The sequence below is a fragment of the Salinispira sp. genome (assembly GCF_059431795.1).
Window position 1 is genome coordinate 1 of record NZ_JBXWXS010000024.1, and the last position, 52,642, is coordinate 52,642.

The window sequence follows — 52,642 nt, forward strand, 5'->3', positions numbered from 1 at the left end:
CAGCCGTAGAAATTGTGGTTTCGGTCAGAGATGACCGGAATGGTGGAGTAATTCAGGTTTGTGCTTTATCACTCAACCTGGAAAACAAGGAAAGTCACTTCCGAATACCGAGTTTTTGCCTCATTTAACGAAAATACGAGGGTTTTGAGAGGTGCCCGGTTTGTTTTTTTTGCGTGATTAACGGAATATCAGGGAGAGGCAAGAGGGTTAGTTCCAATCTGAGGGCTTATCCATGGAGTTTTTTGGCATTTCGGTACCAAAGCTGTAGTGGGCCGGACGCTGATGCGAGGGTAAATTGCGGGATGACCAATCTCTCAGTACGGCTTCTAGTCCATCGGTGTCCCTTAGTGTTCGAATAAAAATCTTCAATCTTGGACCAACAGAGCTGCTGAAGCTTCGAACGGCTGCGTCCTCCACATCCGGGTGGCTGCGGAAGCGTTCTGCGATTTCGCTCGGACTTACGTTGATTCCATTAATTTGAACAAAGCGATCTTTTCTTCCTCCGGGAAAAAACCGGAGGTCATCCTGCCACTGAATCACATCCGGAATTGGGTATGCTTTTGGTGTAGAGCTCCGCTGGATTACGGTCCCGGATATCCGTTCCCAATAGGGAAAGAGTGTGAACGGGGCCGCGGGTGTATCCCGGTACCCAATTCCTGCAGTCTCGGAAGATCCATAAATTTCCAGAAACGAGGCTCCCCTGTTGGTAAGCCATTGGGACAAGCGGTTCTCCAGAGGAGCTGTGGAGGATATCACCAGAACATTTCGGGGAAAGGAAAGTGACCGGGTTTCCCACTGGGTCACCAGGGAGGGGATGGTAACAACCACATCGCCCTCTTTCAGCTTTCCGCTAATATCTTGTACCCGTTGTACCGGAATCCCAAGCTGTTGAGGAAGAAAGATGGTAAAAATAGCTCCGTAAATGTGGTTTGACGGAACCAGAGAGATAACCCGCCGGGGAGTAAGCTGCCGGGACACTAATTCAGCAAGAAAACCCACTTCCTCTGCCAGGTCTTCTGAGCGGTGCAGGGTGGATTCGGGTTTGCCCTGTGAGCCTGATGAGAAGAAATTAAATTCCCCATTGTAAAGCTCAAGGCTTTTTTCCAGGAGTTCACTCCACTGGAGAATCGATGGCCTGGCCAGAAAGAGATCTTCCAGGCCCGTTTCTTGAACCCTGAAGCTGTCACATATCATTCCGGTGAGAGTTACCAGCTCCAGGGAATCCATGAAAAATGGTGAACCGGTAAACTTTTGAGACAAATCGTCTTCCGATATCTCCAAAGCAGAACCGCCCCTGAGAGAACTGAGATGGTAGCTGAGGAAATCCCGGATAAATTTCTGAAGCTGGACTTTTGTTAAATGTGACAGAGGGTTCGGTATGGTGGTATCGTGCATAGCAGATTGATCTATCGGCCGTTCATCGGCGGGCAAAATCCTTTATACCCGTTTTACAAAAATCCAGTAGCCGTCTTTGCTCAGGGACTCCTTCATATGAACCTTCACCTTGGTGGCTTCCATCTTATAATCGAATACGTACTCGAATAATGTGTTGAGGTTACCGTTTTTCACCCCGTCTTCAAAAACACCGTGAAATTCAGGCTGGTCGGTGCAGGGGGCAACTTCGGTGAAAAAATTCTTTCCCAGTACCTCATTGGGGTTACGGCCGGTAATTGCCCCTTCGGCCTCATTGTATACAAGAATGGTGCCCTTCTCGTCGAGTTTAATTGCGCCGAAGGCAAGATCATTTATTTTTTCCTTACCCATTTGTGAAACTACGTTGCCGATGTCATCACTTCCAAATTTTACAATCTCCATATGCACTCCTTACATTATCCTTACATAGTATTTTTTGATTCTCTATAATGTACTGATGAAAGAATCAGAAATCAAATGGAACCTTCATATAGGAATTTCAGAAACGGGGTACAGTTCAATAACCTGCGAGGATGTGTATCGGGCGTACCGCTCCCCTGGAGAGGTTACAATTGAAGAGAAAATATTTGACCGGGCTCAGCAATCCCGAAAGGTACTGGAGGGATGCATCGCAAGAGGAGAACATGTGTACGGCGTCACCACCGGTTTCGGTGATGACGGCACCCGTGATATCCCGGAACAATCCCGCCTGAAACTCCAGGAGAAATTAGTTGATTTTCACGCTGCGGGAAGCGGCCCTCTGCTTAGTCTGGGAGAATCCAGAGCCGTATTTCTCTGTCGAATTGTCAGTCTTTCCCAGGGGGTGTCTGCAATCCGGAGGGAATTTCTTCAGTTCATGGTGAAGATATTCAATCTGGATGTGATCCCGGCGATTCCCAGCCGGGGGAGTGTGGGAGCCAGCGGAGATCTCACACCTCTGAGTTATCTGGCTGCAATGCTTCAGGGAAAGCGCAGGGCCTGGTACAGGGGGGAACTCCGGGACAGCTCATCTGTTTTTGATGAGCTGAACATTATTCCCTGGAAGCTGGATTTGAAAGAAGGGTTGGCGATAATGAACGGTACCGCCATGCTTACCGCATTGGCAGCCATTTCTCTGGTTGAAGCCAAGAATGGCGCCCTCTGGTGCGACCGAATAACCTCAATGACGGCCCTGGCTCTTGGCAGCTCTGGAGAGCCTTTCGAATCCTGGATCCATGAGCAAAAGCATCACCCGGGAAGCATCGAATCGGCACGGCACATACGGAACGGTTCCCAGTTGAATCCCCGTCCCATTTCCCGTATGGAGCGTGTGGGAAATATCCAGCCAAGATACAGCATGCGCTGTGCACCCCAGACAGCCGGTGTTCTGCGAGATACCATAGATATGGCTGCAGTATGGATTGAACGGGAAATAAACTCTGCCAACGATAACCCTCTCTTTGACCCGGATACCCAGAGGGTGTTTCACAGCGGAAATTTCTATGGAGGACATGTTGCTGCAGCCTGTGACTATGTACGGATTGCTCTCTCCACAAGTGCCCAGCTGGTGGATAGACAGGTGCAGCTGCTTCTGGAGGGAGGAGAAGGTTTGCGCAAGAATCTCGCTCAGTCGGATGATGTTACTGATTTCGGATTGAAGGCATTGGGCATAGGGACTACCGCCCTTTCAGCGGAAATACAGCATTATGCCGCTCCCGCTTCGGTTCTCAGCCGTCCCACAGAGAGCGGGAATCAGGACGTGGTATCCATGGGATCAGTGTCTTCCCTGAAGCTTCGCCAGCAACTGGAACCGATGTTTCTCATCCTGGCTCATGGGGCTGCAGCGGGTTTGCGGGCCGTATCCCAAAAGGGGCTGAAAGATAAGCTGTCAGCCCCAATGACGGAAATCCTGTCAACAGCTTTCTTCCGGGTTGAAGAAAACGGCCCCGGGGATCTGCTGCTGCAGCAGCTTACCCACATTATCCGCGATCAGGAAGCCGGAGGATTGGGGCAATGATAGATGTATTCAGACATGTGAAATTTGAAGGCCTGGGAAGCTTCGCCGGGGTGTTGAGCGACCTTGAAATAGAGCATCGATATCTGGATATTCCCGTGCTTACCGGGCAGGAATGGTCTTTGCTGGACCCCCTTGCATCCCGGCCCCTGATCGTTCTTGGCGGACCAATGAGTGTTCTTAATGGTGAAGAGTACCCCTGGCTGAGCGAAGAAATAAAGTTCCTTGCCCGTCGCATCGCTGCGGGATTACCGGTACTGGGAATCTGTCTCGGTGCTCAGCTGATTGCCAAGGCAGCAGGCGCAAGGGTGTATCCTGGAGACGGTCCGGAAATCGGATGGTCGGAAGTGAGGTTTACCAGGCAGGCCCAAGCGTATGGTCTTGCGGGTTCTGACTCTGCGGGATCCGCGGATGTTCTGCACTGGCATGGAGATACCTTCGACCTTCCTCCCGGTGCCGAATTACTGGCCTTTAATTATAGGTACGCACATCAGGCATTTGCGTTGAACCCGAGGATTCTGGGTCTGCAGTTTCACCTTGAGGCGGATTATCCGGACCTTGAAACCTGGTTTGCGGGACATGCCCTTGAAATTTCACAGACTCCTGATGTGAATGTCACATCTCTCCGGGAGGCTTCCAGGAGGCATTGCCCCATCCTCAAAGATTGGTCGCGGATCTTTTTTCAAAATTGGCTGGGTGAGTGCGGGCTTATCTGAATGATTCCTGTGGATGATGACCTGCGTTCCTCATGCTCTGCATGGATGATGGCCGGCATGACTGATAGCCCTCACGTCTGATAGCCGGCACGTCTGAGAGAGTCCGGATTTCCCCGGTGAGGGGGGATTATCCGTGAAATCTATGAATCATGTCTCTATTTGGTGCAGTGATTGTTTATTTTGAATTGTGCAAGAACTGCTCTCTGCGCTTTCTGATCTGTTCAGTTTTGAGGGGGAGAAAGCTGTTTGTCTGATTAATGTGGTTGCCATCACCACTTTTCAGGAAGTCCTGGAACCCGGGATGGTTAAACCAGTACCATGAACCCCAGTTCGAGAAGTTCCATTGCGGATCATACTGCTGTATTTCGTAGTCGATGTATACCAGCTTCTTATGCTCCGGCTGATACACAAAATTTGCCGGAAAATAATCGATGTTCCAGCCTCTGGACTCCACATGTGTGGCAATTCTTTGAATGGATTGAATGACTAAAGGTTCAAGATGATCTGCTGCCAGCAATTCCATTGCCGTCGATCCAGGAATAAATTCTTTTATGAGCACCGGAGGATCATCTTTGTAGCTTAACAGCTTGGGCACGGAAAGGTTAATCTCTTTCAGCGTTGTATAACTTCGCAATTCCACATGCAGGGCCTTGTCCAGAGTGATATAATTTTCGTTGCGGGATACAAATCGTTTAACGACTATCTTCCTGTTTCCATCGGTATAGACTGCAGATTCGGCACTTTTCCCCTTCCATAGCTCCCGAAGACGTTTCCAGGTGGAGTTCTCATACTCCAAGAGCTTTTCATTTTCTTTGAATGTAAAATGCGTTGCTTGCATTTGTTCCCCTCCGTTTAGATGTGCTTTCCCAGGGAATCAAGAATACCGTACACCCCGGGGCATACGGCTGCGTTTTTCTTCAGTTCTCCCAGCTTGGACCGGATTTGACGGCCCCGGGTATGGGGGTAGTCTGCACAGGCTTTGGGACGGTGTGAATATACCGAGCAATAATTATCTTCCTCCAGGAATGGACAGGGCATTGAACGAAACACCCAGTCGCCGTCCTCATCCTTTTTCAGGTATTTTTCCATGAAGGCCGCGGTGCTTATACTGCAAATTTTTGCAAGGCGCTGAATATCACGCTGGATGAGTCTGGGGCCCAGGGTTCTGCAGCAGTTGCCGCATTCCAGACAGTCAATATGCTGAAAAACCTGGGCATCATACTCACGAATTCGTTGTTCAGCATCCCCTGAGCGTAATTGCTGGAGTCGTTTGATGGTTTTCCTGAATTCCTTGTTCCTGGATCCTGCCTTGGAAGGAAGGTTATTTAGTAGTTCACCCGGGTTCATGTAAAAGTTATATCATATCGGGTGTTTTTAAAAAACCAATTGCCAGAATCTTGACATGCATACTTTAAGAGAATATAACGGAATATAAAGGTAAATAGGGAGTTTAAGCGGCACATAAAGACTTTGTGATCTGCTATTCCCCGGAGTTTTTTACATAGATGGGAGTAACCTGGAATGGAAAAGAAGATGATGACACTCGCAGATGTGTCGAACTACCTTCAGTTGTCTGAGAAAACTATTCTGAAAATGGCAAAGAATGGTGAAATTCCATCGGCGAAAATTGCCAATCAATGGCGTTTTTCACCAAGCATGATAGAAGACTGGATAACCGCCCGTATGAACGTGGTGCCGCAAAATGATCTCTCCCGTCTTATCGAAAGGGAGATGGATTATGTTTCCCTTTCCCGGCTTATTGAGCCCGAATCTATAATTATGAATATGAAGTCCCGCAGCCGGAACGAAGTGCTGCGAGAATTATCGGACCACGCAGAAAACAGATCGCTGGTAAGAACCAGCGATACGTTGTACCAAAAGTTGGTGCAAAGGGAGCAGATGCTTTCCACCGGCATTGCAAAGGGAATTGCCATTCCCCATATTCGCAAGCCCGGAGAGGCTGATATTCATGAGCCGTCCATTATCTTCGGCCGCTCGCCAGAAGGGATCGATTTTGCATCCTTGGACGGGGGGAAGACTCATTTCTTCTTTCTTCTGCTATCGGACAGTGAAACAGTTCACATTAGAATCATGTCCAGACTTGCAGCGATGCTCCGGCGTGATGACGCAAGAAATCAATTACAGAAAGCCGATCAACCCCAGGATATTCTGCGTTTCTTCGTGGAACATGAACCCAGGCTGTATCATAAGGAGAATGAAGCATGATTGAAGGTTTGAACAAGGCGTTAATTAAAATCGGAAGTGATGCAAAAAATAAGAAAGAGCTGCTCTCGGAGATTGCCGATCTGGCCGCAGAGGCTCCTGAGCTGTCTGAAATTGGCAGCAGGGAAATTCTCAAAGCACTGAAAGAGCGGGAAAAACTTGTTTCCACTGGTCTGGAAAAGGGCATTGCAATTCCCCACTGCAGTTTTACCTCAGTTGATGATTTTGCCGTTGGACTGATTGTGATAGCCGACGGCATTGATTTTGAAGCCCTTGACGGGAAACCCAGCAAATTGGTGTTTTTTATTGTAGGGCCGGCGAGCCAGAGAAATCGGCATATCAAAATTCTGTCATCAATCAGTCAGCTGGCAAAAGATCCAGGGTTGAACCGGCGGCTCATATCCGCAGCAAGCCCGGACGAAATCGTGGGGATTCTGGAAGAGGCCGGCGATCTCAAGCAGAAAATGACCAGTGGGGATGCGTCCTCGTCAGCTCCCGAAACGGTGAATATGTGTCAGTTCACCATCCACGTTCAGCTGGAAGATCTCTTTCAGGATGTGCTGGAAATATTATCCGGAGAAATTGAGGGATCTGTGAGCGTTCTGGAGGGCAACAGGGCCACAAGCTATCTTCACCGCCTCCCGCTTTTTTCCTCCTTCTGGAATGATGACAGCAGGGGATTCAGTCGGCTAATTATAGCCGTGATGGACAAACGGTATATGAATCATGTTATCCGCCAGATTAATATGATTCGGCCGGAGGATGGTGAAGGCATTCTGGTGAGCGCACAGGATCTTCTCTACTGCGATGGCTCAATAGATTTCTAGGAGATATTGTGGTAATTCAAAATATCCAAACATTTATTCACGAACTGCACCTGGATCCGCTGATTATTATCGGGTTTATCGTTCTCCTGGGAATATATTTCGGCAAAGGGGCAAAGCTCATTCATCTGCCTTCCATTATCGGCTTTATGGTGCTGGGGGTTTTATTGGGACCGTCGCTTCTGGGGGTTCTCTCCGGAGAATTTCAGGAGTCCATAGGGTTTATTACCGAAATTGCCCTCAGTTTTGTAGCGGTGAGCATAGGACTGGAGCTGAGCTTTGCCGGTCTGAAAAAGCAGGGAGGGGGAATCGTTCTTACGATTTTTACCGAATCGTTCATGGCGTTCATTCTTGTGTCTCTGCTTATGTATCTTCTCACAAAAGACTTGGCCCTCTCCATTCTCTTCGGGGCAATCGCCCCGGCCAGTGCTCCCGCAGGAACAGTTGCAATTATCCAGGAATACCGTACGAAGGGACCCCTCACCAAAGCATTGTTTGCCGTTGTAGGATTTGATGACGGTCTTGGAATCATTCTTTTCGGTTTTGCTGCCGCCTTCGCAAAATCAATATTATCTGCGGAGATGGGAGTTGAGACGGGATCATTTTTCTCCCTGATGTCCGGCCCCCTCCTGGAGGTTGGGCTGAGTTTGCTGGTGGGAACCCTTAATGCGGTTGTTTTTATCTTTCTCGGCCGGTTCCTAAAAACCGGAAGAGATCTGTTCCTTCTTCTTTTTGCCGTGGTGTTTCTCTCTGCAGGTTTGAGTATTATGTTTCACATGTCGGTGATTCTCACCAACATGGTCTTGGGAATTGTAATTGTGAATACCCAGCCTCAGAATTTTGTGGAAAAAATTCATGAAGAGTTGACTCAGATTATGCCGCTGTTGTTTATTTTATTTTTTGTTCTCGCGGGTTCGAATCTTCATATATCTGCACTTCCGGAATTGGGATTGATCGGATTGGTATACATCGCTGGAAGAGCAACCGGGCTGATAAGCGGAGCCTCATTCGGTGCATGGGCCGGCAGACTTCCTGTGAGTATCCGTAAGTATCTCGGACTGGGAATTCTAAGCCAGGCCGGGGTGGCAATTGGTCTTGCTCTCATTGTGAAGAAGGAGTTGGCTGAATTCGGGACCCATGGTGCCGAGATTGGAAGCATTATCATCACCACAGTATCGGCTACGTCCATTTTCTTCGAAATTGTCGGTCCGGTTCTTGCCAAATTCGCCTTAACCAAAGCCGGTGAAATACGCAAGACAGCCTGAGCTCAGCCTGATCTCTGCCTGTATGGGCTGGAGGATAGCCCGGGTCTGCCAGAGCTGAAGTTTACTCCACGTGGGCCAGAGATGACAAACTTATGCTTGCATTGCCTGCTTCGTATCCACATTTTTCGAGGCAGGCTTTTTTATTTCTTAGTTTGTTTGAATAGACAATTAAGACCTTGCTCTGGTATTCTTTGTCCCGCTTTCATCGAGCTAACCGCTTTTCACTGGGTTTAGTGAATGTGCCAGCCTCTGCTTACAAGGAGTACTCATGGAATCAACATCCTATAGAGGAATTACCGGAATCATTTCTCCATTCAGGCATATTGTGGGCCGGTACAAGTCAGCTCTGGGGTTGGCGGTATTCAGCATGATTCTGGTGGATGTGTTCGCATATGCCCTGCCCGGCCTTATTAAGTTTGTCACCGATACGGTTTATCCGCAGATCCAGAGCCAGGGTTCCCTGCAAAGCCTCTTTCTATTTGGAGGGCTTATCCTGATCGTTGCTGTGATCCGGGGTTTCACCGCCCACGTGATGATCCGCTCGTATTGGTATGTGGGGGAAACCGTTGTGCACGATATCCGGAATGAACTGTTTGAGAAACTTCAGCATCTTCAGGCTCCTTTCTACGATACTGCCAGAACGGGAGATCTAATGTCCCGGGTGAGCAATGATGTGCAGATGATTCGAAACTTTTTTGCATATGGAATCGAACATCGTCTGAGGATTGCCCTGATTTCTTCCACAGTTCTGGTGTTGATGCTGATACAGAATTGGCGGCTTGCTCTGATGGTATATGTATTTATTCCTCTCGTGTTCTTCATGGTGATCTATTTCAGCAAGAGAATGGGAGCTGCCGTAGGCCGAAAGCATCGAAGAACGGGTACGCTCAGCAGCTTCATTCAAGAAAATCTCAGAGGAATACGGATCATTAAAGCCTTTGCCGCCGAATCCCGACAGATAACGCAATTTGACGGAGAGAACTCCCAGCTCAGGGATGCGGGCATGGAGGTATCGGATCTCCAGGCCAGGATGAACCCCCTTCTTATACTGACTAACACCATCGGTTCATTGGTAATTGTATTATATGGTGGAATACAGATTATTCAGGGACAGGGGAATATGACCCTCGGAACCCTGCTTGGGTTTATTACCTATCTCTCCATTATGGGGTTCCCGGTTTTTATTCTGGCATTCAATACAAGTCTTATGAGTCTGGCTTCCGGTGCTTCAAGGAGAATTCATGAAATACTGAAAAAACCTGACCAGCGCCTGGAGAATACCGGGCACCATAGATCTGAAATCCAGGGCAGGTTAGAGTTTCAGAACGTTTCTTTCAGTTATCCTGAATCGGGAACAGTCCTGGATGATTTGAGCTTTTGCATAAAGCCCGGGGAAAGGGTTGCGGTTTTCGGGCTTACCGGTTCGGGGAAGAGTTCACTTATCAGCCTCATACCCAGGTTTTATGAACCCGGGGCAGGGAAAATCCTGCTGGACGGTACACCCCTGTCTGAGTGGGAGCTTGAATTCCTCCGCTCCCGGATAGGTATGGTGCTGCAGGAAAGCTTCATATTCAGCACCAGCATCCAGGAAAACATTGCCTACGGAAGGCCGGAGGCAAGTATTGAAGAAATTCAGGATGCGGCCCGGGCAGCCCGAATCCATGATTTCATAGAGAGTCTTCCCGACGGATACAATAGTCAGATTGGGGAATTCGGGGTAGGGCTGTCCGGCGGTCAGCGACAGCGGATTGCAATTGCGCGGGCACTCCTGAAAGATCCGCAGCTTCTGATTCTGGATGACTGCACCTCGAGTCTGGACAGTAAAACCGAGCGGGAAATTCAGCAAGAGCTTCAGCAGCTCATGGGGGGACGAACCACTCTGATTATTGCCCAGAGAATTTCCACCCTCAGACTGGCTGATAGGATTATCCTCCTTCATGATGGCAAGCTGCACCATATGGAACCCCATGAACGCCTGCTTCAAAAGAGTCCGCTATACCGATCCGTGTACGAATCTCAAATGATGTATGGCTCGATCGGCGAAGACAGCCTTACCGGGAGGTCCTGATTATGGGAAAAACAACCCGGGGAAATACTCACAGAGTGCTTTCAGAGCTCTGGGCGTACCTCAAACCCTATCGCAAAAAAATTCTACTGATGTATGTATTTGCTCTCATAAATGTCGCCACAATGATAGCCCTCCCAATACTTATCCAGCAGGGTATTGATAACGGGATCGTTCCCAAAAATACTTCCTATCTGCTCGGTGTTGCCGGGGCATTGCTGGCCACAGGGGCAATTCAATTCTTTAGTTTCCGAATGCAGGGTGTGCTGATGATGAAGGTGGGAAACGGCGTCCTCTATGATCTGAGAAAGAATCTTTTTCATCATATTCAGCATCTGTCGGTGGGGTTTTTCGACCGGAATAAATCAGGCCGGCTCATGACACGCCTCACCGGAGATATCCAGGTACTGGAGGAACTATTGATGACGGGTCTGGATACCCTGTTAGTGGACTCCCTTATGATTGTCGGTCTGGTGACGGCGATGATCTTAATGAATGGATGGCTGAGTTTAACTCTCGTTTTCATTCTGCCGGTGCTGTTACTTATTGTATTCAAGCTTCGGGGGAGAATTGTCGCATCCGCAAATGGAATACAGAAGAAACTCTCCCTGGTGAACAGTTTTCTCAATGAATCCCTATCGGGGATTCAGGTAAGCAGAGCATTTGCCCGGGAAGGGCAGAATATAGAAAAATTCCGCGAGCTGAACGGTGAGTACTATAGCCAAAGCAGAACCTTCTATCCTCTCAACGCATTCTTTTGGCAGTCGGTTGCAACCCTGAATAACTTCAGCCAGGGTTTGGTGATTATCGGCGGTGGAATCCTTTTGTATCACGGCATGATTACGATTGGTGTGATTGTGGCGTTTCTTAACTATGTTACCCGGCTTTTCCAGCCCATGCAGAAGATCAGCAATATGTTGAATCAGATGAGCAGGGCGGTTGTCTCAGGCTCTAGAATTTTCGAGATACTTCATGAAAAGAAAGATGTGGAAGATATTTCACAGCCGGTGAAACCGAAGATTCTGCAAGGTGAAGTGCGCTTTGAACATGTACATTTTGCCTATAAGAAGGATGAACCGGTTTTAAAGGATATTGATGTTCATATTGAGCCGGGGCAGATTTGTGCCATTGTCGGCCATACGGGCAGTGGAAAATCCACAATGGTCAACCTTGTGAACAGGTTTTATGACGTTCAGTCGGGAAGAATTTGCATAGATGGTAAAGATATACGCCATTATGATCAGCTGGAGCTCCGTTCCAGAATGGCTGCGGTTATGCAGGATCCCCAGATCTTTTCTGGAACCGTTGAAGAAAATATCCGTTTTGGTGACCCTGCCGCAACCATGGCAAGGATCAAGGAAGTTACCGAGCAGTTGGGTATTCACGATCTCATCCTGGCCTTCCCCCGGTGCTATGCAACCGAGCTCGGTCAAAACGGCGGTAATATTTCTCTGGGACAGAGACAACTCATAGCCTTTGCCCGGGCCTTGGTACGAAATCCTTCCATTCTTATTCTCGATGAGGCCAGCTCATACCTGGACAGCGAAACCGAACAGTTGGTTCAAAAAGCTCTGGTACCTCTGATGAAGGGGCGAACCAGTTTTGTAATTGCCCACCGGTTATCTACCATACGGAACGCAGATATTATCCTTGTACTGGATCGGGGTGAATTGGCTGAGAAGGGATCCCATGAGGAGCTGCTGGGGAAGAACGGCCTGTATGCTGAGTTCCTCCGGCAAAGCCCTCTAGCAACATAAGGTTTGACTTCTGCAGCGCCGAATTTTAATCTTTAAGACACCAAGGTAAAAGGAAGTGTCCATGAGAATTGTTGAGCATATTACTGCCCCATACCGAAACGAGGCGGTCAATTATCGTATTAAGGTACGAAATTTTGCCATAACATTATTGGTTCTTGGGGTAATGACGGCTCTGATGAGTTTTATTCATATTATTAGCGGCAATTTTTCCAATTTAACCTCCAGTGTTCCGGCCCTGGTTGTGTCGGTTGGGGTATTATTTCTTCTTCCTCGAAGGGTCTACCGATCGGCGAGTACGGTGTATCTGCTGTTGCTGGCCCTCACGCCGTTTACGGTAATGCTCGTACAGACATACGAAAGCATCCGGGACATTTATATGTATATTGCCTTTGCCGCACCGATTCTGGTGCTTTCCCTGGTGATCGGGTATGCCCGCTTTCAACTCTATATAGTCGCGGCAATACAATTTATTTTCGGAATTCTGTATTTTGTGCTTACGGTTCTGCCCAATTTCCAGAGTGATATTGCCGAGTTGATAAACAGCGTGGTGTTCGCCGTAATCTTCTATATCCTGATACTGCTGCTTTCAGAAATCGCTTTCAGAATTGAAATGAATATCATGTCTATTCTTCTTTCCAACGAAGAACGGGGGCGATCACGGGTGGAGCGGATGAACTCTTTGCTCGCCTCTGCGGGAGATTCCCTGGCAATCGGAGAGCGTCTTGAGAAAATTGCCTCCGATGAGGCGGACAACGCCAGGAGTATAGCCCTCAGTACAACCGAAGCAGAGAATCAGTTGACCCGGCTCCTGGAAAGGGTGCAGGAAAGCGACAGGGAACAGAGCCGCCTTACCGAAGGCGGGGAAAAAGTAAGCCGGGAAATGGAACATCAGACAGAAGCGGTGAACCGATCCATTGCCGCCGTGGAGGAGATGACCGCTTCACTTCGGGAAATCAGCAGGAATGCACAGGAGAAATCAAAACTGACCCATGAATTGACCGAAAGTGCAGGAAGAACCTCCCAGTCCTTCTCATCCACCATGGAAATTCTCAACCGCCTCAATGAAACCTCAGCAAGTGTCCTGCAGGTTATCGGTGTAATCGAAGAGATCGGTGAGCGAACCAGCCTTCTTGCAATGAATGCGGCAATTCAGGCTTCCCACGCCGGGGAAGCAGGCAGGGGATTCGGAGTGGTTGCCCAGGAAATCCGGAAGCTCTCAGTGGAGACCAACGAGAATTCCAGAAAGGTTCGGGAACTGCTCACAGAGAATGACGACGAAATACGCAATGTGGTAGAATCCAGCAAGGAAAATGCAGCTCTTTTCGAGGGAATACACCAGAATATTACCGATGTGAATCAGGCCCTGGTTGAAATAATCTCGGCCATGGGCGAGCTTGACCATGGCACCCGGGAGATTCAGGATATTACCGGAGATTTACAGAATATTCAAAGTTCTGTTTCCCGGGCTGTGGAGGAAATAAGCCAGGCCATATCCACCAGCAGCTCCGGCTTCCTTGAGATAGCAGGCAGTACGGAATCCGCCGAACAATCGCTGAAAGATATAACATCCAAGACGGAGACGGTACTTGCGCATGCCAATCAGTTATTGGAGCTCGGCCGGGAGAACGCAGTCGGAATAGACGCCATCCGCAGCAATATTAACGAACTTGATGAAACGGAAAGCAGCTGAACCCGTGAGGGGTGTACTAATGCATCGTGACGGATCTACATTATAGATCTGAACACCCACAATAGAGTTACAATCAGGAGGCAATATGGAAACCCGAAAATTCGCCCTTTTTGCATTCAACGGAGACCCCATGTGTTTTATTCATGTGCTTCTCAACGGAATTGAATTTCACGAAAGAGGTCATGAGGTGCAGATTATCATGGAGGGTAGCGCAACAAAGTTGATTCGAGACCTGAACGGCGAGGGCAGTACTCCCAGTCATCATATGTACCGAAAGGCACGGGAACTGGGGCTTATTGGGGGAGCCTGTAAAGCATGCAGTAACCAAATGGGAGTGCTTGAAGAGGTGAAAGAACAAAGTATACCCTTCAGAGATGAGATGCACGGACATCCTTCAATCCCCCAGTTCCGGGAAGAAGGCTGGGAGGTTCTGACGTTTTAGCATACATGAACCCCGATAGATGGATATGTAACAGGCGGTAGAGATAACTCTTTCGCCTGAACATACCTCCGTTGTCCGCTTTTATTCCTGTGTGAGCTGGAACTCCATGGGTTTCGGCTTGGTTTGAATAACATCTTCAATTGTATTCATGATTTCATCAGTCAGTAGTGGGACCACTTCAAGCGCCTGCAGGTTTTCCTGAAGCTGGCTGAGTCTCGATGCCCCGGTGATCACCGTACTCACATGTTCGTTTTTTAAACACCATGCGAGGGCCAGTTGAGCACGGGTGGTTTGGAGATCTTCTGCAACCTTTTTCAGCTCCCGGGTTTTCCTGATTCGCTCCTGCCCTGCATCACTTTCAAAGAATTTTTTAAGCCATTCGTAGCCCGGAAGATTGATCCGTGAGTCATCGGGGGTGGTATCATCATATTTCCCGCTGAGCATCCCGGAGGCAAGGGGTGACCATATGGTTGTGCCCAGGCCAATCGTATCATATAAGCGGGCATATTCAACTTCAAAGCGGTATCGTTCAAACATATTGTATTGGGGCTGCTCCATGGTGGGGGGTATCAGATTGTACTGACGGGCCACGGAATGAGCTTCCATGAGCTGCTGGGCCGACCATTCGGATGTGCCCCAATAGCGTACTTTTCCCTGCTGAATAAGTTCGGTCATGGCTCGAACAACCTCTTCCATGGGAATTCTGGGATCCGGCCGGTGACAGAAATACAGGTCGAGATGTTCAACCTGAAGCCTCTCCATGGCCTGGTGACAGCCGTCATAAATATGAATTCTGCTGAGACCTTGCTGATTCGGGTTCGGTTTTTCAACAACTCCGCCGTAGACTTTACTGGAGACCAGGAAACTGTCTCTTCTGAGCCCCAGCTTCTTAAGAGCTTTGCCCATTACCAGCTCGGATTTACCTTTCTCATAGACTTCCGCATTGTCAAAAAAATTCACACCGGCATCGTATGCGGTCTTGATAAGTTCTGCGGCCAGATCTACATCCGCCTGTTTGCTGAAAGTAACCCAGGAACCGAAGGAGAGTTCACTCACGTAGGCACCGGATTTACCAAGGGATCTGTAATTCATCATTTCCTCCTGAAATTCGGAATATAGTTGGCATTTACATTGTCGCATAGTATTTTCAAAAAATCAGGAGGAATCATGTTGAGAAAAAGAATGTTGATCACAGTAGCAGCAATGGTTATCAGTTGGGGAGTTTTTGCTCAGGGAACAGGTGAGGAGCTCGGTTTCTCCGAAAGCAGTCAAGTATGGACTGGACCCGATGTGGAGTTCACGAAAGCCGATGGTGCAGATCCCGATCTTGCGGAAAACCAGGACAGAATAACAGAGAATCTCTGGATTACCCGCGGAAATTCAGGGGGGCAAATCTATAATGCAGTGAGTGAAAATATCTATAATAAATTTAACAGTCCGGTAAATACTCTCTGGGCGCTTGGAAGCACCGAGGATGATATTTCTCAACTGGAATTCACTTCCTTCAGGAATATACCCGGAGGTCCGAAAAATATTGAGGGTAAGGATCTGGTTCTCTATATTGAGTCTGATGACATCTACCTGGATGTACAGTTCACATCCTGGTCTCAGGGCAAGCTTGGCGGGTTCTCATATATCCGTAGCTCATCGGGTGAATAATACCGGTTTTTGAAAATTTCCATCCTCTCCCGGGACGCTCTTCCGTTAGTCCCGGGAGAGAAGATATTTATGCGGGCCATATTTTTCTTCCCATAGATGGCGCGACAATCAGGTCGATTTTCTGCATTTCATCGCCTTCAATTATATCATCAGAGCATCTATTAAAATTAAATTTTAATAGATGCTGGATAACGGTCGAACTCATAATCATTTTTACAAGAAAGCAATGATGATGTCTAAAGGTCCTGGCAATTTCAAAAAAGCCCGACAGGACTGGAAATTGGCGGGGAGAGATTTGTATACTTTAGAGAAGAATGAATAAGCGACAAAAACAACCGAAAAGGAGATTGCAGCGCCTGCTTTGGGTAACGGTACCCGCTCTTTGTATCGCCGCAGTACTCATACTTATGACAGCCGGAAAAAACATAATTACGCCTTCGGGGGACATCCATGAGCTTGTGGAAGAGGCGAAAGAACTGCCGGTTCCCCCTGGAGGTGTTCACAGTGATCTCAGATATGGGGGCAGAAACTTCCGGAATTTAAAGCTGGATCTCTATGAACCAACCATAGATTATTCCCCCGGTGATGCCCCGCTGGTGGTGTTTTACCACGGGGGTTCATGGGTCTACGGGGATAAAAGCACCATTCGCATTATTCACCGCTTTCTTTCCAGGATGCGGGATGCGGGATACTTTGTGGCTTCGGTGAACTATACCGCAGGTCTGTTAGGAGGATTTCACGCCCCGCTGAAAAACAGTATAGATGCGGTCAACTGGCTCCGGGAACACGCCGTAAAATTCGGATACAATCCTGATGCACTTGCTTTATATGGAATATCAGCCGGGGGGCATATTGCTCTCATGACTGAAACCCGATTCAGGTCCACCGGAAGCATTCGTATGGTTCTCGCTGAGTGCGCACCTTCAGATCTCATTGAGATGGCCCGGGGAGATGCTTTCGATTCTTCCAGATATATGGACATGATTCCCGATTCATATCTGCGCCGCCACAGTCCCGTTGAATATGTATCTGCAGATATGGCTCCGGTGCTCATTTACCACGGAGATGCGGATAGAATTGTACATGTGGATCAGGCGAGAATTCTCTATAATGCGGTGAGGGACGCCGGCGCTCATGTGGAGCTTGAAATCTATTCAGACGGTACCCATGCGTTCCTGGGAATGAGCGATGAATTGTGGTATGAGCAGGAAAGCCGGGCGTTGAAGTTTATGAAGGAGCAGCTGGAAGAGTGACGCCCGTCTGTAATATCAGAACACTCCCAACAGGGCCTTCCCCCGTATATATTTGCTGCCCATGCTGAAAGGCTGAACCATGGATCCGTACCTCAGACTGTATGGATCCGCTGCATCCAACGGGGCTATTCTCCTGCCCGATTGCCAGTGACGGGAATCAAATGAATTGTAGCGGTTGTCTCCCAGGAAAAAATACTGATCCTCCGGCAGTACACCATCCTCGGGGAAGGGGGCGAAATTACGCGGGTCGAAGTATGAGTGTATATAGAGCGCCGTGTATTCATACAACTCCATGATCGCGTCCTGAAGGCCCTCGCCTGGACCGCCGCCGATTGTGCCGATATATGCTTCAAGGGCTCTCAGAAATTTCAACTTGAAAAGCAGGTTTGCCGCCGCCGTTGAACCACTGTAAACATTCAAATCCAAGCTCTGTAGGTTTTCGACCTCTGGGTAAGCGGAGAACAGGAAAGAGCTCAGGTCGGCACTGAAAGCGTCGGGGTCCCGAATGGCGAACTGAAGGTATTCGGATAGTATCGAATCATCTATCGGCTGGAAACTCCGTGAAGATCCATGAAAGATGCTGGGTTGAAATTCGGGAGGAGTACCTTCTGCCGGAACTGTTATGAAAACCGAAGCTTCTTCAGCGGCACGGATTATCCGCTCAGAAAGATTCCGGGCCTGCAGGTGGTAGCTTTCGGGAATCTCAGACTTTTCCCTGTCCCATCCGGTAATCAACGCACGCATGTCGGGAGAAACGGCTTCCTGTTCCAGGCGTCCCCGGTTCACCTGGAGATTGTTGCTGAAATTCCATGCATATTCCTGATCCCCCCTCAGCTCTCTGAATTCCTCATCGATGCCGTTTCGAATATATACAATATCGTCCACCATCATGATCTGTTCTCCGGGAAGTGCGGTTAAACGTTTGATTAAGGGATCATGAAACGGGACGCCGTTAATATCCGTCTTGGGGATCTGAACCATGGAAAACGTGATCATCTGGATAAACGTATTTCTGAAATCCTTTAGTGCCTGACTTTTTCCAATGGTGTAGCGGGGGTTATTAAGTACATACTCGTCGAAACGTTTCGGTTCCCGAAGAATTGGAATGCGAACCAGTGATAGCGGGATTTCGGGGTTATATCCGAGTTTTCCGGTAAGGACCCGGGAACCAACATAGTATTCAGGAACCATGGATTCGGATGGAATCTGGTATAACTGAAAAAACAGGGAGTTAATGAAGATAACCGCGATGACGGCCCAGATAATGGCATCTACCCATTCTCCAATGCTTACTCCAATTCCTCTGAAGTGGCGAACCGCTTCATATTTGGTTTTTCCCTTCCGCTTAACCTCACGGATAATGCCTTTCCGGAGAAGATTGGATTTTCGGCGTATTGAAAAGAAAACCGGAAGGTACACTGCCACGAGCAAAACATTAAGGGCGTACAGAAAATAATAGGAATTTTGACTGATACCGTCTGAACTCCAGGCTGCAAGCAGGGTTATGGAGTGAACGATAAACTGGGTGGATGCAATGTAGGAAAACAGTTTTTTCAGGACCAGGAACTCCCTAGGGGTAATCTGTGCTTTTTCATCGGCTTTGTGAACCGTATAGGCCGATATTCCGCTGTGAACTAACACCATGAAAACAGAAAGTATGGTGGTAAGAGGATTCTGAGATATGAATATGAGGGCGGCTGCATACAGCCAACTCAACAGAACCCAAGCTATGAAAGCCGGGGATATAATCCCAAGTTGTTCTTTCAGCCAGACGGAAATAGAAGTGGAAAATGATTTCAGTTTGTTGAATACGTGCATGAGTTTTTGAATTCCTTTGTACATGAACTGTGTGAATTATTTTCGGAACTTCAAGTTAAAACATGCAGTCTTTTTGAACCGAAAATATACGGATCTATTCATCTTTCCTGTAATCACAGTTGAGGTCTACTTTCACAATATAGGCGCTTTCAGGGTGATGGTAAAGAAGGAACCACCCCTTCCCAGCTTGTGTTGGTTACGGGATCCTCTCTGATCCAACCCTTGTTTTGGGAAATGTAAAAACGGAGCTATTCCTCAGTGGACAGGTTTTCCTGGTTACCCGGGGCGGGATACCATGATTCGCCTTTATCGAAGATAATTCGCCAGATTCCGTTTCCGTAGTTTTTCCAGATCGACGTGTAGCAGGCAATACGGCTGCCCTCTGAATCGAATACCGGACCGGTACTCATGGCGGTCTCCCCTCCTTCCTGGGCAATTACTGTTTCCGGTTTCCAGGAAAAAGGGGCTTCATCGGCGGTGAAGTAGGCTTGCCATGAATCTTCAACGGCAATTCTTCCACGAAGCACGTTGGATCTGTTGAGAAATATACAGTCCTCATCCAGATAACGGCAGAATTCGGCGAAATTCCGAGAAGCCATGCTTTTGGCAAAAGCTTCCTCGGTTTTCATAACTTCGACTTCATACTGATTCATGGTTTCGATTCCTCCCCGAAAAACAGGTCTACTGTTTCAGAGGAAAGCCCTGTTGTTCCAGCGTGTCAATAAGTTTGTTTTCGGCTTCGCTGATAAATTCCGGGCTGAGGGTTTGATCCCGATCCAGAAATCGAGCCCGGAGTGTTACGGCTTTCGGTTGATCCTTTGGACTGTATACATCTGCTATACGCAGATCAACCAGCTCCTTCATTTTCAGTTTCCGGGCAGCTGCTATAACGTCAGTCACGGGAGTCTTGGCATCCGTAAGTACCGTACAGTCGAATGTTGAACCGGGGAATTTCGGAAGGGGCTGGTATTTGGTTTTATCCTGGATATTCTGCTCCATAAAATCAGTGAGATCCACAAGAGCCATTACCAGGTTGCCTTTAATCTTAAAAGCCCGATTCATCAACGGGTGAATGCTTGAAATAAAGCCGGCGGTCTTTCCCCTAATGCCGATCTCCAGATACTCATGGGGATGTTTTCCCAGCCAGTTTACCGGCAGAAAGGGGTTGGGGCGATTTTCATCGGCCGGGGTAATTTTACTGTTAAGATTAAGGTTCTCGAACATGTCTTCCAGCAGGTTCAGCATTTCCAGGAACGGAGATTGGGTCTTAGAATAGAAGACAATCCCCAGTTGATGCCGTTCTCTGCTGAACGCCGTTTCATCTTCAAGGTAACTTCTACCAAGCTCAAAAAAACGGCTGCTGCTGAAATGCTTCTGGTTGAGGGCGGCCTTCTCAAGCAGGGAAGGAATAAGAGATGGGCGCATCCGGTCTGTCTCCGGATTCAATGCGTTGGCCAGAATCAGCTGCTCATTCATCTCGTGCCATCCGGCTTGTCTAAGCAGCTTTTCGCCAACCATAGGGTAGCTGTAGATTTCCAGGGCCCGTCCCCGGTATACCATGAAATCCATGATTTTTCGTTTGAGCTGCTTTTCGGGAAGGAGTTTCACCGCGGTAATATCATTTTTGGGGGGGACGGGAATCAGTTTATCGTATCCATGGATTCTTCCCACTTCTTCAATAAGATCGGCGTCCACCTCGATATCCTTTGTGGCCCGAAAGCTGGGTACGGTGACCGTCATGCTCCCTTGGAGTTCGGATTTCATATCAACATGGAACTCAAGACTTTCAAGATAGGTTTTAATCTCAGCGGCCCCGAGTTGAGTTCCCAAAATTGAGTTCACACGCTCTTCATTAAGATCAATCTTTAGTTCAGGGGTGTATTTCATTCCGTCGGATTCCAGCTTCCCCACCACCCGTGCTTCCGGACAGCTTTCCCGTATAAGCTCCAAAATCCGCCAGATAGTTTTTTCCAGCTGATTGGTATCCAGTGATTTTTCATAGCGTTGGCTGGAATCGGTGCGGAGTCCCAGACGTGTGGAGGTGTGCCGGATACGGGCATCCACCCAGTTTGCAGCTTCGATGAAAATTGTAGATGTCTGATCCTTGACAGAAGAACTGAGACCTCCCATGATCCCGCCGATTACCGAGGGGCCTTCCGCATCACATACCATGGTATCGCCGGGAACAATCTGGCGTTCAACCTCGTCAAGGGTGGTAAATGTTCCATGTTCGCCCATTTCCCGGACGATGATTTTTCCACCTCGGATGGTGTCCAGATCAAAAATATGATTTGGCTGACCCAGCTCCAGCATTACATAGTTTGAAATATCAACAATATTATTAATGGGGCGGAGCCCGCAGGCAGAGAGACGGTTCTGCATCCACCGGGGACTGGGTTTAATATTCACGTTATCAACACTCAGTCCCATATACCCCAGACAGGCGCTTTCTTCTTCCACTTGAATGGTTACCGGGGAAGGCTCCTTCGTCTCCAATTTCCGCTGTTTCTTCAACCACGATTCACTGAATGGCTTTTTCAGCTCCTTTCGGAAAACCGCGGCAAATTCCCGGGCCATTCCATAGTGACCCCAGAGATCGGGACGGTGTGTTATGGATTTGTTATCAATATCCAGAAGGACGGCCGGCCGGGTTTCAAGGTATTCTGCCATTGTCTGACCAAGGGCGGCATCACCGTCAAGGATCAGAAGACCCTCGTGTCCTTCGCCCAGCCCAAGCTCATCTTCGGCACAGAGCATGCCCTCGCTCAATACCCCTCTGATTTTTTTCGGCTCCAGGGTGAACCCAACGGGCAGGGTGGTTCCCACCGGTGCGAAGGGCACTTTCAGCCCGACGGCCACATTGGGTGCACCGCATACCACACGTTTTTCCCCGTCTCCGGTTTCGAAGCGAACCAGGTTCAGCTTATCCGCCTCGGGATGAGGTTCAACACCGGTGATCCGGGCAACAGTCACTTTTTCCAGGTGTTCATTGCTGCGCTCCACCCCTTCAACTTCGCAGGTCGAGAGGGTGAACTGTGTTCCAATATCCTCCGGGCTGAGTTCGCCGGGAAGTTCTGTAAAATCCTGTATCCAATCTAAGCTAATTTTCATCTATGTATCTCCCTGTGGAATTTTCGGTCACTCCGGGGTTGATCAGTATGCCTTGAACTGCTCGGAGAACAGCAGGTCACCGCTGTGGATGTGGCGCACATCGTCTATGTGGTAACGCATCATGGTGAGGCGGTCCACTCCCAGGCCGAAGGCAAAACCGTTCCACTCTTTGGGGTCAATATCTCCGGCTTTGAGAACATTTGGGTGCACCATGCCGCAGCCCAGGGCTTCCACCCAGCCGACCTGCTTACACACTGAACAGCCTTTTCCGCCGCACAAAAGGCATTCGTAATCAAGTTCGAATCCGGGCTCAACAAAGGGGAAAAAGCCGGGGCGGAGACGGACTTTAATCTCTTTCTGAAAGATCTCAGACAAAAGTGTCCGTAGGAAATGGATCATATGGGATACGCTGATATCCTTGCCCACCATCATGCCTTCAAGCTGATGAAATGCGGCTTCATGACTGGCATCCAGAGCTTCCGAACGGAATACTTTGCCCGGGCCCACAAATTTAAAGGGGGGCTTGTGCTGTTCCATACCCCTGATCTGAATATTTGAAGTATGGGTTCGCAGAAGGTGTTTCTTATCCTGAAACCAGAAGGTATCCTGCATATCCCTGGCAGGATGATTGGCGGGAATATTCAATGCTTCAAAGTTGTGGTACTCATCTTCTATATGGGGGCCGTCGAGAATATCGAAACCCATGGAGAGGAAGATATCTTCAAGCTCCCGCATTACATTGCTGAGCGGATGAAGGCCGGCAGCCTGCTGACCCTTATCCTTCAACCGGTCTGTCCAGGATATATCCTGCCATTCCTTATCCAGCCGGGTGTTGATTTCTTCAAGCTCAATACGAGTGCTCTGCTCTTCCAGGAGCTGTTCCATGAACTGTTTGGCTTCGTTGGCTTTTGCACCGAACCTGCTTCGTTCCTCAGGGGAGAGATTCCGCATACCCGACATGAGGCTTTTAAGTCTGCCCTTTTTCCCCAAATACTCGGCCTTGAACTGAGCCATTTCCGGCAGTGACTGAACCTTTTCTATACCGGCTCTAAAATCTTCCAGCATCTGCTGCAGTTGTTCCACCATGTTCTGCTCCTCTCTCTCACGTGTTCATGTGCTCACCATGTAAGGTGATTCTTCCGGGAAGCAATTGTAAAAGCAAGGGGTTTTTCAAGAACCTCTCCGGGTGTTTGTCTGTTGAGCATCTTTCAAAATTGGATTTTGAAAGATGTCGGATATCGGGTCGAAATTATAATCCATTTAGAAGAATAGAATTATGATTTCTAAAGGTCTTGGCCATTTCCAAAATCGCTGATATTTGAAATTGCCTCTGTTCTATAAAAAAAAAGGATTCCCCGCCTGAGCGAGGAATCCGCTGATGTACCTTAGATTGATTATCTATGGTCCTCTTCGAATCCCTCGCAACTGAAGGTTATAAAGCTGAAAAAGAAAAAAAAGCTGTCACGAAGATTCGGCTTGATCATAGATACCCGGTATTATAGCAAGTTGACCTGAAGTGTCAATATTTTCACCCGCCCCGGGGAACGAGAGAATGGGATGTCACCCCTTCACCCCTCCTGCGGATAGTCCGCCTACAAGTTTCTTCTGAATTGTCATGAAGAGGGCAATAACCGGTATGGCGGTGAGCATGGAAGCGGCCATAATCCGGTCCCATATGGCATTCTTGGAGACAAACAGACTGTTGAGGCCCAAAGGAAGAGTGTAAATATCCCTGTAGGTTTTGAGAAACACCGAGGCGAACAGGTACTCGTTCCATGCGATCATGAAACTGTAGATGTATACGGTCACCAGCGCGGAAATGCTCAAGGGAATAATAATCCTGAAAATTGTGCTGAATCTGGTGCATCCATCGATTAATGCCGCCTCCTCAATGGAGAACGGGACCGATCGGAAAAAATTGCCCAGCATGTAGAGGGAAACCGGAAGGGTCTGAACCATGTAGATAATCAGCAGGGCAAAAAAAGTACCGCTTCTGGATCCGGCCAGCCCTATGCCTACCGCCATTTTATAGAGGGGAATGAGGAGAAGAATTCCTCCAAACATGTATACAAACAGCACACCCCGCTGAATTACCGCCCGTCCCCGGTATCGGGTTCGGGCGAACGAATATGCGCCGAATACCGCGAGGATTAAACTGATCAGGGCGGCAATGGATGAAAGAACCAGACTGTTTCGGAAAAACTTCAAAAACGGAAATACGTCTCCGGTATCCTGGTACCTTGAGAGGATCTCTTGACGCTGCTCTCTTGTCAGTTCAGGACTCTCCTCCAGCAAGTTGATGATCGACTCGGGTACATTGCTCAGAGATTGTCCGACTCCAAGCAGTTCGGCGTACGCTCCCGTATTGATCTGTGTGGGAATGAGGGAAGGGTTACCCCAATCCCATTGATATTTCAGTGAGGTGGAAAGCATCTGAACAAACGGAAATAGACAGAATGCAAGAATCAGAAGGATCAGCAGGGTGAAACCTACTTTCCGCAGAACTCCTTTACGACCTACCATTTAAGTACCCTCTTTACATACACGAGAATTATTCCTGTGAGAAGGATAAACTGGATTACTGCCAGAGAACTTGCATCTCCCAGCTCCATGGTTCCGATAAAAGCCTTGAAATAGGTATAGATGGACAGAACTTTGATATTTGTCCCGGTGAGAAGAAACACTTCTTCAAATTTATTGAAGTTCCAGATAAATCTGAGAAGCATGAGGGCTCCGATGACAAAATACAGTTCCGGCACGGTAATATGCCTGAATTTTTGCCATCCATTGGCACCGTCAATTTCTGCAGCCTCATACAAATTGGAATCAATTGCCTGAAGCCGCGATAGGATCATGAGATAACTGAATGGGAAATTTTTCCAGATGTTGAATATGATGAGTACCCACAGCGCATTTCCCGGATCCCGGATGAGATTGAAACGCTCGGAAATCCAACCCAGCTGTTCCACCATGGTATGCATAAAGATCCCGTTCACCGGGTCGAAAATAAATTGCCATGCGAAAACCACAGAAATAACCGGTGCTACATAGGGAAAGAGAATCAGGCTGCGAACCAGACCCCTCAGGGGGAACTTGCGGTTCATTACAACTGCTACACCCAGTCCCACAAGAGTGGTTCCCAGAGTGGACAGTACTACATAAAGAATGGTAACCACCACCGAACGCCAGAATTCCGCATCGCCGATGATTCTGGAATAATTCTGCACTCCGATAAACTGGTTGGTTCCCATGAGAGCCACATCAAAAAAACTGAGATAAATATTATAGAGAATGGGATACAGAATCAGCAGCAGAATAACTGCCAAGGCAGGGGCTATGAGAGCCCAGCCAAGCCGGGTTTCCCTCTGTTCATTGGTAATTGCTTTGAGATGTATCATACATACCTCATAGAAGGAGGGGAGGACCGGAAAAACCCTTCCCGGTCCTCAAAATAATTACTGATTGATAATATCCAGCATCGCCTGTTCTGCGTTTTCCATGGCCCTGTCAACTCCCACACCTTCCTGGGTGATTGCAAAGAGCATTTGTGGAATAATCTGGTTGGAGAAGATTGCGCTGGCGGCTTCAATGCGACGGCCGTCCACAATGGAAAATGTTTGAATTTCATTCATTCCGGAAATAATTTCGGCCATCTTGTCCGGTCCGTAGTTTGCAAAAATTCCCTTGGGGTCGTTCTGGAACCGGGCATTGGTTGCAATCTCTTTCAGCGTTGGGTTCATACCTCCCGGTGCCATGTGCAGAAATGTGATGTATGCATTCTGGGTGTAGAGATAGCGAAGGAACTTTGCCGCTGCCTGGGTGACCACAGGATCCTCCTGTTCGGTCAGTCCCATTGTCACCACAACTCCATAGCCCGCATCCCGGGTGTTGCTGATAATTGGTGCAAGTTTGGTATTATCCGCAAGATACGGGTCGAAGCGCGCGCCTTCAAGGTTCTCGAAATTTTCATTGGTGAGGCTTCCGGCCGCAACTTCCGCCAGGGCAAGGTCGTCCATGATATATGTTGAGTAGAAGAACATGGCCATTCTGCCCTGAAGGTAATAATCCCTGGCTCTCCAGGTTTGGGGACCCGGGGGATTGTATTGGGCCAGATCGGCGTAAAATTCAACGGCTTCCTTCATTTCCGGACTGTTGAACACGAGGTTGCCTTCCCGGTCGAACAGGGCGGCAGCGTTGGACATAGCAATTGGGGTGAAACACTGCTCGGTGAATGTTTCTGCCGTTGTTCCCACCAGAATACCGTACTGGTTTTCATCCGGGCGGTAAAAATATTCTGCAGCTTCGCGGATATTTTCCCAGCTGTTGGGAGGATCCAAACCTGCTTCCTCGAACCAGTCGGAGCGATACCATATGCCCTGAATCCAGCCATGGTAGGGAAGGGCGTAGTATCCTCCTTCCCCGTCGGAAACCAGCCTGAGCACACCGCTGTAAAAGTTATCTGCTCCGATTTCCTCCACCAGGGCAGCCGTTGCTGCCTTATCCATGAAGCCTTCGGCACCGAAAGTAACGGCATTTTCAGCACCCATCTCCACCAGTCCCGGCAGGGTTCCTGCAGCGGCGGCTGCATTCATCTGTGTTGGAATATCGTTTTCATCAACAGGAACAAGATTGATTGTCACATTGGGATTAATTGCACTGTAGGTGTCGATGAGAACCTGAATTGTGGCCATTCGGTCCGATTGGGTCTGGGTGGTCCAGAAATCGAATTCCACAGGTTCAGTGGTAGATGCTTCACCGCCGCCTGCGGCGAAAACCTGTACGGTAAACAGAAGCGCGAAACCGAACAACAGAAATACAAGACGCTTCATACAAAGCCTCCTTAATAAAATATTAAGAAAGACCAAATGCTGCGCTGCCAGGATGCGTATCTTTCTTATACACATGGACCGGTTTTTTACCTTTTCCCACAATCAGTCGGGGTTCAAACGCTATATAATGAAGATCAGAGTAATCTTCATCATACACCATAATAATTGAGTCGTCAAACTTTTTGGAGATATATTCCTTTTTAATGCTGTGGCCGACAGAGGCTTGAATACCTGTGGGAGATACATGGAGGATCTATGACGAGAAAGGAAACAGCCGGGAGCAAATTCCTTGTAGCGGTCCCGGTTTGCACCACCATGGAAGAAACACTTCGCACTGTTCACAGCTACCTGGAGCTTTGTCCGGGAGGATTTATGGTGGGGGTGGGCGGACAGCTTCCGGTGTTGAACACGGAGAATACCGGAATATCTGCGGATTATCAGCGGCTCTGCATCCTGATCAGCCAGCTGAGGCAGCTGGCTCCCCGGGCTATTATAGCCGTAGATGCCGAGGGCGGGGAATTGTTCAATATTCTCAGAGGGATCAGTCCGCTTAAATCCCCCAGGGAGTACCGCAGAAGTTCCCATGGCAGTTTCCGCCGCCAATTCCTTGATCATGTGAAGCGCCACGCAGATTTTCTTGCCGGGGCAGGTGTTAATCTGAACTTTGCTCCTCTTGTGGATATCCCCCGCAATGGTTATACGGGGTACACGGCCGCGGATGGACGCAGTATATCCGATTCACCGGAAGAGGTGGTCTGGTATGCCCGGGAATTTATCCGAATTCACAGGGATGCAGGGGTGATCTGCAGCGCCAAGCATTTTCCCGGATACGGGCACCTCAGTGAAAATCCTCACAATACCCTCAGCCATGAAGAGGATCTCTGGGATGAAGCCCGGGAGCTGGCACCCTACCGGAGTCTGCTGAAGGATCACCATCTGGATGGGGTGATGATGGGCCACAGCACTACTCCGTATCATCCAGGCGTGCCGGCAAGTCTTGCATCCCAGGCCAGGACACTTCTTAGGGAGGAGTTGGGCTTTCAGGGAGTGAGCATTGCGGATGAACTGTTTATGGGCGCTATCAGTGAGTATTACAGCACCCTCGTGTCCGGAAGAGATGACGGTGATCCCATGGGTGAATCCAGAGCGGTTGATGCATGGCGAAATAATGATCTCATAATTGTGAGTTATCCTGTTCAGGAGTCAAACGGTACTGTCCGGGGTGTACCCGGCGGTGAGCGGAGACTGTTCACCATGAGCGCGGCGGTATCCCGGGCTATTTCAGCGGGAAGGCTCGTTCCATCCGACTGGGATCTGAGTATGAAGCGTGTGAAAGAGATTTTCAAAAATATCTGAAAAATATTGATTGATATGCCTACCAGTGCTATACATAGAAGTGCGAGGTAATATGAATCCTTCCAAAGAACTGGTAGCCGCATCATCAGTATCCCTTGTGCTTTCCATCCTGTCTGCCGGGGATTCCTATGGTTATGAAATAATCAAGACAGTTGACCGTATTTCCGGGGGTACATGGAACTGGTCGGAGGGAATGCTGTATCCGGTTCTTCATAAACTGGAGAAGAACGGATGGATTTGTTCATACTGGCATCGGGGCAGCGGAAACCGCAGAAGGAAGTACTACCGGCTGGAGCCTGAGGGAAGAACTGCACTCAAGACGCAAAAGGCGGAGTGGCTTAAGGTCCATGCAATTCTCATGAACAGCTGGCCGAATGAGGAGGAGCTGTGAATATTCGGGATGAAATACAATTGTGGCTTGGTGAGATTGCCCATCGCAGCGAGCTCGATTCGGAGGACCAGGAAGAAATGGAAGCTCATCTCCTGGATTCGGTTGAGGACCTTATGAAAGCCGGACTACGGGAAGATGAGGCATATCTTATTGCACTTCGCCGCTTCGGTAGTTCACATGAGATTATCCTTTCCCAGCATGAACGGAGCACCCGACGGCTGTGGAAACAGATATACAGGGAAGCCGGTGAACCGGGGTCTGACAGCCAGCAAGCAGTATTGAGACGGGAAAACATTCTCACCGCTGCTCTGGCACTGATTGTCGGAGTTTTGGCATTGATCCCGGGCATGATAGGGCGCGGGGTGAATTCCGGGTCCCCGTTCTACTTTCTGAACCTCAGTTTCTTGGTCATTCCTGTTCTTGGACTCTATTTTCAGGGGCGCAGATGGATCCGCGGGGAGCAGAAAAACGAATCCTGGCTGTTGCCGCTGATTCTGATGTTCCTTCCGCTTTTGGTAAATCTGTATCCCTTTGAGGAATGGGGACAGACACAGATTATCGTGATGCTTCACCTTCCCCTTGCCCAGTGGCTGGTGCTTGCCCTTTCCCGGAACCCCCGGAGCCTGAATGATCCCCAGGGGAGGCTTGATTTTATCCGCTTCAGCGGTGAAACGGTGGTGTATTCCGTGCTTGTGGGAATTTCTGGGATGCTGATTGTTCTGTTAAGCCTGGGGCTGTTCAGCATTATCTCGGTGGATATAGAGGGTGTTCTTGAGCGATTTGTTCTTCCCCTGCTGTTCCCCCTAACTCTGTTTCTCGGAACCATTCTGGCCGAACGGAAGCGATCCCTTGTGGAAAACTTTGCGCCGGTGCTTGCGAGGATCGTATCTCCTCCTCTATTGCTTGTTCTCCTAATCTTTACCGGCTTCTTTCTGAGTAGGACTTCTGTACTGGAAGCGGACCGGGAGTTATTAATCATTATGGATATTATGCTGCTGGCGGTTATAACAGTGGTGATATTTTCGGTGAGTGTACGATCGGAAATCAGGAAAAATCCCTTTCAGGATTGGATGAATCTGCTGCTGGTGCTTTGTGCATTCCTGCTGAATGTAATAGTGCTTGGCTCAATGCTGTACCGCCTTGCGGAATACGGAATCTCGGCGAACAAGATTACCTCTTTGGGTTCGAATATTTTGCTCACGGGAAATCTGGGGGTATTGCTGCTCTACTTTGTGAAGAAGATACGCAGCGGTGTATCGGGCAGCAGGATGCTCTCTATTCAGGGTCAATTTTTTACCGTCTACTATATTTGGTTTCTGATCCTGATCATGCTCTTCCCACTGATATTCGGGTTTGTGTGAGCGTCACAGCAGAACGATCTATTCCCGATGGAGAAATCTCCCGGGACAGGAGTGAATATGAGTTTTGAGCATGCGGGGGTGCCCCGGCATATCGGGATAATAATGGACGGCAATGGACGCTGGGCAGAGTACCGCGGGCTTAATCGCAGTGCCGGCCACAAAGAAGGGCTTGTTGCGGCTAAAAACATCGTGAAGCAGGCACGGGAGGCCGGGGTTAAGTATCTGAGTCTCTACACCTTCTCCACAGAAAACTGGAAGCGTACCGAAGATGAAGTGGCCGTGCTTATGGGGCTCATAAAGAGCAGCCTGAAAAAAGAGTACCGATTCTACCGGGAAAATGAAATCCGGGTGCTTCATTCCGGGGATCTGAGCAGGCTTCCGGAGGATATCCGCCAGGAGATATTCGATGTGGAAGATGATACACAGAATTTCGGAAAACTCACGGTCAATCTTGCCATTAATTACGGTGGACGAGATGAAATTCTCAGAGCGGTGCAGTCGGCCCAATCCGACGGTGTTAATGTGATCGACTTAAATGAGCGGCGCATCGCTCGCTATCTTGATCAGCCCGAGCTTCCGGATCTGGATCTGGTAATACGGACCGGTGGAGAGCAGCGGCTGAGCAACTTCATGATCTGGAGAGCCAGTTATGCCGAATTGTATTTTTCTCCCACATTCTGGCCGGATTTCCACCGGGCGGAGTTCAGAGGGATACTGGAGTGGTATTCGGGCCGGCAACGTCGTTTCGGCGGAACCGGCTGATATCCTGTGGGATGAAATCTCTGCCGGGTAGGGTTACCTATCGGGTTTACAGTTTCCGGACCATCTTCACTGCCCCGGGCATTCGGCTGTGCTCCTCAAATCCTATATGCAGATAAAACTGGAGGGCCCTGGTGTTTTCTTCGGATACAACCAGGTAACAGCCGGGAATATTTCTGGACGACAACTCCTGAAGATACCGGTTTATGAGCTCTTTTCCCGCACCCATACCCTGAATCTGGGGCAGCAGGTCAATATGCAGATGGGCGGGGAATTTACGGTCAAATTCAACACTTTTTCGGTCGCTGTGAATTCGGGAGAGGATGTGCTTTTCACTTTCGGATGGAGCGTCCATGTCCTCAGGATACCGTTCTCTCAGTGGTGGGAGAAACTCGTCTTCCATCCAGCTGTAAAATTCTCTGCTGTTTTCAGTACCGAGAATGTATCCCTTCGGCTCCTGGTTAATGCAGGCGGAAAAGCATATGCCGCTGGAATGAATGAGATAGGGCAGCGCATAAATTTGGCCTACCATATACGGGTCCCGAAATTCAGCTCCGCCGTCTCTCCCATTGTCTGACGTTCTCAAACAAATCTCCATGATATGGGGGATGTCCGATGGATGAAATGCTCTGATGTTAAGTTCGCGGTTCATTGATTACCTCACTTTGTTGAAAAAACGGCAGTTATCCGGTTCTATTGACGTAAATCAGCTGTTGCAGATGCGCTGTTCCTGAGTATGAGAAAGAGAAAACCTGCAAGAATTAAAGCGTAATGACACATGAGCGAAGGCATGGCTCTCTGAAGACTGGTGAAGATTGCAGCAGTTATGAGACTCGGCACCATGAAACCCAGGACTCCCAGCTGAAAATAGCGGATGCTTCTCATGCTTAGAGTTCCTATGGCTTCCAGCATTTTTCTCCGGTAAAAGAATGGTGATATGATAAGCAGGAGAATACCGGATTGATAAAAAATAGCATAGAACCATCTTCCCGGCACAGCGTTGGTATACACGGCGATTACCGTATCGCAATGGGATAGAATGACCGAGGTATCAAAAAAAGCATACCAGATAGAAAATGCCAAACCGGCAATAACGTACAGACCGGCTATGATCCTGGCTGAGTTTCGGGGTATTGCCAGGGCGAGAAATACCAGTCCCAACGGGGGGAGCCATGTGATATCAATAAATGCCGCCCTGGAAAACATTCCGCTCAATCCGGGGCTGCAGTTGAGAGCTTCAAGGATCTGATACCCCGCAAGAAGAAACAGAATCGCAATAATGCTCCAGTGTACGGGATCCTTTTTCTTAATCCGGAGAATTCCGTAGAGGGCTGCAGCCACTTCTATAGCCGCGGTGATGAGCGATAAGATCGGTGAATAATTCATGGTTTCAGTATATCTACTGTGATTCGTGAATGCCAGAGGCTTGCTTTCGTTCCCGCTTTTCCCGGTACATTCGGGTATCCGCTGCATCCATAAGATCGCCTATGGTTTTTCCGTCTACGGGGTACAGAGCCGCCCCGATACTTACGCAGATAGTTACTTTATCACCGTTGAAATTCAAGGGGAATCGGAGTTCATTTCTGAAGCGTTCCAGAGCAGGATCCAATTCCTCCCGGGAAGAAATATCGGAGAGCAGAAGCAGGAATTCATCTCCTCCCATGCGGAATGCCGCTTCCGAAGATCTGCAATGTTTTTTCAGCAGATAGCCGATGCTCCTGAGCACCATATCTCCCGCCTTGTGTCCATAATTGTCGTTTACCGGTTTCAGGTTATTCACATCGAGGAGAACCAGGGCGAATGCCGAGTGCTCTCTGTGGGCTCGGGCGATCAGGGTGGACGCGTAGGATTGAAAATATCCTCTGCTGTGTAATCCGGTCAGGGCATCGAAAATCGCCTGTTCCCGGAGTAGAACCCGTGTTGATAGTAGGAGGTACATAATAAACCCGAAGCCCAGGGATACGAGAAGGGCTCCGAACCCGGAAAGGATGGATGTCAGGCTTGCATTTGACCACCCGTCAGCGGGCATGAGGGCCAGCGTCCAACTTGCATTCAATATTCCTATTTCTGCCACCAGGGGGTTCCGGTTCATGATAGCCGCATCACCGTAAAAACTCTCTGACGGAAAACTCTCCTTAAGAAACAATGCATACTCTATGTCCATTTCTTCCGCTCTGGCGTCTGTCTGACGGAAAACTTCCCCGGCATCCAGTACAATTCCAAGCTGCCCCCAGTATTTTCCATCCACCGATACAGGAATGCGGACAATTAATCCCGTTCCCCCTTGTAGAAGATCCACCGGTTCGGTAATGGCTGCTTTGCCAGTTTCTTTTACATATAATACGCCAACCCTCTGACCCGGTACCATAGCGAGGTTGCTGCCGATGGCATCCTCATTTCCCTCCCGGGGATATGTCCACACTATTGTGGTGTCTTCGACCACACTGACGCTTCGGATGTTGTCTTCCTGTCCCTGGAGTAGTCGGGAAAGAAATTCCCGGGTATTTGGGGAGTCGGGACCCTCATTGAGTTCCAGCCAAGCCCGAAAACCTTCCAGACGTTGCACGTTAGTGAAAAGGAGTTCTTCAATTTCCGATTGAAAGTTGATAACAGAGTTATATTCCCCAAGTCGCTCTGCTGCCAGGTTCTGCTGAATACGGCTGCTTATGAGCACTGCAAAGACGGAGAACAGTATGAGGGAAACTGCTGCGGAAAAGAGGATAGGCCGTTTCAGGACTCTGTCGCTTTTGTATGCATTAATCATTGATGCTTCCATTGTAATACATGGTGGTGATTAAATGGGCGGGTCCAACGCACCAGGGTTACATTACGCTGTAAGCCAGACACCGGAAACAGACACCGGAAACAGACACCGGAAAAAGACACCGGAAACAGACACCGGACACCGGACGGGACGCGCCAGGCGCCGGAAACAGATGCCAGACGCAGACAACAGACTCCGGTCACCTGGCCCTGTGCAAGACGGAGCAATCCGATTACAGCGTCTATTTTCCCCTCAGTAGACCGGCAAGACCCCGAAGAAACTTGCCGTTCAGCATGAGAATCAGGCTGTCCACCGTGTGCATGGTAATTTTATCTCCGCCCATCATGCCAAGATTTTTCAGAGGCATTTCCCGGATTACCGCCTGCATCATGGCAATCGATTTTTCATCCGACTCTTTACTCATCATTCGTTCTCCTTCTCTCATTGCAATCTTAAATAAAATTCTGCCGATGAAGGTTCGCGTAGTTTCCTCCAGGGTCGAATTCCGGGTAAAGCCGGCTGTGGGATCGGGGTCGGAGGGGGGAATGGGACGGCCTAGAAGCTTCCGGAAGGGTGATTCGGCTGAAATGTCCGAAAATAGTCCGGGTGAAGGCGAAAAGTATTCAGGAACCACATCTTTGAAATCAGCAGCCTTGTTGGAGGGGGGCTGGGCAGAGTCAATTTGAATTGTATCCCGAAGTCTAATCTCTTCCGAAGAAGCGCCAACCCGGATTTCAAAATTCCCGGACTCCACAAGCCAGTCCCCTGCTCCCGGATCCCAATAGGCGAAGGATCTGTGGTTGAGTCGGAATTCCACGGTTTTCTCTTCCCCGGGATCAAGTGCAACCTTAGCGAATCCCTTCAGCTCCTGTTCGGGACGGAAGACGGAAGATTGCTCCGGATGAACGTAGAGCTGCATCACCTCTTTCCCCGCTCTGGAACCGTTGTTGGAAATGCGGCACTCCACCTTTCGTTCGGTTCCTACACCGCTGATGCTCATGCCGCCATAGCTGAATTGGGTGTAACTCAAACCGTGTCCAAATGGGAACAGTACGCGTTTGCCGGTTGTGGAAAAATACCGGTATCCAACATAGATGGAGTCGGTGTAAATGACCGATGCCCCTCCCCCGGGAAACTGGGCGGAGGAAGGTACAGCCTCCAAAGATTGGGGGAAGGTCTCAGCCAGCTTTCCTGAAGGATTCACCCGGCCGAAAATAATATCTGAAACAGCTGAGCCCCAGGCCTGCCCTCCCAGATAGCTCTCCAGTACCGCGGGGGTAGAATCAAGCCATGGCATGAGCACCGGTGCACCGTTTGAGAGAACCACTGCTGTCTGTGGATTTACTTGAGCAACGGCGGATATGAGATCATTGTGGCTTCGGGGCATACTCAGATGTTCCCTATCGAAGCCTTCCGATTCCGAGATTTCAGGAAGGCCTGCAAATACAATAACGGTATCCGCCGCCGCAGCTGCGTCCACCGCTTCCTTGATCAGCCTGGAATCCGGCTCTTCGTTTGCGGGATCGTATCCTGCTGCGTACAACAGCTGTTGATCACCCCCGAGTTCCCTTGCAATTGCATCATACGCGTTATCCAGTTGCGAAGGGTTAATCAGGGAGCTTCCGCTGCCCTGATACCGGGGAGCTTTGGCGAAAGTTCCGATGAGTGCCAGCTTGGGACGTTCTTTTGCTGATGATCCGGAACTGCTGCCTGGTTTGAATTGTTCCCCATCCAAGGGGAGCAGATTGTCATTTTTTAGAAGCACGGCGGATTCTGCTTCGGTACGCCGTGCAAGTTCGTGGTGGGAGGAAGCATTGTAGGTGAATTCTTCCTGTAAAACCCCGTGTGTATCCAGAATCACCTTCAGGATGCGGTCAACGGCAGCATCCAGGGTCTCTTCCTGAAGCGCTCCGCTCTGTACTGCCTCTACAATCAGGTTATCGTTATACCCTCCGCTTGCGGGCATTTCCAGATCCAGGCCTGATTTCAGACCGGCTACCCTGTTGTTGACCGCCCCCCAGTCGGTAACCACGAACCCTTCGAAGCCCCATTCCTCCTTCAGGATTCGGGAAAGCAGCCAAGGGTTCTCGCTGCAGAATGCTCCGTTCAGCTTATTGTACGCGCACATCACCGTTTTCGGCTGTGCTTCTTTTACGGCTGTTTCAAAGCCCGCAAGATATAGCTCCCGGAGTGCACGTTCATCCACCACCGCGTCAATAATCATTCTCCTGCGTTCCTGGTTGTTGGCTGCGAAATGCTTGAGAGATGTGCCCACCCCCAAAGACTGAACCCCGCGGATCAGCGATGCGGCCAATTTACCTCCCAAATATGGGTCTTCAGAGAAATACTCGAAATTCCGGCCACAGAGGGGGGAGCGTTTTATGTTGACCCCGGGTCCCAGCAAAACCGCAACCTGTTCCTGTCGGCATTCTTCACCCAGCGCTCTTCCCACTTCATTCAAAAGCTCTGCATCCCAGCTCGATGCCATGGCCGAGGCGGTTGGAAAACAGGTGGCCGACACGGAACCGCCGATTCCCATATGATCTGCGGAGGACTCAATCTGTTTGCGTAATCCATGGGGACCGTCGGCAACCATAATATCGGGGACGTTTTTTTCCACAATGCTTTTTAAGTGCCAGAAATCTTTGCCGGAACAAAGTGATGCCTTTTCTTTCAGGCTGAGAGATGCCCGAATTTCCTGAATTTCTTTCATTGATAGCCTCTGTTGATATAGGTATCCCCGTGCAAAACGCGGGTCTTTATTAATCATCATCCTATTGAAAAGAGGAGCTGTCAATTTTTCACGATAATTTATTCTCTGTATAACCTTTCTGAAAACTATTTCCAGGAAACCGGCAGGATAATTCCGGGCTATTTTCAGGAACCGGAGCGATCATTTTGGAGTGCTGCAACCGATGCGGATATCCTTCCGTCCAGGGATTCCAAGGGAAGCCAGCCGATTCTGCCGTCAGGAAAACGGAAGCCCAGTGCATTGCTTCTGACAGCCGCAAATCGAATCCCGGAATGGTTCTCCGTATTCAGAGTGGAAACGAATAACGGGCCTACGGTAAAAGCACCGGACCATGGAATGGACTGAAAAGGTGTTTGCCGTTGTGCCAGGGCCTGACCTTCATAATCCCGTGTTGATGGTGATGGCCGAAGAGCCGAACGTCCGGAGGGTTGCAGGTACAGTTCCAGCGGTTCTGAAATATCCACCAGATCCCCGGGTTGAAAATCAAGGAAAGTATCCGGATCCGGCAACCCGGGAGTGGCGTTATCCGGAGAGATCAGGAAATACCAGGGATCCAAGGGTTGTCTCCAGCTGCTGTCATATATTCCGAAATGCAAATGATAGGGGCCGCCCAATGCGTTGCCGGTATTTCCGGTTCCACCGATTTCAGTTCCTTTACTCAGTTTGTCCCCGGCAGAGATTTCCGTATAGCGGTCAAGATGGGCATAGTAGTACAGCAGTCCCCGCTGTTCATCCCTCAAGCTGACTGATTTACCCCCCAGATCCCGCTCCCCCACACGCAGGACCCGGACATCCGAAGGTGTCAGCAGGGGTGTACCTTTTGGAGCATAAATATCTATTCCATGATGAACCCGCCTGCCTCCGTCCCTGCCATCACCGAATACGCTGATCACATCATCCACATCGGAGTTTTCCACAGGCCATGACAGACTGGCAGAAGATTGGAAGGTAACCGTGAAACTCCCACCTTCCAAGAGTCTGGGTTGAATCCTGACAAGATAAAACCTGGAGGATCGCGGCTCAAATTGAATTGATGCTTCTCCAGTAAGTGCCTCACCCTGCAGATTTCCCGCTTCCGGGCTCCCGGAAGCAATTTGGGTAAACTCCTGCTCCGACCAATTGCCCGATTGCCCGGCACCCGGGATAAACTCCTCGGGCATTCTGAAGAGATCCAGAAAGAACCCGGTATCATCCGGAGCTTCTACCGAAATGGATACCCGTTGGCCGCGAACTCCCTCAATAAGGTAAAACGCTGCGTCCGGTACCCCGGGGTCAAAGTACCGCAGTTCCTGTTCCGGAAGGAGTGTGAGGGGCACAGGATTCTCAGAGGGTTTGCTGAATCGGATCCATGCCTCACCCATGGGTGTACCCGATAGGTTAAGACCTTCGAGTGCTCGTATGTATTCCCCATGGGAATCATCGGGGCTGTAGACCTCAGGGATTTCTTCACTGCCTCTGCAGGCAGCGGAAAATATCCCGGTAAAAATTAATATGGAAAAAAGCAGATTTTTTTTTGCAGTGTTCATATCTTAAAGATACTTACCGGGAGTGGGAAAAAGCAATGTTCAATCTATGAAGTCCAACCCCCGGTGGTATAAGGGAGATAGTGCACGGAAGCTTGTAAAACCCCCCGTATTTTTGCGGAAGATTTTAATAACCACTGCTGATAGTGGGATAATAAAAAAAGCTCCACTATATACGGATCAAAATTCCGGGAATGGACCATTTTACAAGCTTCGGTGCACAGCACTATGTGTATGGAGAATATCCTATTTATGGAGAATATCTTGTGAGAAATACAGTACAACTACGGAAAGCGGTGTATCGGATACTGGGCATAATATTTACGGTTGTGGGAGTGGTAGGTATCGTCCTGCCGGTTATTCCCACCACCGGACCATTGATTCTGGCAAGCGGATTTTTCATTCATTCAAGTCCGAGGCTTCACCGTTGGCTGAACGGCAACAGGATTACCGGCCCGTATATCCGTGCTTATACTGAGAAACGGGGCTTAAGTCTCCGCCGGAAGCTGGGAACCATTGCCTTTCTCTGGTTCGGTTTGAGTGTATCCGGCTATATTATGAGAGATAGCAGCTGGGTGTTGCTCCTTCTTGCTGCGGTTGGAGTTGGGGTGAGTATTCATGTTGCCACCATCCGGCCGGAAGTTCCTTTTGGCATGGAAAATCAGAGGTCAGCTGAACCGAATGTTGTTGAACCGGATGATTTGGTTGGTACGTCTGATAATCTGCCAGAAAAGATGACAGAGCGTCCAATAGAGAACCCGCCAGAGTGTACGGAAGATGAGCAACCCGGATCAGAGGGAAAAGAACTTGCGTAAAGATGCCGCTGAAGATACAGCTCAGGAGCTGTTTCGCTATGGTTCATTCAGTTCCTGGATCTCCATGGGTAGATGAATGGTGAAAATTCGACCTCCTTTCTCCCTGTTCTCTATTTCAAGGCTGCCCTGAAGCACCGCCCGTATTATGGTGTTGGCCTTGTGCAATTGCACGCGGAAGCCCTCCCGGGTGATTCCCTTTACCTCGGAGAGGGATTGGGGAGAAAGAATTTCTGTTCGTTCTTCCTCCCCGAAATGATTCCCGTTATCTATTATTTGAACCAGAATTTCCGACCTGTTTGAGGGTGTTTCCAGGGAGATGTTGATAAGCATCGCGGCACTCTCCGGACTGTCCTCCAGCAACACATCTTTCAGGATTGTTTCAAAAACTTCTTTCAGCGCCGGCCGGAATGATCTGATTACCCGGGAATCGCTCTGTTCGAGATTTAGGGTGCCTTTTCCAGGAGGCATGGAGTTCCGGACATGCTCTACAACCTCGCTCAGCAGATGCCGGATATCAATTTCGCTTTCCTTCAATTGTTTCAGATCGAGGCTGGCTGATTTCAATACATCCATAATACTGATCAGGCGGTACATGTTGGAAAGAACAATCTGGTTCATTTCCGAAGCATTCTCAATCAGTGTTTCGAATCTACTTCTGCTGAGCTGATTCATCTGCATCCGGGAGCTCATTTCCTGCAACGAACTGCGGAGACTGTCTGCGGAGGTAAGTGCGCTTCCCAGCGGGGTGTTCAGCCGATGGGAGAGGCTGATAATCAGCTTGCCAACCGCTGTGGCCTGCCGGTTTTCCAGGAGCTTTTCCTGGGTTAGCTTCAGCTGATTGCTTCGCTCTGTGATTGTGGACTCGAGGGTGCCGGTGTGCTCTCTGATTTTTTCCAGGAGGCGGGCGAAAGCGTTTCCCAGCAGTCCAATTTCATCATTGGTGAAGCTGGAAAAGTCCATGCTGTAGTCACCCCCTGCTGCCTTTGAAGCGGCGGCTTGAAGTCTGCGGAGGGGATGCAGAATCATTCGATTCATCAGAAATCCTATGGCCAGGAAGAACATCAGGATAGAAATAGTGAAGACCAGAATTATTCGTTGAATGGTATCCTGCATGGTTATGGGAACCGTCTCGATTTCCACAACTGAAGCAAAGAACCAGTCCAGATCGCGAATATACTGCAGTCCAGCAATGTATCGCTCACCATCAGTTCCAATTCCGTGGAGAATGCGTGTTTCTCCGGGACTTCGTTTTACAATTTCCATACTGGCAGCCAGACTATCTTCAAAAGTCATGAGATCTGTAACAAAAATCTTTTTGTCCGAAATTTCCTGGTCGGTATTTGCTTTCATTATTTCTGTGTCGGGATGAAATATAATTGCTGAGGAGTCATCAATTATGACTGGAATATGACCCTCGGCACCCGAATCCATCAGGGCTTTAGCGAATTGGTTCAGGGGAAAAGTGGTGCCTGCGACCCCTTTCATTTGATTGTTCACTATTACCTGCCAATTAACCCAGATATTCCGCGCGGGGAACACCCGGTTGGTATCGGGGTTCAATTCATATGAATTTCTTTCATCCATCATGGTCCGAAAAAACCAGTTGTCGGCGGGATTATCTTCTTTGAGAATATATTTATGGGTTTCCGTATATTCAATGGAGGGTCCGTTCATATACATCTGTCGGGAATCTTTCAGTGCAATGAATACAGTTTTTCCGGTGCTCTCCTGTCTGATGTTTTCCAGATCGTGGAAGAAAAGCTGAGAGATTTCTGAATTATCAGGCTGTTCAATCCATGCCTCGGTAAGACTGGATTCAGCAAGCCGGCGGGAAAGGATGATTTCCTTATTCAGGTTCCTCCGTAATTGAGCTACGAAGATATCGCTCTGATCCCGGGAAAACCTACTGGCATACGTGATTCGCGTTTGAGAAAATCCTGAAAGTGCGAGGATAATAGTGAGGAATAGCAATAATAGTAGCAGGCCGGTTAACGCCACAAAGAGCTTGGCTGTCAGACCGGAAAACCGCGGAGTTCTGACACCCGACTTCATAATCTAATCATATTGGAAATAGTTCGTACTTTCAAACCATGATTCTAATCGGGTCAGGGGTACTGTTCTATTATGCGTCTACCATTGAGAATTATGGGCATCGAATATCAGGCTGTGTTTTTTTGCTTCCATTTCCAGTTCCGCCTTTTCCTCGGGGGATAGCGGATTAAATTCTTTCTCAGCCCTGATAATCCAATCGAACAGTCTGGCATCACCCGGGCTAACAGCTGATGTGACCCCATCTATTCCCAGGGTAAACCGCAATCCGGTGAGCGCTTCCTCATAAGATTCCACCGGCCAATACCATGCTTTTTCTACGGGGCCTTGTCGGCCCTCAGGTACCGAATGTTTTGCCAAGGCTTTCAGTGCGAGGATTGCGGCGTTTTTCTCCCTGGCAAGGGGAAGAACCTTCTTCCCGAAATCACCCCCGTACCAGGTGACCCAGTTAACCGGAAATAAAATTGAGTCGAAGTCATAGGCGTCAAGCAGGGCAATTGCAGCCTCCTCGCTGTGGGCTGAAAACCCCAGGTGGCGGAGCTTTCCAGCTGTTTTTGCCTTATCCAGTGTTTCCAGTGCTCCGCCGGGTGCAAGGATCTGATCCACATCTTCTTTTGTGGCTACTGCATGAAGCTGGTACAGATCGAACCAGTCGGTTTTTAGTAGATCAAAGGAAGTTTCAAGATCCTTTTCTGCCTGGTCTCCATTTCTCAGCTGGGTTTTACAGGCAAGAAATACATTGTTACGGTATGCTTTCAGCGCAGGTCCAAGCATCTCCTGGGCATTTCCATAGTTTGGGGCTACATCAAAATAGTTGATTCCCGCATCGATGGCTTTCGAAACCGCCAGGCTGGAATCCTGTGTGGTTTCGTTCATTACCAGGATGCCGCCGAAACCAATTACAGACAGCTGAATACCCGTTTTTCCATACTCTCTTTTTCTCATACCTGTTCTCCTGGCGTCCATGTAATTGCGTTCCTGTTGTACAGGGAAAGCTTTGAAACTGGACGTTCCATATAATCCAGCCTATAATCCCCGTGTATTCCTGTCCATGTTTTTCCCGGATATCTTTTTCTGTGGTTTTAATAATGGGCTGTCTTCACCGGGAATTCTATAGCACATACTGCAGCGGGAGAACTGAACGTATTGTTCACCAGGAGTTCGGGTATACACCATGACCAATCTTGTATTAATCGTGCAGGTTCTTTTACTTTTTTTTTCTTCAGCCGGATTACTCAGTCTCTGGTTGATTCATAAACGATCTCCTACCAAAATCTCACTGCTCCTCTGCTGTATATTTCTCCTGCTTGCAATGAATCAATTCCGATTCATAGTGGTGTCTATGCTTCCGGAAGATGTAGTGGCAGTGAGATCGGTAATGATGCTGCAGGCAGGTATTGCGCTGGCGGTGGTTTTTACTGTGTATGCTACGCTTGCGGTGCTCCTGGGGCTGCTTGAAGACGGGAGCATGCTCAGAAATGTAATCATCGCGGGATTGATTATTATTGTGCAGACGGTTCGGGTTTTTGCCGCATTTACACCCCTTCGGATAAATCCTCTGTACTCCTATGTGTTGTCTCTGTTTCTCCTTTCCTTATACATTTTTTGGGTCGGCTATATATTTCGGCGAAAAATCACTATTCCAATCCCTTCAGGACTGCGCATACTGCTCCAGAGATTGGGCGTTGTTACCATGATTTTTGCCCCCCTTTCCTTTGCGGCCTACATGGGGGCATATCTTCTGGAGTTCAGGTTCTCACTCAGTCTGGACAGTGTCCTGCTGGTGCTCTGGAGTGGCGTATCGATCGAATTGCTCATGGAATATATACGCCGTATCGGAAGCATACCGGGGATTATCGGCGAAAAGTCCAGGGCTGCACAAAGCTATCGCCTATCGCCCAGGGAGCAGGAGGTTCTCACACTTGTTCTCAAGGGTATGAATAACCGGGAAATCGGGGACGCTCTATTCATATCCTACACCACGGCCAGAACCCATGTTTCCCATATCTTTGAGAAAGTGGGGGTGAGAAGTAGAGTGGAGTTGATATCACGTCTTTTACGTGAATAACCGGTGCATCGAAGCTTGAAAAAAATTCGGGAATCCCCCGCGTTCTAGTCCAAGCAGCAGGAATTTTTTTCGATATACGGTTATTGAATGCACTACAATCATCCATCAAGAAAATCCTGGCTGAATTCAACCCGAACACCTCGGTTTTTCCCTGCACTGCAAAAATCATACGGTTGTAGCATAGTTTTTTCCTCGGATCGGAGCCACTATGTGGCCAAAAGACAGTGCACGGAAGCTTGTAAAAAATTACGAAATTTCGCGGAAAACTAAAATAGCCCCTAGCGGTGGTGGGGAAAAGCAAATGATCTACCATATGTGGATCAAATTTCCCGGGATTTGTTTTTTCACAAGCTTTGGTGCACAGCTCAAGGAGAAAGACATGAAAAAGCAAAACAATGTGTTAGGTTGGATTTTTCTGACCTTAGGTTTTCTGGTGGTTATTAATTTCATTCCCATGATATCTCTGAAAACGCCGGCTATGGAAAAGTACGAATTATCGGGAATAACCACATATGTGCAGCCGTCGGATTTGGCTTCCGCCCGTCGGATTGCATCCAATATTGCAGCCCACGCAGCTCCGGTAACTGCCAGGCTGGATACCAAATTGCAGGATGATATCTCTCTGATTGTGTATCCTGGTATTAAGCGCCTGCATGTTAAGACCATTGGACTGGCAGGAATCTTTTTGCCCAACTGGTATATCGGTAAGAATACCCGGGAAAGCGTATTGATCGTCTCTTCAGATAATCCGGGGCCCGCACATTCCCGTGCTTCGGTGGAAAAAGCGGCGGTTCATGAGTACGTCCATGTACTCACCGACAGACACAATCAACCAATGGATTATTGGCTGAAGGAAGGCTTCGCCCTCTATCTTGCAGAGCAGACTCCCTCAGATCAGGCAGTGAGGAGCAGACTGGATATTACCGGGGAAGAGTTTTCCACCAGTAATGCAATCCGATTTGCCGAAGTTGGGGGGTACACCATTGCATACGTATTGGTTGAGTATCTTGAGTCTGCCTATGGATGGGATACAGTGCTCCGATTTCTGGAACCTGGGAGCGACTTTGTTTCTGTACTCGAGATGGAGCGGACCGAGGTTTTGGAAGAGATGAAAGATTGGAAACGCAGCCGGCTGTAAGGCGAAGGAAGCTCATGGAATTATCATCCAAGGTCTGAACAAATAATGATATAATATGTCGGGAATATTCGGCTCAATGGAGATAATCATTTCCAGTAATATGATCTCCCGTTGAGCCGGGTGCAATACGGAGGAATAATGGTACGCAAGGCAAAGGTCTCGGATGCAGAACGCATCTCCGAGATTCATGTGTTCAGTTGGCGCATATCCTACCGACATATGCTATCGGATGAAATTCTTTTTAATACGTTGAAGGTGCAGACCAGTCTGAACAAGCACCGGCAAAATTTAACCTCAGGCGATGAAACACTATGGGTGTACGATGACGGTATCATCAAGGGTTTTATGGCGGCTGTGGAAGAAGGAAAATTCCTGGAGATCAAGGCTATATATATAGATCCGGCATTTTACCGTGAAGGCTGCGGAGCAGCTCTCATGAAATTTGCTGAGGAATACGCCGCATCCCAGGGGGTCACACAGATCTTTCTCTGGGTTCTGGAGGGGAATACTCCAGCACGCAGCTTCTATGAAAAGCACGGCTACAGTTCCGATGGTGTCCGCACGTATCGGGAAGTTCTGGATGCACATGAATTACGTTACAGTAAGAAATTGTAACGTGTGATTGTACGTTTCTTTTACTTCCTGCAAATAATAAGATGAAAAAAGTCGTCAGGTTCCGGATCTTTTCCGGAATATGAGCCGATTCGCTCAATAGTTGTAAATCCTTCCCGGCCTGCGGCTGCACAGATTTCTTCACTGAGGAATGGACTGTGATAATGAATGTCATGCTCTGTTGCTCCGGTTTGGAGATCTGTGATCCGGGTAAGAAATTTGTATTGATACCCACTGGTCTGCTCATAGGATCTGCAAAGTTGTAATCCGCCGCCAGACAGTTCCGGGAAGGAGAACCCGGGGCCGATTCGGGGATTTTCATAATTAAGGATCTGAATCACCAGGGATCCGCCGGCGTTAAGGACATTGCTGCACTTTCTCAGAAAGCTGTGAACCCGTTCCATATGGGGCGCATATGCCAGTGTGTTTCCCATGCAGCACATGAGATCCACTCCCTCGATTCCCCGGGCACTGTCGATTCGCATCATATCCAGAACACGGAATTCAATATTGGCGATGTTTGCTTCCCTGCGTTTTCTTTCAGCCTCGTGGATCATCTGTTCGTCCAAATCAATACCGATGCCGGCGGAAAGCCCCTTCCGCTCTAGTTGAAATAGCATCTCACCTGTGGCGCAGCCAATATCCAATATTCGGGCGGAATCAATATCCTGGAGTAAACCTGCAATGAAATTGAGCTTTTCCGGGGATGAGGGAAATAGGTGATCGTATGCTTTCGAAATCTGCTGGTATAATGTCATGACCCTAGAGTAGCCCATCTGGCAAATATCCGCTGTAACATCTGGTACAAACCACGAGAAAACAGGGTTTCTACAGCTTATTTAAGGGAGAACATATGAATCTTCAATTGGAAGCGGAGGATGTATTCAGAAAGACATACCGGCAGGGCAAGAGAAGAGCGGTGATGCGAAGTCCCCGCAGAGACAGACTTCTTGCCGGGTTGACACCTTTGCTTCGGCCGGGTCGCAGCGGCGGCGAGCTGTACCAGGGAATTCAAGATGTGAGGGTTTCAGATATAATCGGCAGCGAAGATAGAAGTTCCGACTTTCTGTTTGATTTTTCTCCCCGGTATCAATGGATGTTTCCCCGCTGGAAATCCGTGTACGTGTATATGCTTCAAAGCAAAGCCCCTCCTCCCCTTTCACTCATCCTGTTCGGGGGTAAATATTTCATACGGGACGGACATCATCGGGTTTCTGTAGCAAAATCGATAGAGCAACGCTACATCAGCGGGGAGATACGGAAGGTTCCAGTTGCCCTGAATCTGCCAGATGATTACCGGAACAGCCAGGCAGAGGTATTTAATGAGAAACTGGCATTTCATGAACGGACGGCGGTATTTGAAATTCTTCCCCACAACTATTTTGATGTGAAAAAGGCTTCAACATGGAAGTTGCTGGAAGATGAAATTTTTGTGAAAAACCGGACCTGGTTTATGCGAAAGCATGCCAGAAATCCTGAAAGCAATGGTGAGCTTTTGGAAAGCTGGACGCGGAATCTGTATGAGGACGCGGCGAATTATATTCGCTCCCATTCATTGGCATATCTCTTTCCCGAGTCTGGGGTCACTGATATTTTCGTTGAGTTTATCAGATTCTGGAATTCCTTTCCCGATCCCGATTCCATTTGGCTGAAGGACGCATACAGCCGCTTCAGTGAGCATGCAGCACGGGGGCGTCAAGGGAGGGAGTGGATGCGGAAACTTTCCTCTGGGGTAAGGCAGCGCTTTGAACCCGTTGAATCTTTGTATATGCGGTTTCGTCGATTCTCCCAAATTGATGAGCTCATTCCTGAGTTTGAAATACCTGAAATTACCAGGGGATTCATCAGATATCTTCATCATCAGGTGTTTATTGATTACGCCAAACATCTGGAAAAGAAATTCGGTAGAGCTCCCTATATTCAGGAGATTACTCATGGCTGGTATCATGGATTTTATTACCCCTTGCTTCAGCTCCATGGAGAGTGTGCCAGTAGGCAGCGATTCTCCAGGTTCTACCGACAATACAGCGCGAGATATTTTGAAATATTCAAAACGAATCCGGAGCATCTAAAGAGTATCTATGAAGATTTCTGCCAGGAGAATTCCCAAGCCTGAGGTGGCAAAAAAGATGCAAAATCCGGGAGCTTACCAGGGCAGGCAGCTGGAGCTACATACTTTTTTATTTGATGTAGAAGCGGCTTCTATACGAAAACGGGCTGCAGAGATGATGGTGCAGCCCGTTTTTACCTCTATACTCCGCCTCGGATCCTGTCATCGAAGGCGGTGAGGGCGGCTTTGGCTCCGTCACCCATTGCTATGACAATCTGCTTATAGGGGCTGGTGGTAACATCACCGGCGGCGTACATGCCCTGAACACTGGTGCGTCCGTGGCTGTCCACTTCAATTTCTCCGTACCGGTTCATTTCAAGATGATCTTTATATTCCCCGCTGTTGGGCAGTAAACCAATCTGAACAAATACGCCGTGAAGCTCATGCTGTGTTATTTCACCGCTATGACGGTTTTCTAGGGTTATGCCGGTTACCCCCTTGCCATCTCCGAGAATTTCGGTGGTGCGGGCGGATGTTATGATTTCTACATTGTCCAGGCTGTTTACCTTTTCTGTCAGCACCGAATCCGCTTTCAGGTCATCCAGAAATTCAATTAATGTGATGCTTTTGCATGTACCAGCCAAGTCGATTGCCGCTTCAACACCCGAGTTCCCGCCGCCGATAACCGCCACATCCCTGCCTGCAAAAAACGGTCCGTCGCAATGGGGGCAGAAAGCCACCCCCCGGCCTATGTATTCATCTTCTCCTGGTATTCCCAGTTTTCTCCATGAGGCTCCGCTTGCGATGATCACCTGGGAGGCACTGAACAGCTCACCGCTGTCGCTGATTATGCGGTGTGATCTATTATTGTCGGTTCCGGCCGGTTCCACTTCACGGATGGTTCTGCCTTCAAATATTTGAATATCATACTCGCTGCTGTGTTCTCGAAGGTCCTGGCTGAGCTTGCCTCCGGTAGTTTCAGATACGGAAATAAAATTTGAAATATCCGCTGTATCATTCACCTGGCCGCCTATCCTGGATGCGATAATGGCGGTTTTCAAGCCTTTTCGCCCTGAGTAGATGGCTGCTGCACAACCCGCCGGTCCGCCGCCGATAACCGCCACATCCACCGGAGGAATCTCAATTGGTTCGGATTTTAGAGTTTCGTCCGTACCGAATTCGTTTTCCAGAACAGGGATCAGTTCGGTAATACTTGAGCGTCCTGAATGAATCAGTGTATCTCCATGAAATACTGCCGGCACCCCCTGAACGCCCAGGCGCTCAATCTCGTCCTGGGCGAAATCGCCCACAATTGTACGATGCTCAATGCCCGGGTTATTGACTGCAGCCAGGTTCAGGGCCTGAACCACATCGGGACAATTGGTGCAGGAAAGAGAGACAAAGGTCCGGAGCTTTGCCGGTCCCTTAACCGAAGCAATACGCCGAAGAATGGCCGGGTCGGGGAGTTTCCCTTTGCCGTCGCTGTGAAGGATGGCAAGAATAAGCGAGGTGAACTCATGCCCGCCGGGCACTCCGGTGAAACGGATTCCGGTATCTTCTTCATTATGGATAATAGAAAATGAAGGCACCTGGTCGGGAGAGGTCTCTTTCCGGGCTTCAATGTTATTCGAGAGTTCAGCCACATCTTCCAGCATGGTTACCAGTTCTGTCTGTTTTGAGTGTTCCGAATGGGCATAGACCAGCTCAATGCGGCCGTTTAGATCGGAAAATGCTTCTCGAAGTTGTTCCTGAATTTTTGAGCTAAGCATGATTATATTCCTTTATTGCAGTACATGCCCTCCCGGCATGGCACCGGAAGGACAGATGTCGGTTGACGTATTGGCTGACTTAAATTTTACCTACCAATTCCAGTCCGGGTTCAAGGGTTTCTCCGCCGGGTTCCCACTTGGATGGGCATACTTCGTCCGGATGGGCGGCGATAAACTGTGCCGCCTGAACCTTCCGCTTTAATTCGTCGGCGTTCCGTCCGATTCCGTTGTCGTTGATTTCGGCCAGCTTTATGTCTCCCTCGGGACTGACAAGGAAGGTTCCCCGGTATGCCATGCCTTCTTCTTCAATGTAGACGCCGAATGCGCGGGAGAGGGCACCGGTGGGGTCGGCGAGCATGGGGTATTGAATCTTGGCGATGGTATCTGATGTATCGTGCCATGCCTTATGTACAAAGTGAGTGTCGGTGCTCACAGAGTATATTTCTACTCCCATCTCCTGGAACTCGGGGTACATGTCCGCCATATCTCCCAATTCGGTTGGGCAGACAAAGGAAAAGTCTGCGGGATAAAAGAAAAATACAGACCACTTGCCTTTGAGATTGTTATGGGAAATGGTCTTTACTTCCCCCTGATGAAATGCCTGCACCTGAAATTCCGGCAGCTTGCTATTGATAATCGTAGTCATAAGACGCTCCTTGATTGTTTGTTGATTCCTTATCTCATAGATGCTACTTTGGTGTAAAATCGTTTGTTTTTATATGATTGATAGGTATTAACGAATTATAGAGGTGCAGTTTGAATATACGGGACCTGGAATACTTTCGGGCAGTGGCAGAACTGGGTCAGTTCAGGGCGGCAGCGGAGCGCTGCAATGTAAGCCAGCCCACACTGAGCGGTCAAATTAAAAAACTGGAAGAAGAACTGGGACATCCGCTTTTTGAACGAAACACCCGTTCGGTACTCCTCACTGATTTCGGCAGTGAAGCCTTGGAGGTGGCGGAACATATTCTCAAGGGAGTGGATGCGCTTGAAGAGAAGGCCAGGACGGCCAGAGACCCCTATTCAGGCACTCTGAAAATCGGTATTTTCCCCACCCTAGGACCCTGGCTGTTCCCCCGGATCGCCGGAATAATCAGCGATACATATCCTGAGCTTGAGATCTATCTGTTAGAGGAGCAGAGCGCTGAGTTGCAGTCAAAGCTTTCCAGCGGTGAGCTGGACTGTGCATTTCTTGCGCTCCCCCAGGATGAGGCCCGGAATCGGGTTGTGCCCATTTTCCGTGAACAATTCGTGGTTGCGGTTCCTTCCGACCATCCCTGGAAAAATAGAAGGGAAGTTAATGTGAAAGATTTACAGGGGCAGGAGATGCTTCTTCTCAGCGACGGACACTGTTTCCGTGATCAGGCTCTGGATTTGTGTCTTCGCTATGGTGCCCGGGAGCGGGAGAAGTACCGGGCAACCGGTATAGAAACACTGCGTCAAATGGTACGCATGGGGACCGGTATCACCTTAATTCCCCAGCTGGCTGTACCGGTGAATCCAGAGGAAGGGATTTCCTATATCCCTGTGGGAGATGCGGATTTCGGGAGGGATATTGCCTTGCTGTATCGCCGTACCCACCCCCGACTCACCCTGCTGAACGAGTTGAGCGGGTTAATCAGCAGCTTTTGCCTGGACAGGATGTCCTTGAGAGCACTTCATTATTCTTGATTGCCGCTGAGCTCAAGATATCTGGCCCGGATCGAATCGTATCGTTTTCGGTTTACTCCCATATCCGATTGCCCCACCCTGGAAGCGCTGCGAAAATCTACGATATTCGTATCTTCCCGGATAAGGAATTCCACATCATCCTTAAATTTCATGGTATCACTGGTGTAGACGGCATGAAGGTATTGATCTTCTTGGGTGATGATTTTCCCGCCCTGTTCCTCTACCACTTGTTTCAGCAGCTTCATGGTTTCCCCGGCCGACTGATATATCGGAAGAGGTTCCACCTTTTTTTCGCTGACCTGGGTGTAGCTGGCTACCGCATTGGGTGACTTGGGCATGGGCGAAAGTTGACCGTCATGAACGCCGATATTCGTTGGAACCCAATTATTCTGAACTGCCATTTGGACGGCTCCCACCGCGATGAGTGCTGCAATTACGTAAAGTATGATCATAACGATTCTCCTGTTTGGTTTCCGGCCCCGCTGTCTGCTGTCAGTCTTCATATTTGTACGCTCCCGGTTTCTCTCATTCCCCTAATATACGCCCAAGGCCATGAATTCTTCCGATATTTCATCCACCTGAGTGGAAAAGCTCCGAAGTCTTTCCGTATTTAATTCGGATAGATATTCGGTAATGTGATCAAAGTTGCTATCGAGATTGTGTCCCATGGCCGCCCCTTTCTCAAGGAGAAACACTTCCGTCCGGCGTAAGTCCCGGGGGTTTTTTCTGCGGCTGGCAAGGTTTCGCTTTTCCAGTCTTTGAATAATCGGTGTAAGGGTACCGGTTTTCAGTTCTAAACGGTTTGCAAGTTCCTGATAATCAATTACCTCATCCTCCCAGAGAACCAGCAACACCAGGTACTGGGGGTATGTTACGTCCAGTCGCTCAAGAATCGGTTGGTGGAGTTTTATAAATACGCGGGAAAGACGGTGTACTTTGAAGCAGAGCTGATTTTCCAGCTTCAGTTCATCACGCATTTTCATTTACCTCGGAAAAATTTAACAATCGGATTATTGAGCAGATTATCCACAAGCACCTTCTTTCCGATTTTCTGGAATACCTCGGAATAGCTGGGATACGGATGCACAATTCCTGCAAGCTTTCCAAAGTTGATCCTGAGTTTTCTGATAACCTGGATTTCACCGATCATTTCTCCCGCCCTTTGGGCAAGAATACTTGCTCCCAAAACTTTACCTTTACGGTTGAGTACTAGTTTTACCCTTTCCACGCTCCCGCCGGAGGTTCTGGTGCGATCAAGATCGTTCATATCGAAATGATACACCCTCACCGAATCCCCGTGAGCCGCCCGTGCTTCATCCTCGCTCATTCCTGCCCTGGCCAGTTCGGGCTCGGTGTAGGTTACCCAGACGGGTGTTTCATTGCTTACCTTCCGTGTAAAGGGAAGAATTGCGTTTTGCACAGCCTGAATCCCCTGGGTGTTTGCCATGTGAGAGAACAGCCAGGGACCCGCAACATCTCCCACCGCGTAAATATTCTTTTGACTGGTCTGCATTTTCCGGTTCACAGAAATGCCTTTGGGGGAATATTTGACTCCCGCCCCCTCCAGGTTTAAATCCTTCACGTTGGCGGCCCTTCCAACGGCAACCAGAATGCGTTCTGCTTCAAGATGGACTTCTTTCCCGTCGCTGCTTTTGCATAGAAGGGAAACGCGGCCATCGGTCTGTTCCACACTCACTGCGCGGGTTGATGTATGTACATTCACACCTTCGTTCTCAAGAACGCTTCTCAGGGGATCGGACATTTCTGCCTCCTCCCGGGGGAGTATCCGCTCGGCCATTTCCACCAGCTCCACCCGTACGCTCAGACGGTTCAAAGCCTGAGCAAGTTCGATACCGATGGGACCGCCGCCAAGGACAATCATGGATTGGGGGAGCTCTTCCAGTTCAAACAGGTTTTCATTGGTGAGGTAGGGCATATCTGCAAGCCCGGTAATCGGAGGGATGAAAGCGGAGGAACCGCTGGCAATAATAATTTTAGAAGCACTGATGCGGGAATCGCCTATTTCAACTGTTGTTTTGTCAATGAAGCGGACTTGACCCTGGAGAAATTCAATATTCATTTTGGCCAATGCTTCGGGGCTTTCGTGGGAGTACACCGATTTTCGCACCTGGTGTACATGCTCCATGGCCCTTCGGGTATCAGGTGTAAAATCCGGCACCTGTGTGGCTGTCACATGGCTGATCTGCGCCTGGTGAATGAGCGCCTTACTGGGAACACAACCTGACCAGGTACATTCACCTCCGGGCAGATGTTTATCCGCTAAGAGGACTTTTTTTCCAAAACCCGCTGCTGTTACCGCTGCGGTAATACCGCCCGAACCTGCGCCGATTACCAGAACATCGGTATGTGTCATAACCTACTCCTATAAAAAGTCAATCGGGAGACGTTCTCCCGTTCATGTATTGAATCAGGCGCGAGCTATGCGCTCTTCGCCTGTCTAGTACTTCGTATATCTTCCAACATCATCACCGGCCTAAATGGTTCA

46 protein-coding genes are annotated in these 52,642 nt (G+C 49.0%); 21 read left to right on the forward strand and 25 right to left on the reverse strand.

From position 1 onward, the window contains the following. Nucleotides 1-207: 207 nt before the first annotated feature. Complete coding sequence (locus AC52PS_RS08260; protein WP_495562580.1) at nt 208-1,395, reverse strand: acyl-CoA synthetase family protein; 1,188 nt, start codon at nt 1,393-1,395, stop codon at nt 208-210. Nucleotides 1,396-1,437: 42 nt separating this feature from the next. Then, complete coding sequence (gene pyp / locus AC52PS_RS08265) at nt 1,438-1,815, reverse strand: photoactive yellow protein (protein WP_495562581.1); 378 nt, start codon at nt 1,813-1,815, stop codon at nt 1,438-1,440. A gap of 55 nt (nt 1,816-1,870) precedes the next feature. Here pyp and AC52PS_RS08270 point away from each other — a divergent pair, with 55 nt between their 5' ends. Beyond that, nucleotides 1,871-3,409, forward strand: coding sequence for an HAL/PAL/TAL family ammonia-lyase (locus AC52PS_RS08270; protein ID WP_495562582.1), 1,539 nt, complete (start codon nt 1,871-1,873; stop codon nt 3,407-3,409). Continuing rightward, entirely contained in the window at nt 3,406-4,122 is a 717-nt protein-coding gene (locus AC52PS_RS08275) for a glutamine amidotransferase-related protein (protein ID WP_495562583.1), read from the forward strand. Before AC52PS_RS08270 ends, AC52PS_RS08275 begins: the two co-directional genes overlap by 4 nt. Nucleotides 4,123-4,297: 175 nt before the next feature. On the opposite strand, the gene AC52PS_RS08280 is transcribed toward AC52PS_RS08275, so the two are convergent. After that, a complete protein-coding gene (locus tag AC52PS_RS08280) occupies nt 4,298-4,960 on the reverse strand; it encodes a BUD32 family EKC/KEOPS complex subunit (protein WP_495562584.1) in 663 nt (220 codons plus the stop codon). A gap of 14 nt (nt 4,961-4,974) precedes the next feature. Further along, a complete protein-coding gene (locus AC52PS_RS08285) occupies nt 4,975-5,469 on the reverse strand; it encodes a YkgJ family cysteine cluster protein (protein WP_495562585.1) in 495 nt (164 codons plus the stop codon). A 174-nt stretch (nt 5,470-5,643) separates the two neighbouring features. Between AC52PS_RS08285 and AC52PS_RS08290 the strand changes: the two genes are divergently transcribed. The 7 genes from AC52PS_RS08290 (at nt 5,644) to AC52PS_RS08320 (ending at nt 14,388) form a co-directional block, all read left to right on the forward strand. Next, the gene (locus AC52PS_RS08290) at nt 5,644-6,348 is read left to right on the forward strand and encodes a PTS sugar transporter subunit IIA (protein ID WP_495562586.1); all 705 of its coding nucleotides are present in this window, start codon (nt 5,644-5,646) and stop codon (nt 6,346-6,348) included. After that, the gene (locus AC52PS_RS08295) at nt 6,345-7,172 is read left to right on the forward strand and encodes a PTS sugar transporter subunit IIA (RefSeq protein ID WP_495562587.1); all 828 of its coding nucleotides are present in this window, start codon (nt 6,345-6,347) and stop codon (nt 7,170-7,172) included. The genes AC52PS_RS08290 and AC52PS_RS08295 overlap by 4 nt, the downstream gene beginning before the upstream one ends. 8 nt (nt 7,173-7,180) lie before the next feature. Continuing rightward, the gene (locus AC52PS_RS08300) at nt 7,181-8,434 is read left to right on the forward strand and encodes a cation:proton antiporter (protein WP_495562588.1); all 1,254 of its coding nucleotides are present in this window, start codon (nt 7,181-7,183) and stop codon (nt 8,432-8,434) included. A gap of 268 nt (nt 8,435-8,702) precedes the next feature. After that, the gene (locus AC52PS_RS08305) at nt 8,703-10,502 is read left to right on the forward strand and encodes an ABC transporter ATP-binding protein (RefSeq protein ID WP_495562589.1); all 1,800 of its coding nucleotides are present in this window, start codon (nt 8,703-8,705) and stop codon (nt 10,500-10,502) included. 2 nt (nt 10,503-10,504) lie between these two features. Continuing rightward, the gene (locus AC52PS_RS08310; RefSeq protein ID WP_495562590.1) at nt 10,505-12,256 is read left to right on the forward strand and encodes an ABC transporter ATP-binding protein; all 1,752 of its coding nucleotides are present in this window, start codon (nt 10,505-10,507) and stop codon (nt 12,254-12,256) included. Between the two features lie 61 nt (nt 12,257-12,317). Continuing rightward, entirely contained in the window at nt 12,318-13,946 is a 1,629-nt protein-coding gene (locus AC52PS_RS08315; RefSeq protein ID WP_495562591.1) for a methyl-accepting chemotaxis protein, read from the forward strand. An 85-nt stretch (nt 13,947-14,031) separates the two neighbouring features. Further along, nucleotides 14,032-14,388: a hypothetical protein gene (locus AC52PS_RS08320; protein ID WP_495562592.1), complete on the forward strand. Its 357-nt coding sequence runs from the start codon at nt 14,032-14,034 to the stop codon at nt 14,386-14,388. A gap of 81 nt (nt 14,389-14,469) precedes the next feature. Here AC52PS_RS08320 and AC52PS_RS08325 read toward each other — a convergent pair whose 3' ends face one another. Further along, nucleotides 14,470-15,480 carry a potassium channel beta subunit family protein gene (locus AC52PS_RS08325; RefSeq protein WP_495562593.1) on the reverse strand — a complete coding sequence of 337 codons (1,011 nt, stop codon included), beginning with the start codon at nt 15,478-15,480 and terminating at the stop codon, nt 14,470-14,472. Between the two features lie 75 nt (nt 15,481-15,555). Between AC52PS_RS08325 and AC52PS_RS08330 the strand changes: the two genes are divergently transcribed. Both AC52PS_RS08330 and AC52PS_RS08335 read left to right on the forward strand, forming a co-directional pair. Next, nucleotides 15,556-16,047: a hypothetical protein gene (locus tag AC52PS_RS08330; RefSeq protein ID WP_495562594.1), complete on the forward strand. Its 492-nt coding sequence runs from the start codon at nt 15,556-15,558 to the stop codon at nt 16,045-16,047. A 314-nt stretch (nt 16,048-16,361) separates the two neighbouring features. Continuing rightward, complete coding sequence (locus tag AC52PS_RS08335; RefSeq protein ID WP_495562595.1) at nt 16,362-17,300, forward strand: alpha/beta hydrolase; 939 nt, start codon at nt 16,362-16,364, stop codon at nt 17,298-17,300. A gap of 15 nt (nt 17,301-17,315) precedes the next feature. On the opposite strand, the gene AC52PS_RS08340 is transcribed toward AC52PS_RS08335, so the two are convergent. From AC52PS_RS08340 to AC52PS_RS08370, 7 genes are all read right to left on the reverse strand, one after another. Further along, a complete protein-coding gene (locus tag AC52PS_RS08340; RefSeq protein ID WP_495562596.1) occupies nt 17,316-18,944 on the reverse strand; it encodes a S26 family signal peptidase in 1,629 nt (542 codons plus the stop codon). Between the two features lie 422 nt (nt 18,945-19,366). Further along, the gene (locus tag AC52PS_RS08345; RefSeq protein ID WP_495562597.1) at nt 19,367-19,771 is read right to left on the reverse strand and encodes a YybH family protein; all 405 of its coding nucleotides are present in this window, start codon (nt 19,769-19,771) and stop codon (nt 19,367-19,369) included. Nucleotides 19,772-19,799: 28 nt separating this feature from the next. Further along, nucleotides 19,800-22,229, reverse strand: coding sequence for a phenylalanine--tRNA ligase subunit beta (pheT, locus tag AC52PS_RS08350; protein WP_495562598.1), 2,430 nt, complete (start codon nt 22,227-22,229; stop codon nt 19,800-19,802). Between the two features lie 42 nt (nt 22,230-22,271). Further along, the gene (pheS, locus tag AC52PS_RS08355; protein WP_495562599.1) at nt 22,272-23,315 is read right to left on the reverse strand and encodes a phenylalanine--tRNA ligase subunit alpha; all 1,044 of its coding nucleotides are present in this window, start codon (nt 23,313-23,315) and stop codon (nt 22,272-22,274) included. Nucleotides 23,316-23,789: 474 nt separating this feature from the next. Continuing rightward, entirely contained in the window at nt 23,790-24,752 is a 963-nt protein-coding gene (locus AC52PS_RS08360) for a carbohydrate ABC transporter permease (RefSeq protein ID WP_495562600.1), read from the reverse strand. Further along, nucleotides 24,746-25,627, reverse strand: a complete 882-nt coding sequence (locus AC52PS_RS08365) for a carbohydrate ABC transporter permease (protein WP_495562601.1) — start codon at nt 25,625-25,627, stop codon at nt 24,746-24,748. The genes AC52PS_RS08360 and AC52PS_RS08365 overlap by 7 nt, the downstream gene beginning before the upstream one ends. Before the next feature lie 57 nt (nt 25,628-25,684). Next, entirely contained in the window at nt 25,685-27,058 is a 1,374-nt protein-coding gene (locus AC52PS_RS08370) for an ABC transporter substrate-binding protein (RefSeq protein ID WP_495562602.1), read from the reverse strand. Nucleotides 27,059-27,313: 255 nt separating this feature from the next. On the opposite strand from AC52PS_RS08370, the gene AC52PS_RS08375 reads away from it, so the two are divergent. The 4 genes from AC52PS_RS08375 to uppS are packed head-to-tail and all read left to right on the forward strand — an operon-like array spanning nt 27,314 to nt 30,928. Then, complete coding sequence (locus AC52PS_RS08375; protein WP_495562603.1) at nt 27,314-28,414, forward strand: glycoside hydrolase family 3 N-terminal domain-containing protein; 1,101 nt, start codon at nt 27,314-27,316, stop codon at nt 28,412-28,414. Between the two features lie 52 nt (nt 28,415-28,466). Continuing rightward, the gene (locus AC52PS_RS08380; protein ID WP_495562604.1) at nt 28,467-28,805 is read left to right on the forward strand and encodes a PadR family transcriptional regulator; all 339 of its coding nucleotides are present in this window, start codon (nt 28,467-28,469) and stop codon (nt 28,803-28,805) included. Further along, entirely contained in the window at nt 28,802-30,166 is a 1,365-nt protein-coding gene (locus AC52PS_RS08385; RefSeq protein WP_495562605.1) for a permease prefix domain 1-containing protein, read from the forward strand. Before AC52PS_RS08380 ends, AC52PS_RS08385 begins: the two co-directional genes overlap by 4 nt. 57 nt (nt 30,167-30,223) lie before the next feature. Continuing rightward, entirely contained in the window at nt 30,224-30,928 is a 705-nt protein-coding gene (gene uppS / locus AC52PS_RS08390; RefSeq protein WP_495562606.1) for a polyprenyl diphosphate synthase, read from the forward strand. Nucleotides 30,929-30,974: 46 nt separating this feature from the next. Here uppS and AC52PS_RS08395 read toward each other — a convergent pair whose 3' ends face one another. From AC52PS_RS08395 to AC52PS_RS08415, 5 genes are all read right to left on the reverse strand, one after another. Further along, nucleotides 30,975-31,457 (reverse strand): GNAT family N-acetyltransferase, encoded by a 483-nt coding sequence (locus AC52PS_RS08395; protein WP_495562607.1) that lies wholly within the window; start codon nt 31,455-31,457, stop codon nt 30,975-30,977. A 161-nt stretch (nt 31,458-31,618) separates the two neighbouring features. Continuing rightward, nucleotides 31,619-32,311, reverse strand: a complete 693-nt coding sequence (locus AC52PS_RS08400) for a hypothetical protein (protein ID WP_495562608.1) — start codon at nt 32,309-32,311, stop codon at nt 31,619-31,621. A gap of 13 nt (nt 32,312-32,324) precedes the next feature. Beyond that, on the reverse strand, nt 32,325-33,689 hold the full coding sequence (locus tag AC52PS_RS08405) for a diguanylate cyclase domain-containing protein (RefSeq protein WP_495562609.1): 1,365 nt from the start codon (nt 33,687-33,689) through the stop codon (nt 32,325-32,327). 241 nt (nt 33,690-33,930) lie between these two features. Beyond that, nucleotides 33,931-36,402, reverse strand: coding sequence for a glycoside hydrolase family 3 C-terminal domain-containing protein (locus AC52PS_RS08410; protein WP_495562610.1), 2,472 nt, complete (start codon nt 36,400-36,402; stop codon nt 33,931-33,933). A gap of 164 nt (nt 36,403-36,566) precedes the next feature. Further along, nucleotides 36,567-37,967 (reverse strand): M23 family metallopeptidase, encoded by a 1,401-nt coding sequence (locus AC52PS_RS08415; protein WP_495562611.1) that lies wholly within the window; start codon nt 37,965-37,967, stop codon nt 36,567-36,569. 263 nt (nt 37,968-38,230) lie between these two features. Between AC52PS_RS08415 and AC52PS_RS08420 the strand changes: the two genes are divergently transcribed. After that, nucleotides 38,231-38,779 (forward strand): YbaN family protein, encoded by a 549-nt coding sequence (locus AC52PS_RS08420; protein ID WP_495562612.1) that lies wholly within the window; start codon nt 38,231-38,233, stop codon nt 38,777-38,779. A 36-nt stretch (nt 38,780-38,815) separates the two neighbouring features. Here the strand turns inward: AC52PS_RS08420 and AC52PS_RS08425 are convergent, their stop codons facing one another. Together AC52PS_RS08425 and AC52PS_RS08430 are read right to left on the reverse strand one after the other, a co-directional pair. Next, nucleotides 38,816-40,831, reverse strand: a complete 2,016-nt coding sequence (locus AC52PS_RS08425; RefSeq protein WP_495562613.1) for a HAMP domain-containing protein — start codon at nt 40,829-40,831, stop codon at nt 38,816-38,818. A 78-nt stretch (nt 40,832-40,909) separates the two neighbouring features. Continuing rightward, the gene (locus tag AC52PS_RS08430) at nt 40,910-41,773 is read right to left on the reverse strand and encodes an aldo/keto reductase (RefSeq protein WP_495562614.1); all 864 of its coding nucleotides are present in this window, start codon (nt 41,771-41,773) and stop codon (nt 40,910-40,912) included. 367 nt (nt 41,774-42,140) lie between these two features. Here AC52PS_RS08430 and AC52PS_RS08435 point away from each other — a divergent pair, with 367 nt between their 5' ends. The 3 genes from AC52PS_RS08435 to AC52PS_RS08445 all read left to right on the forward strand — a co-directional run bounded on the left by AC52PS_RS08435 (nt 42,141) and on the right by AC52PS_RS08445 (nt 44,649). After that, the gene (locus tag AC52PS_RS08435; RefSeq protein ID WP_495562615.1) at nt 42,141-42,896 is read left to right on the forward strand and encodes a response regulator transcription factor; all 756 of its coding nucleotides are present in this window, start codon (nt 42,141-42,143) and stop codon (nt 42,894-42,896) included. Nucleotides 42,897-43,275: 379 nt separating this feature from the next. Beyond that, complete coding sequence (locus AC52PS_RS08440) at nt 43,276-44,034, forward strand: hypothetical protein (RefSeq protein ID WP_495562616.1); 759 nt, start codon at nt 43,276-43,278, stop codon at nt 44,032-44,034. A 138-nt stretch (nt 44,035-44,172) separates the two neighbouring features. After that, nucleotides 44,173-44,649 (forward strand): GNAT family N-acetyltransferase, encoded by a 477-nt coding sequence (locus AC52PS_RS08445; RefSeq protein ID WP_495562617.1) that lies wholly within the window; start codon nt 44,173-44,175, stop codon nt 44,647-44,649. Nucleotides 44,650-44,669: 20 nt separating this feature from the next. Here AC52PS_RS08445 and AC52PS_RS08450 read toward each other — a convergent pair whose 3' ends face one another. Further along, entirely contained in the window at nt 44,670-45,404 is a 735-nt protein-coding gene (locus AC52PS_RS08450) for a class I SAM-dependent methyltransferase (protein ID WP_495562618.1), read from the reverse strand. Between the two features lie 95 nt (nt 45,405-45,499). Here AC52PS_RS08450 and AC52PS_RS08455 point away from each other — a divergent pair, with 95 nt between their 5' ends. Continuing rightward, entirely contained in the window at nt 45,500-46,762 is a 1,263-nt protein-coding gene (locus tag AC52PS_RS08455; RefSeq protein ID WP_495562619.1) for a hypothetical protein, read from the forward strand. Between the two features lie 134 nt (nt 46,763-46,896). Here the strand turns inward: AC52PS_RS08455 and ahpF are convergent, their stop codons facing one another. Then, a complete protein-coding gene (gene ahpF / locus AC52PS_RS08460) occupies nt 46,897-48,465 on the reverse strand; it encodes an alkyl hydroperoxide reductase subunit F (protein WP_495562620.1) in 1,569 nt (522 codons plus the stop codon). Between the two features lie 79 nt (nt 48,466-48,544). Next, on the reverse strand, nt 48,545-49,111 hold the full coding sequence (gene ahpC / locus AC52PS_RS08465; protein ID WP_495562621.1) for an alkyl hydroperoxide reductase subunit C: 567 nt from the start codon (nt 49,109-49,111) through the stop codon (nt 48,545-48,547). A 110-nt stretch (nt 49,112-49,221) separates the two neighbouring features. On the opposite strand from ahpC, the gene AC52PS_RS08470 reads away from it, so the two are divergent. Continuing rightward, nucleotides 49,222-50,136, forward strand: a complete 915-nt coding sequence (locus tag AC52PS_RS08470; protein ID WP_495562622.1) for a LysR substrate-binding domain-containing protein — start codon at nt 49,222-49,224, stop codon at nt 50,134-50,136. Here AC52PS_RS08470 and AC52PS_RS08475 read toward each other — a convergent pair. The 3 genes from AC52PS_RS08475 to AC52PS_RS08485 all read right to left on the reverse strand — a co-directional run bounded on the left by AC52PS_RS08475 (nt 50,127) and on the right by AC52PS_RS08485 (nt 52,510). Then, complete coding sequence (locus AC52PS_RS08475; RefSeq protein WP_495562623.1) at nt 50,127-50,588, reverse strand: DUF1499 domain-containing protein; 462 nt, start codon at nt 50,586-50,588, stop codon at nt 50,127-50,129. The genes AC52PS_RS08470 and AC52PS_RS08475 overlap by 10 nt on opposite strands. A gap of 81 nt (nt 50,589-50,669) precedes the next feature. After that, complete coding sequence (locus AC52PS_RS08480) at nt 50,670-51,113, reverse strand: MarR family winged helix-turn-helix transcriptional regulator (RefSeq protein WP_495562624.1); 444 nt, start codon at nt 51,111-51,113, stop codon at nt 50,670-50,672. A 2-nt stretch (nt 51,114-51,115) separates the two neighbouring features. Next, nucleotides 51,116-52,510 (reverse strand): dihydrolipoyl dehydrogenase family protein, encoded by a 1,395-nt coding sequence (locus AC52PS_RS08485; RefSeq protein WP_495562625.1) that lies wholly within the window; start codon nt 52,508-52,510, stop codon nt 51,116-51,118. Nucleotides 52,511-52,642: the final 132 nt, after the last annotated feature.

Bases quoted from the DNA above. Each gene is read 5' to 3' on its own strand.
- AC52PS_RS08400 (WP_495562608.1), bottom strand. From the start codon at position 32,311: ATGAATTATTCACCGATCTTATCGCTCATCACCGCGGCTATAGAAGTG.
- AC52PS_RS08285 (WP_495562585.1), bottom strand. From the start codon at position 5,469: ATGAACCCGGGTGAACTACTAAATAACCTTCCTTCCAAGGCAGGATCC.
- AC52PS_RS08340 (WP_495562596.1), bottom strand. From the start codon at position 18,944: ATGGTGTTAGTTCACAGCGGAATATCGGCCTATACGGTTCACAAAGCC.
- AC52PS_RS08365 (WP_495562601.1), bottom strand. From the start codon at position 25,627: ATGATACATCTCAAAGCAATTACCAATGAACAGAGGGAAACCCGGCTT.
- AC52PS_RS08485 (WP_495562625.1), bottom strand. From the start codon at position 52,510: ATGACACATACCGATGTTCTGGTAATCGGCGCAGGTTCGGGCGGTATT.
- AC52PS_RS08410 (WP_495562610.1), bottom strand. From the start codon at position 36,402: ATGAAAGAAATTCAGGAAATTCGGGCATCTCTCAGCCTGAAAGAAAAG.
- AC52PS_RS08395 (WP_495562607.1), bottom strand. From the start codon at position 31,457: ATGGTAGGCCAAATTTATGCGCTGCCCTATCTCATTCATTCCAGCGGC.
- ahpF (WP_495562620.1), bottom strand. From the start codon at position 48,465: ATGCTTAGCTCAAAAATTCAGGAACAACTTCGAGAAGCATTTTCCGAT.
- AC52PS_RS08325 (WP_495562593.1), bottom strand. From the start codon at position 15,480: ATGAATTACAGATCCCTTGGTAAATCCGGTGCCTACGTGAGTGAACTC.
- AC52PS_RS08415 (WP_495562611.1), bottom strand. From the start codon at position 37,967: ATGAACACTGCAAAAAAAAATCTGCTTTTTTCCATATTAATTTTTACC.
- AC52PS_RS08295 (WP_495562587.1), top strand. From the start codon at position 6,345: ATGATTGAAGGTTTGAACAAGGCGTTAATTAAAATCGGAAGTGATGCA.
- AC52PS_RS08425 (WP_495562613.1), bottom strand. From the start codon at position 40,831: ATGAAGTCGGGTGTCAGAACTCCGCGGTTTTCCGGTCTGACAGCCAAG.
- AC52PS_RS08480 (WP_495562624.1), bottom strand. From the start codon at position 51,113: ATGCGTGATGAACTGAAGCTGGAAAATCAGCTCTGCTTCAAAGTACAC.
- AC52PS_RS08405 (WP_495562609.1), bottom strand. From the start codon at position 33,689: ATGATTAATGCATACAAAAGCGACAGAGTCCTGAAACGGCCTATCCTC.
- AC52PS_RS08280 (WP_495562584.1), bottom strand. From the start codon at position 4,960: ATGCAAGCAACGCATTTTACATTCAAAGAAAATGAAAAGCTCTTGGAG.
- AC52PS_RS08320 (WP_495562592.1), top strand. From the start codon at position 14,032: ATGGAAACCCGAAAATTCGCCCTTTTTGCATTCAACGGAGACCCCATG.
- AC52PS_RS08440 (WP_495562616.1), top strand. From the start codon at position 43,276: ATGAAAAAGCAAAACAATGTGTTAGGTTGGATTTTTCTGACCTTAGGT.
- AC52PS_RS08475 (WP_495562623.1), bottom strand. From the start codon at position 50,588: ATGATCATACTTTACGTAATTGCAGCACTCATCGCGGTGGGAGCCGTC.
- AC52PS_RS08345 (WP_495562597.1), bottom strand. From the start codon at position 19,771: ATGAATCAGTATGAAGTCGAAGTTATGAAAACCGAGGAAGCTTTTGCC.
- ahpC (WP_495562621.1), bottom strand. From the start codon at position 49,111: ATGACTACGATTATCAATAGCAAGCTGCCGGAATTTCAGGTGCAGGCA.
- AC52PS_RS08360 (WP_495562600.1), bottom strand. From the start codon at position 24,752: ATGGTAGGTCGTAAAGGAGTTCTGCGGAAAGTAGGTTTCACCCTGCTG.
- uppS (WP_495562606.1), top strand. From the start codon at position 30,224: ATGAGTTTTGAGCATGCGGGGGTGCCCCGGCATATCGGGATAATAATG.
- AC52PS_RS08315 (WP_495562591.1), top strand. From the start codon at position 12,318: ATGAGAATTGTTGAGCATATTACTGCCCCATACCGAAACGAGGCGGTC.
- AC52PS_RS08455 (WP_495562619.1), top strand. From the start codon at position 45,500: ATGAATCTTCAATTGGAAGCGGAGGATGTATTCAGAAAGACATACCGG.
- AC52PS_RS08330 (WP_495562594.1), top strand. From the start codon at position 15,556: ATGTTGAGAAAAAGAATGTTGATCACAGTAGCAGCAATGGTTATCAGT.
- AC52PS_RS08270 (WP_495562582.1), top strand. From the start codon at position 1,871: ATGAAAGAATCAGAAATCAAATGGAACCTTCATATAGGAATTTCAGAA.
- AC52PS_RS08375 (WP_495562603.1), top strand. From the start codon at position 27,314: ATGACGAGAAAGGAAACAGCCGGGAGCAAATTCCTTGTAGCGGTCCCG.
- pyp (WP_495562581.1), bottom strand. From the start codon at position 1,815: ATGGAGATTGTAAAATTTGGAAGTGATGACATCGGCAACGTAGTTTCA.
- pheS (WP_495562599.1), bottom strand. From the start codon at position 23,315: ATGGTGGAACAACTGCAGCAGATGCTGGAAGATTTTAGAGCCGGTATA.
- AC52PS_RS08450 (WP_495562618.1), bottom strand. From the start codon at position 45,404: ATGACATTATACCAGCAGATTTCGAAAGCATACGATCACCTATTTCCC.
- AC52PS_RS08275 (WP_495562583.1), top strand. From the start codon at position 3,406: ATGATAGATGTATTCAGACATGTGAAATTTGAAGGCCTGGGAAGCTTC.
- AC52PS_RS08430 (WP_495562614.1), bottom strand. From the start codon at position 41,773: ATGAGAAAAAGAGAGTATGGAAAAACGGGTATTCAGCTGTCTGTAATT.
- AC52PS_RS08310 (WP_495562590.1), top strand. From the start codon at position 10,505: ATGGGAAAAACAACCCGGGGAAATACTCACAGAGTGCTTTCAGAGCTC.
- AC52PS_RS08435 (WP_495562615.1), top strand. From the start codon at position 42,141: ATGAATCAATTCCGATTCATAGTGGTGTCTATGCTTCCGGAAGATGTA.
- AC52PS_RS08290 (WP_495562586.1), top strand. From the start codon at position 5,644: ATGGAAAAGAAGATGATGACACTCGCAGATGTGTCGAACTACCTTCAG.
- AC52PS_RS08370 (WP_495562602.1), bottom strand. From the start codon at position 27,058: ATGAAGCGTCTTGTATTTCTGTTGTTCGGTTTCGCGCTTCTGTTTACC.
- AC52PS_RS08380 (WP_495562604.1), top strand. From the start codon at position 28,467: ATGAATCCTTCCAAAGAACTGGTAGCCGCATCATCAGTATCCCTTGTG.
- pheT (WP_495562598.1), bottom strand. From the start codon at position 22,229: ATGAAAATTAGCTTAGATTGGATACAGGATTTTACAGAACTTCCCGGC.
- AC52PS_RS08305 (WP_495562589.1), top strand. From the start codon at position 8,703: ATGGAATCAACATCCTATAGAGGAATTACCGGAATCATTTCTCCATTC.
- AC52PS_RS08260 (WP_495562580.1), bottom strand. From the start codon at position 1,395: ATGCACGATACCACCATACCGAACCCTCTGTCACATTTAACAAAAGTC.
- AC52PS_RS08335 (WP_495562595.1), top strand. From the start codon at position 16,362: ATGAATAAGCGACAAAAACAACCGAAAAGGAGATTGCAGCGCCTGCTT.
- AC52PS_RS08445 (WP_495562617.1), top strand. From the start codon at position 44,173: ATGGTACGCAAGGCAAAGGTCTCGGATGCAGAACGCATCTCCGAGATT.